Genomic DNA, 57,671 nt, shown 5'->3' with positions numbered 1-57,671 from the left:
AGGCCGTCTTGATGCTCGGCCCGCAGTGGCACGGCGTCGAGCCGCTGATTGCGGCCTGCGAAGAAGGAAAAGCCTTCTATTGCACGTCGATTCTCGAAATCGCCGGCGCCAACTCGGCCAATCTCCGCGATTCGGTCGATCGGGCCGGAATCGCGTTCATGGCCGAATTTCCGCGGCGGCATTCGCCGGCGACGATTCGCTTGAAAGAATTGATCGCGACGCGCCTCGGAGCGCCTCAGTTGCTCTTTTGTCACGAGCGAATCCGGAAGCCCGAAAATGCGGCCGCCGATCGCTTTGGACCGCGCCCCGTCAAGCGTCATGTCGCCGAATTGGTCGATTGGTGCCGCTATGTGGTCGGCTCTGAAGCGCAAACTGTCTTCGGCGTTCAGCACCGCAAAGATGCCGATAACAATCTCGATTACGAGATGTTGAGCGTCGAGTTCGACTCACCCACCGGCGGTTCACCGGTCATCGCCCAGATCAGCGCTGGCAGTTATTTGCAACATCGCTGGCCCGAAGCTTCCTCGTTTCGCCCCCCTGCCGCTTTGCAGGTCTGCTGCGCCAATGGAGTCGCGTTCGTCGACCTGCCGTCGACGTTGATCTGGTTTGACGAGGCCGGCCGTCATATGGAGTCGCTCGATCACGAGCGCCCCGTCGGCGAGCAAATGCTCAGTCTCTTTCACCGTAGCGTCACCAGCTTGCTGCGCAACACCAGTTGCTTGAACGACGTCGACTGTGCGCTGCGCGTTATGCGGGCCGCCGACGAGAGCTACGAGAGCCGCACCCGCGTCGAGATCGACGCGGCGTAGAAGAGTCGAATCGCGCCCCCTACTCTTCCACCGTCTCGTCCATCTCTTCATCCAAGTCGCGCAGTTCTTCCACCCACAGGCGAATTTCGTTGTCGTATTCGCTCGCCATGTCGCCTTTGACCAATTGACGGTGGAATGCGGCGGCGCCTCCTTTGCGGAGTTCGGCGTCTTCGGCCGACGGAAAGCGGCGCATCGGGTCGGGGGCGATCAGGCCGCGACAGAAGCTCATCAGCAATTCGTTGCAGGCGACCTCGGCCGGCAAAATATCGTTTAATCGCTGCGCCAGAAAACGCTTCGCTTCTAGCAATTCGCGATAGTTGTTGATCCCGCCAAACAGCGATCGTCCGGCCAGCATTTCGATCAGCACATAGCCCAAGCTCGCCAGATCGCTGCGGGGCGACGCTTCGTTCCCTTCCAGCACTTCCGGCGCTGCGTACGAAGGAGTGCAGGTCCGCTCTTTCGGAGGCGATTCGATCAGAAAGGCCGAGCCGATGTCGATCAGCTTGGCCGTGCCGGTCCGCTTCAGCATCATATTCGACGGCTTTACGTCGCCGTGGACGATGCCTTCGCGATGCAGCGCCGCCAGGGCCGCTAGACAATCGCGTACGATTGCGACGGCGACGCCCGGTTTGAAACGGGGCTGTTGCGGCCCCTTGGTGACGATCACCTGATTGATATATTCCCACCGCTTTTGCGTGACGCGGTCTCGAATACGTTCGACCATGCCCGGCGTGAGCAGCTCTTGCAAGTCATAGCCGTCGACCCATTCCATCACCATCACGCGAATCCGGCGACGATCGAGGAAGTTATGGACTTCTAGCAGGTTGTGCTGTTGAATCTGGGCGACGCGCGAAGCGATATGCGCGATGCGCGACATCGCCGCTTCGTACGAGTGAATTCCTTCGTAGCGCTCAGGCGAGAATACCTTGACCGCCAACGGAATGGTGAAGTCATCGGCGCCGCGGCGCTCGGTCAAAAAGACCATCCCCTGTCCGCCGCAGCCCAACAGCCGCCGCAGTTTGTAATGTTCGGTCCAACTTGATCGTTTGGCATGGACGAGCTCGTCGTACCGCCGTAACAGATCCTCAGGACACTTATACGTTTTTCCCTCGCTGAAAGTGAGCGTAGGATGCAGGTCGTGGCGCGTGGTGGTGAGCATCGGCTGGGCCATATCTTCACCGGCGGGGAATTCGGAGTCTGCCATTACTCGGACCGAATCATCTTAAGAAGCATGATGGAAAAGCGTCTAGACGAATCTGTTTCATCGGAAACGCCAAAACCGCTGTCTGCGTCGCCAACAAAGCCGATTACGCGGGGGCGTTTCGGAGCGGGAATCCGAGGCGTTTGTCAACAACGTTGATTAAGGATTGGTTCGTACGGAAACGACGCAGGTTTTCACAAAACAAGTCAGTGACGTCGTCGTTACGGGTTCGGCCTTGGGCGCCGACGTGAGGAGTAATTATCACATTGTCAAAATCCCAGAGCGGGCTTTCGGGGGGCAAGGGTTCAACTTCGGCCACATCAACGCCTGCGGCGGACAGATGCTGAGAAGTTAATGCGTGGATGAGGGCGGACTCCCGAACCACTTGGCCGCGAGCCACATTAATAAAGATAGCGCCCGTTTTCATCGCTGCAAATTGATCGGTGTCGAATAGCCCTCGAGTTTCGTCATTTAGCGGTAATGCGAGGATCACAACATCGGACTGTGACAATAAATCGTGCAAGCGGTCGGCAGGCCACAACTCATCGACGCAGGGCGGTTTGTCGTAGGGACAATAGTCGGTCGCAATGATGCGAATTTGAAACGGCGCCAAAATTTCGGCTAAGCGTCGTCCATTTCCGCCGAGACCCACAATCCCGACCGTTTTGCCATGCAGGTCGCCGGTTGGACGCCGGATGTATTCTTTTTTCAACTGCGCTCGAAAGAAGGTCGGCAGTGAGCGAATTACCCCCAACAGCAGCGCCATCGTCTGCTCGGCGACTTGATTCGCGAACAATCCCGAGGCGCTCGTGACCGAAATTTCCGAAGAAATGACTTCCGGGACCAGACAGTGGTCCATTCCGGCGGCCGAAGATTGAATCCATTTCAGCCGCCCCGCTGCGACCGTTTCTTTCCATGGAACCGGAACTTTGGCGTGTCCGCAGTAGATATCGGCCTGCGGCAGCGCTGCGGCGATCCCTTCCTGGCCGGCGTCAATGACGTTCCAATCGCCGGCGACGGCGCGGATCTGTTCGAGATGAGCGGGAACGGTCTGATAGCAAAGAACAATATTCATAGGGGCAAATTCGCAGAAACTTCGTCGTTATTTTTCTATCGTACCCGGGTCGGCGGAGAAGCGTGAGACCGGTTTGAGCCGCCAAAGGATATAATGTGACCGATTGGCGAACCTATCGGCGACAACGATGTCCTGGGGAGACCGATTCGAAATATCGCTGCTAGGTTACCCCCGATGGACGCTTCACCCCGCTTGCTTGCTAATAACACCTCTTGGTGGGGAAGACGCTGCGGAATTCGTGAAGTTTTGCTCGTCGCGTTGCCGCTAGTGATTTCGACCGCCTCTTGGTCGCTGACCAACTTTGTCGATCGCATGTTTCTGTTCTGGCACTCCACCGAAGCGATGGCCGCTTCGCTGCCGGCCGGCATGCTGCACTTCTCACTCCTCTGCTTTCCGATCGGCGTCGCGTCGTATGTAAATACGTTCGTTTCGCAATACAACGGCGCCGGCGAGACTCGCCGAATCGGGCCGATCGTCGTGCAAGGCGCGATCTGGGGCTGCGTGGTCGCTCCCTTCTTCTTTTTGGCGGCGATTCCCGCCTATTACATCTTTGCCGCAACCACGGTCGAGCCGGAAGTCGCTCGGCTCGAAGGCGTTTATTTCTGGGTGTTGGCCTACGGCGGGGGCGCAGCAGTAGTCGCCAATGGGATGTCGGCGTTTTTCTCGGGCCGGCAAAAGAACGGCGTCGTCATGGCGGTCGACAGCAGCTCTTGCCTGGTCAATATGGTCCTCGATTACTTTTTCATTTTCGGCTACGTCTCGTTTGTGCCGGATGGAATCGCCGGCGCCGCTTGGGCGACCGTGATCAGTCAGTGGTATAAGGTCGCGCTCTACGGCGGTTTGATCGTCCTGCCGGCCAACTGGCGCAATTTTGGCTTTGGCGAAGCTCGGCTGTGGGATTGGGACGTGATGCGCCGCTTGATGCGGTTTGGCTCGGCGAGCGGCGTGCAATTGGCGCTCGAGGTCTCGGCGCTCACCTTTTTTCTGCTGTTGATGGGGCGGCTCGGGTCTGAAGCGATGACCGCGACCAATTTGGCCTTTTCGATCAACGGCTTCGCGTTTGTACCGCTGATTGGGATCGGGATCGCCGTGACCACGTTAGTGGGCCGAGAAATCGGCGCCGGTCAGCCAGAGATCGCCAGCAACGCGACCTGGTCAGGCTTTGCGATTGCGCTGATCTATAGCGGCGTGATGGCGACAATCTATTGGACGTTGCCAGACATCTTTCTCGCGTTCCACAAAGTCGCTGACGCCGGCATCGTCGCTCACGCCGAAGATGTCCTGTCGACGACGACGATTTTGTTGCGATTTGTCGCACTTTTCTGTTTGCTGGATGCGGCCAACGTGGTGTTTGTCAGCGCGCTGAAAGGCGCCGGCGACGTCAAGTTTGTGATGATCGCCACGTGCGTGATTTCGCTGGTGCCGGTCTGCGTGGGCGCGGCGGTTTTGTTCGCCGGCGGCGGCTTGTACGCCTGCTGGGTCGTGATGACCCTCTGGGTCTTCGCAATGGCGGCGACCAATCTGGTCCGCTTCTTACTGGGCAACTGGCGCGGGATGAAAGTAATCGAGCCTGAGTTGGTCTCGGCGTAGGCGGAGAGTCTCGCCAAGCCAACAATCAGCATCGACGGCAGGATGCCCCAAAGCGGGAAGTTATGTCCACCACGCGGTCGAGTCAAAGAAAAGAAGCGAAGCGATTTTCTTTGCTGCCGAATCTGCGAGTGGTGGAAAGAGAAGATACTGGCTGAAAAGGCCAGCGGCACATGAAAAAGGCGGTTGGTCAGTGACAGCCGACCGTCAATCATTTCGGGAAAGCGGCATTTGGATCGGCTCGACCAAACAGCCTCTCCGGGGATGTTCTTTGATTCCCCGGCACTGACCGTTCGGACAAAGTCCGAAAAATTACGAAAATAGTTCGCCGAGGTTTGTCGGCCCCACCAGGAAGATTGGGGTAAAAGTGTGCGTTTGTTTCCGGCGTCCTTTTGGAGGAGTCTCGGTTGTGCGACGTGATATTGGACACAAAATCTCTTGTTTCGGGCCATTCCTTCATCAGCGAGCGATTGCTATTTGGCTTCGAGGGAATTGTGGAATTAAGAAATGAAGAAAGAGATTTTCCTGACGCCATGTTATGCGCAGGGGGGCCCCGCTCCAGGAGTATAGAAGTGTTGAATTGCCCTTCGTATTTTAGCGTCTGCCCCCGCGGATAAGCGCAACCCCGTCATGCCCCATCGGTTGCGAATCAATGGCCTAGCGCAGGTGCGACAGGCTTTGAATTTATTTTCCATACTTTAGGGGACGCTTAAGATGCAGATCTCTTGGTCCGGCGGACGCCGCCGTAGCGCTTTCACCTTGGTCGAGTTGTTGGTGGTCATCGCGATCATCGGCGTCTTGATCGCTCTACTGTTGCCGGCCGTGCAGCAAGCCCGCGAAGCGGCTCGCCGCATCCAGTGCGCCAACAACTTGAAGCAGTTGGGCTTGGCGATGCACAACTACCATGACACGTTTCAGTCGTTTCCATATGGTCAGTTCAACAATCAACAATTGGACGACGTGACGGAGCAGCCGAATCGCGCTACCTGGTTTGTGGCGACGCTGCCGTTCGTAGAGCAGTCGGCCATCTACGACGCGATCAAGGGTTCGATGGGGACGACCCCGGCCAATGAGTGGGACGAAACGTCGCGCAAAACGGTCTTGAGCGCCTTTGTCTGCCCGTCGGATCCCCACGGCGGAAAGGTTGGCACAGACGGTTTTCAGGGGAACTATCTCGGCAACGCCGGCGTGGAAGCTTTGTCTCAAGAAGAGGCGGCTATATCGGCGACCGACAATACCGGTATGAACGGCTTGTTCTTTGTGAAATCACACATCCATTTCAAGGATATCACCGACGGCACGAGCAACACCTTGATGTTTGGCGAGATTCGTCAAAGCCCTCAAGAGAATTGCACGATCGGCAATTACTGGAACGGCTGGGGAATGGAGACGATGTTCTGCGCGGTATTCAGTAAGATCAACACGTCTTCGATGGACTTCGTTCCTTTCGGCGCCGGAGCCAACAATCCCTGGCGGCCCACGCAAGAGATGCCGGCGAGTGCATTTACGGCATATCATCTTCGCAGCGCCCATGTCGGGGGCGTCATGGCGACCCGTGCAGACGCATCTGTTTCGTTTCTGCCGAATACGCTGAGCGGCCAAGTGTATAAGGATCTGTTGAATCGCGGTGACGGCTCGGTAGTCCCGCCGTTCTAACGGGGGCGTCCCGCAAGTGATCGCAGCGGTCTGCGATCAGGCTCGGCGTTCGACGATCTTCGCGCCGGCAGCGCTGATTGCGCGCTGGTAAGGCGTCTATTCTCTTTGTTTATTGCGATAATATGTTCATAAAAGGAACCCATGTTATGAAATCAATGGTGGGTAGGTGGCGAATTTGTGCGCCGTTAGCGCTAATGTCGCTATTTGCATTGGGGTGTTCGCGCGGTCCAGAAACATTCGCGATCAGCGGCCAAGTGACGCTGGATGGGAAGCCGCTTCAATCGGGGTGCGTCATCTTTTCGCCGGTCGATGGGTCAGATTTCGTCGCTTCCGGAGACGTCATCGACGGCAGCTATAGGCTGGATTGCATCGCTGGTGAAAAGCTTGTGCAAATCGCCGGCTATACGGCCGAAAAGAAGGCCGTGCCGGTCGCCTATGTGAGCGAATCGTCGGGCTTAGCAGCTTCGGTAGCCGAAGACGGCGAGATCAGTTTTGATCTTCAATCGAAGCGAAGACGACGTCGGTAAAGCCGGCAAGTGAAGAGCTTCGCTCCGAGTCCAACCAGGTTGGAAAGTGCCCCGCTGGCGCTTTCCAGCGGGCATCTAAGCGGGCTGGACGGTTCGGCCGCCCGCTTGGATGGAAGCGACAAGCAGCGTTCCCCAACCGATGAGCAGCAGCATCCCCCCGACAGGCATGAGGACGGCAAGCGTCGGTTCGCTCAGCAAGGCGCCGATCGAAAGGCCGCCGCTGTAGATCACGCTGCCGAAAACAAACGCCGTTCCGCCAACTCGTTGGCAACGAACGCCGCCGTTGCTTGCTCCCAGCCCAATCAAGGCGAGCGCGCTGTAGAAGAGATATTGAATACCCGATTGATATCTTGCCAGCCGCCGCTCGCTTTCCTGGCGATCAATCGCGCTGATCTCCATCGTCTCACTCCCTTGCTCGCCGTTCGGGTAAATACGCCCCGGCATTGGCGTCGCTTTCTCCGCCAAGTCTGCGTTGAACTTCGCGGCGACCCTTTCGCCGAAGATCGGGGCGCCGAGAACGGCGATCATGCCGAAGAGCGAGCCGGCAATTAAGTTCAACCGCAGCATGACAAGCGCCCTTGTTTAGGATGAGTTATGTATGAATGTGGCAGTCTGTATTGTAGGGCGTGTGTTAATATTCGGTAGTACTGAAGTATGAAAATGTGATAAAAAGAGAAGTTGTCTAGTTTATATCCGCTGTCATGAATTGCTGCACGGACAGTTCGCGGCGGAGTGGCGCTGAACAACGGCCATTTTCCGAACGCCACGGGCCTTTTTCAGCCAGTCTTCATTCCGAGTGCGGCGATTGTACCCTTGGATGGTCGCATAATTCCTGGGGCGGAAACGATAGTTTCGGCAGGCGAGGATCAACGATCCCGCTTCTGTAAAACCGAGCACTCGACCACTTTCAGTCGTTCGCCTAGCCTCATTGGTCAGCAGCGGTCGATGATGATCGGTCGAAAACGTCAAAGCCGAAAAATGCCTTGGCGCAAAAATGTGCTTGACTCGCTTGCGATGCGGTGGTCGATCGTCCCTCAACGGAAAGATAAAACAACCATGCGGCCGAGTCAAAATTGGCGACGAAGGCTTGCGGTTGCGCTGAGTTTTCGGGTGAAAGAGGAAGAGTAGGCACTGGCCGAAAAAAGGCCGGCGGCACATGAAGAAAGGAGCTTTTGTCAGTCCCGCTCAGTTGGCCCCAATGGCTTCTTACTTCGCTGTGAGTTCGATTCGATGCCCGTCAGGATCTGACACGACTGCGCGACGGCCCCATTCAGAGTCCTTAGGGGGAATTACTGATGTTCCACCGGCAGACATCAATGAAGCATACGTTTTATCAACAGACGGAACGCAGAATCCAACACGCGTTGAACTGGTGGAAGCAGCCTCATTTGCAAGTGGATAAATCTCGAAGACCTGTCCTCCGGATTCACTGGCAAGGTGAACAGGGCCATTGCCGTGTGCATGACGAGCGAAGCTCAAACCCAAGGCGGAATAAAACGCTTGCGCTTGGTCTAGATTCCGACTTCTCAGAACGATCAAGTTGCAAAGAATACTATCGGCGTTCATCTGATCCTCCTCTCCCTACTGATTTCCCACGGCAGAATGTGGATGCACTTCAAGGGAATCGTCCGCCTCTAATTCAACCCTACGAATCCTTCCGTCACGAAATCGAACGACAATCTGCAATTCTCCTTGAACGGCTCGAGCGTAATCCGAAAGCGTGCTGACGAGAACATCCCTTCGTCGTTCAATTTTTGAGATTTCACCCTGTTGTTTATTAAGTATCTCGGCCAATTCCGCTTGAGAAAGACGACTTTCTTTTCGAAGCTCTCTAAGGCTCACAGCAGGAGGAGGCGAAGTGAAAGTACGAGAAAGAAGCAAGGAAACGATACGGCCGAAAGCCGCCTCTTCATCTCTATAGATTTCATCAGCGCCCTCGCCGTAGCCTGGCTCCGGTGAAGAAGAAATGCCGAAACCTTTACTCTCTTGCCACTGCACAATCACGGGGTGCCCGTCTAACGCCATCTCGAGATACCACGCGCCTGAAGACTTTCGAGGCTTATCGCGTGACATGATGGCATTTGGAAATCGTTCTTTGAGGGAGCGCTCCAAAGACTCAATTGGTAACATGCTTTTCGTTGTCATCGGTCCCCAGTCACTTTCTCGTGATCAAAGTTCAACGCCCCGTCCGTCCGAACCAAGCTTCTTGAAAAGGAGACTTCCGGCAAGATCCTGAATCTCGATAGCGCCATTCTCTCGAACGAACGTGTTATGACCTTTGTGGCGGTAGCGAATCACATCGCATCTTCCATCCACGTCGCGAGCATTGTCTTCTCTCGGCGGATACATACGGCCATCCGATTGCCAACGGTCCGGCTGACTCAGAATGTCAGTTAGCTCGTCCTCGACCTTGTTTAAGGTGTTGCTTAAAAGCGCGAATGCTTCGTCATGCGAACTTGCACTTGAAGAATCTGCCAGGCGCCTCAGAAACTCTTGGAAGCGATCTTCCTTACTTATTTCCATGCAACAGCAAGCGGTATGTCCTTCGGCATTAAACGGTTGCCTTTACGACAAAATATTAGCCCAAGGGAATAATTCTGTCAAGAGAATAATTCGCTTGGCTACGGAAGCTCTTGCGAATGAAGTTCCAGGCCTATGGTTATGTGCCTGGATCGCCCAAATTTGCGACGATCCAAGAAATGCCCATGCGATCTTCGTGGATAACTGCGTCTTGGCGACAACGCGTAGGGAGCAACCGCAGGAGGATGGTCGGTTCGTAATTTACGGAACTCGTTTCGGCTGGTGCGCCTGGCGAGCCTGCGAATCAGGAGAACTCGCCATGAATGATTGTGGATTGACAATCCGCACGGAATTGGGGTCGATTGTCGGTGGGGGATTCACCCTCGAATCGGCGCTTACCCGTTGGGTCAACGGGAATGGGGATTCTGTGCGCTGATCGGCGTCGTCGTTGGCCCGCATCCGCTTGCGGCCGCATTCCCTCGACTCGCGCCTCGGGCTACTGATTTCGATCCGGTCGAACGCTCAAAAAAAAGCGCGCCATCCAGTCCACATTGTGAAACCTGTCACGAAGTGAGAAATCGGCATGGCGTAAGGAGCTTGAATTGCCAATCACCATGGGACTACTCGTTATTCGGACTCGCAGCCGTAGTGTCCTGTCCCATGGGTCGGCTCGAAAAAATGGGAGGTGTCCAGTCCTTCGAACACGGGAGCTGACGCGGATCGGACTTTCCAATGCTTTCGAAATTTAGACATTCGGTTTTAAGCATTCGTCCTTGGCCCAGATCCGCTGGCGTCCGCATTCCCTCGATTCGCGCCTCGAGCTACTGTTTTCGGTCCGATCCAACGCTGAGAAAAAAACGCGCGCGGTCCGGTCCAGTCCGATCCTGGGATGTGTAGGCTCTGGCCCGTCGGATTCGGGCTTGCTTTCATTTTTGGCGGGTTGCGCATTCGCAGAAAATGCGGTAACGAACAGACCAGGATGCGTGAACGAGGTGATTTGTCGAGACAGAAGGAAAGTTGAAATTTTTGGCGTTTTTGGTTTGCGCTTGCGGCGGGCGAGGAAGAGCTTTGTCCCCTCTGTTGGTTGAGAGGAACTGTTTAGGCTGAAAAAGGCGCAAATAGACGCCTGTTCTTGGCGAACAGCCGACTTCGGAGCATAATGAGTAGCTATCGCGTCGTTCTGCATTCTTGGTGACCGCCCACGACTACGCTTCTAGCGCGGCGCCGCTATAGATCGCGACCTGCCTCGATTCAGCCTATCCCGCCTATTTCGCTTCGTAGGGAGTTTGAGCAATAACTACGTCAAAGACCCAAATTGGCATGCTGACGATTGTAATTATCGTCGCGCTTCGCTTAGTCATCGGCTGGCACTTCTTTATGGAAGGGTCCAAGAAGATCAAGTCAGGCGACTTTTCGTCGGCTGGTTTTTTGCGCAACGCCAAGGGACCGCTCGCCGGCTATTTTCGCAACTTGAACAACGATCCCGACGGCAAATTGCGTCTCGATCGCGATCGCGTACTGCAGTACTGGAACTTCTATCGCGATCAGGCGGATACGCAATTTGGCCTGGACGCCGCGGGTAAGAAGAAAACGCAGAAGACGTACAGCATTTACGTCAATCGCATTGATTCGTACATGGCCGACAAACGGGAAGAAATGGATGAATACTTCCTAGAAGTCGAACGGTTGGCCAAGGCCCGCTCGAAGCCGGAAAGCAGCGATCTGCAGTACGAGCAGGAGCGATTGGCCAAGAAAGATAGTGAGCTGTTCGGTAAAATGAACGGTTGGACGAAGGACGTCAAAAAGATGCAGGATGAGTATGTGGAAGATTTGAATCGAATTGGCCGGATGGCCGGAGCGACTTCGACATTCTCGGTCCGTGATCCGAACCAAATGCCGATTGACGTCGTAGTAACGTATGTCGTATTCGGCAGCGGCGTTCTCCTTGTCCTGGGTCTATTTACCCGGATCGCCGCTCTAGCGGCTGCGGGATTTTTGTTGCAAGTGATGGCCGCTCAATGGCCCGGCGCGATCGGCGCCGAGCCGGTTTACTACCAATCGGTCGAATTCGTCTCCCTCCTACTTTTGGCCGCAGTCGGCGCTGGTCGATTCGCCGGTCTTGATTTCATCCTCGGCGCGATGTTCCGCCGGTGTTGCGCTCCAACCACATCTCCAACCGAAGGGGAGTAAATATGAACCTGAAGCCTGACGCCAAGAAGGCGGGTAAAGAAAACTTCAACGAAGCGGTCGGTGTGAATCGACGCGACTTTTTGAAAGGGGTCATCGCCGCCGGCGCCGTCTCTGGCGGTGGTCTGGGAGCGATGTACTTTGGTTATAGCAAGGTCGAAAACCCGGTTCGCATCGGCGTGATCGGCACCGGCGACGAAGGAAGCGTGCTGATCGGCGCGCTCAATCCTGACTATGTGCAGGTCGTCGCGATCTCTGACATTCGCCCTTACAACGTCCATCGCGCTTTTCATGGCGATCATTCCAGCGAAGCCGCCTACTCGGCGCGTCGCGGTTTGATGAACGTCTACGGTTGGAAGACCGAAGAAGAAGCTCGCCAACACGTGAAAGTCTATGAGGACTATCACGATCTGCTGGCCGATGATTCGATCGAAGGGATCATCTGCGCGACCCCGCTCTTCTTGCACCATCCGGTGGTGATGGACTCGCTGAAGTCGGGCAAGCACGTGTTGACCGAAAAGCTGATGGCCCACAACATCAAACAGTGCAAGCAGATGGGCCGCGCCGCTCATGAAGCGGACCTGCATCTGGCGACCGGTCACCAGCGACATTACAGCGTGCTGTATGACAACGCGGTCAACCTGCTGCAATGGGGTTTGCTGGGCGAAATTCACCACATACGCGCCCAGTGGCATCGCGGCAACTTGCCTGGCGCCGATAGCTGGAGCCAACCGCTGCCAGGCGGCGAAGTCGACGCACATGGCAAGCTGGTCGACAAGATTCTGGACGGCATGAAGAAGTTCGAGAAGGCCCACGCCAACGGGAAAGATGGCGATCCTTCGACGCTGGCCAAGAACTGGGCGATGTACGAGCAGTACAAAGCTTGGAACGAAGACCGCAACATCAAGCCTGAGAACTACGGTTTCCAAGATTTTGAACTGGCCGACGGTCGCAAGATCTCGGCGATGGAAGAACTGTGCCGTTGGCGCTTGTGGGACCGGACCGGCGGCGGCTTGATGGCCGAGCTGGGAAGTCACCAACTGGACGCGGCGTCGATCTTTATCAGCGCGATGCGGAAGCAAAAGGATGGCAAGAAGGTTCACCCGCTGACGGTTCACGCCACCGGGGGCCGCCATACCTTCCCGTACGATCGCGATGCGGACGATCACGTCTATTGCACGTTCGAGTTCCCCGGACCTGGTTACGATCCGAAGTTCGACGTCGGCTATTACGATCGGTTCCGCAACTATCCGGAACGGGACGCCGATGGCAAACACACCGGAGGCGTGCCGTCGTACGAGCAGGACCCGAATAAAAAGGTCGTCGTCACCTATTCGTCGATCAACGGTAACGGCTACGGCGGTTACGGCGAAGTCGTGATGGGGACGAAGGGGACGCTGATTCTGGAGACGGAAAAAGACATCATGCTCCTCAAGAACGGCTCGACCTCGAACGTCAAGGTCAAGGATGGCAAAGATGGCCCGACGATGGATACCCAAGCGAGCGGCGCTCCGACGCAAGCGGCGAACATCGCCAGCGCTGCGACATCGGGCCCGGTCAGCCGTGGTTATACCGAAGAGATCGAGCACTGGGCTTACTGTATTCGGAACCCTGCTCCCGAAAACAAGCCGAAGTGTCATCCGGAAGTCGCGATGGGAGACGCCGTGATCGCGCTGACGGCTCGCTTGGCGATTCAACGATCGAACCAAGGCAAAGGCGGCTTTGTCGAGTTCAAGCCGGAATGGTTTGACCTGAATAGCGACGCGACGCCTGAAGACGATCTCGCCTAGTTCGCGCTCATTTGCCGTAATTGTTAACTCATTGACCGTCGCCTTCCGGCGGCGGTCATTTTTTTGCGCTCGGCGCGGGTAGCACGTTGCGGAAGTGCTATCAGGGGCTTAAATTGCGTACTAGTACGAAGTTAAGCGTCTGGTCAACGATTGGCTGACGCAGCAATCTAGATGATTCCAATCTTGAAGGAGTTGCAACGTGGCAAAATGGCCCTTAGGCGTCTTCGCCAGCATTGATGCGGGACTGGGCGTAAAGTTGTCGGTAGCCGAGGAGTTAGGCGTGCCGACGATTCAGTTGCAGGCTCCTTCCAAAGAATCGCGCACTTCAGAAAACGCCGCCAAGTTTCTGGCGACCCTCGCCGCGATGGACATCACCCTGACCTGCGTGTTTGGCGGCTTTGAAGGCGAAAGTTACGCCGACATCCCCACCACCAAAGAGACGGTCGGGCTCGTTCCGCCGGCGACCCGCGCCGAGCGGTTGGCCGAGATGAAAGAGATCGCCGACTTCGCTCGCGTCCTTGATTGCGACGTGATCGGCTTGCACGTCGGATTCATTCCGCACGATACCGCCGATCCAATGTTCGCCGAAGTCGTCGCCGTCACCCAAGAGCTGTGCGATCATTGCCAGGCCAACGAGCAGGCGCTGCACCTGGAGACGGGGCAAGAATCAGCCGAGGGTTTGCTGGGCTTTATCGCCGCCGTCGACCGACCTAACTTGCGGGTCAATTTTGATCCGGCCAACATGATCCTGTACGGGACCGGCAACCCGATCGAAGCGCTGAAAATGGTCGGCAAACATGTCGGCAGCGTCCACTGCAAAGACGCCAAGTGGTCGGACGAGCCGGGCGTGACCTGGGGATCCGAAACGCCGCTGGGCGAAGGGGACGTCGGCATGGAAGAGTTTCTGCGAACCGTCAAAGAGATCGGTTACACCGGCCCTCTGACAATCGAACGCGAAATTCCGCAAGAGCCGGAACGGCAAAAGGCCGAGATCGGCGCCGCCGTCGAACTGCTTACCGCGCTTCGGACGAAGATCGGTTAACACGCTTTTTGGTGGTTGCTTTGGATGCTGGGGGCGGTCTCAGCATCCAGAGGACTATCAACAGCGGTATCGCGATGAGGGCCGCTTTCTTCCAGACCGACGATGCTACTGCGGTGACGATCGCGATCAGAATGATCGACAGCGAGAGCCAGACCGGCAGCTTGACGATCTCTGGATAAGCGAGCCAGAGCATCGCAAAGACGCCGCCCACTTTGATCAACGCTCCCTGGAAGTGCTCTAGCGACGTTCCTTTCACATCGAACAGGAACATGCCGGCGCCGATCAGGCAGCAGACGATGGCGACAATGCCGATTTTGGTACGAGAATTCACGATGGCGATTGTCTGGCGCTGTTCGAGGAGCGCTGTTTTCATGGAGGGAATGCGTCGTACCGGCGGAAGCAGCTCGAAGGCTTAGATTCGATCGAGCGAATCCAGCCAGCGCGTGATTGCAGTACGATCGTCGTCGGTCAGCTTGTCGGCGCCTTTGGTCGCGCTGCGATGGACGACGGGGAACTTCATCTTGGCGAGCGCTTCGTCCAGCTTCTTCAACTGGGCCGATTGCGGCGACATATCGTCGTAGAGCGTAAAAATCGCGAGACGATGCAGCGGGTCATTGTCGGGCGGTTGCACGCCGCGCGGAACCGGCGCGGCCAATGTGACGACGCCGGCGATCGCTTCTCGATTTTCAAAGGCGACCATGTAAGCCATCGCGCCGCCGCTGCGAACGCCGACCAGCGCCGTGCGGCCTGAGGCGATATTGTATTTGCCGGCCAACTGTTCGATGCACTTACGAACGACGCCGGTTTCGGACGGGGTCCAGCGCTCTTTCGACGCCGGCGACACTGACAGGAGAATCGCGCCGGTCTGTTTGCATACGTCCTTCCACGCGTCGATCGTCGCTTGTCTGTCGACGTCGCCGGGTTCTTGCAGCAGAACGAGCAAGCTGTAACGGCGATCGGCGTGATAGTCGTCCGGGATCCAGGCAAACGCCGCGTTCGGTTCTTCCGCCAAGCGAACTTCAACTTCGCCGGTCTGCGGCGGTTGGGCTGGCGGCTCGACCTCTTGGGACCAGGCCGCCGACAATTCGCCAGGCAAGCTGGTCGGCAAAGTCGCCAGGGTGATCTTGGCGTTTTGTTCTTCTTCGCCGCGTCGATAGACCAGTTGGATCGTCGTATCGGGCTCTAAGGCCGAGATCTGCGTTCGCAGCTCGTCGGCGGTCGTCGCCGGCTTGTCGTTGACCTGCACAATCACATCGCCCGCCATCAGGCCAGCCGCTGCGGCGGGGCTATCGGGCAGCACATCGCGAATGACGACTCCCTCGGCGTCGCGCACCGGCAAGATGCCGAGAAACGGATGCGCGTACGGGACTAGCACCGCGGTCAGCGTCGCTTTGACTTCGACCGAATCGTCGCCGCGCTGCAAGGTCAACGCGACCTCGTCGCCGGCGTACAGCGGTTCGAGCTGGTGTTTCATTTGAGCGTGGTTCACCACCTGGCGCCCTTGGACGGCGGTGATGACGTCGCCGGCGAGGATGCCTGACTCTTGAGCCGGCGAGTTGTACCGGACCGCGCCGATCTCGGGACGATCGGCCATGATGTCATTCCCCTTCAAGCTGATCCCCAGCAACCCTTGACGCAGGTCTTCCCCGAGCATCAGCTTTTCTAGACGGGGCTGCATCTCGGTCAGAGGAACCGCGAAGCCGATGCCTGAGTCGTACCAGTCGGCGCCGGCTTGGGGACCGGTCGCTTGCGGCGATAGTGACGTAATGACGCCGATGACGCGACCATGGATGTCGATCAGCGCACCGCCGTAGTTGTTCGGAGAGATCTTGGCGTCCGATTGAATCGCTTTGCCCCAGACGCGATGGAGCGCGCTGAGCACGCCGACCGAAGCGTTGGCGTCGACCGGTGAAAACGACTTGCCGACCGCGATCGTCCACTGACCGACGCGAAGCTCCTCGCGGGGGACAAACGTCGGAACCGGCAGCGGCTCTTCGGCGTTGATCTTCAGCAGCACCAGATTGCGGCTGTGATCGCGGGCGATGATTTTGGCCGAGGTTCGTTTTCCGTCGGGAAGCGACGCCAAAATGGAGGTCGGCTCGTGGACGAAGTTATAACTGCTGGAAAGGAGATAGCCGTCCGCCGAAACGACCAACGCACTGCACGGGCCGCCGCCGGCGAGTTGGTCGCCAACTTTTTCGAGTCCGCCGACCGTTTCGATCTGAATGACCGACGGCGCGACGACCTCGACCGCAGCACGAAGCGCCTTTTGTTCGAGCGTATTGAGATCTTCCGCCGCTTGGCTAACCGCCGAGAGAGACGCGAAGAGACCGAGGGCGATCCCCAGGGATGCGAGCGAGATTTTCTTATTCATTCAGCGTAACTTCGATAAGTTCATCGCCGCGAAGCAGCGTCAGACGGACGGGATCGTCCCGATCGATAAAGGTTAGCTCTTCCCGCAGATCTCGCTGCGAAGAAATCAGCCGCCGCTCGACAAACATCACCAGGTCGTTGGGCTGCAAACCGGCGGTCTCGGCCGGCGACTCCGGTGCGACCCGTTCGACAAACGGCGGCGTTTTGGGCAGCACGTCCGGCAGCAAGATCAAGCCGAGCTGAGCCAGCGTGACCGGCTGCTTCGGGCGATTTTGATTTTCATCACGAGAGCGAGGGCGAAACCGGCCGCTGAGGATATCTTCGACCGAATTTTGCAGCTCACGTATCGGAATCGAGTAGTTCAACCACACGTTGTTGGATGAATTGCGAATCTCTTTGCCCAGCACGCCTGCGATCTGCCCTTGCTGATCGGTCAACGCGCCGCCGGCGGCGCCGGGATTGTTGGTCATCGCGTCGACGACGTAGACCGGGCCTTTGTAGCGAACTTCTGCGGCGCTGCGGCGTCCTTGCAGGTCGGTGATCGCGGTGATGTATCCATGCAGCACGCTCGCCGGTTCGTCGCCGGTGGCGATGCCGTACAAGTTGCTGAAGGTCAAAACTCGCTGTCCCGAGGTCAGCTCGACCGACTCGTCCAAGTTAAAGAAGGGCAAGTCGTCGGCGTCGACTTTCAGGACGGCGACTTCTAGTTCGGGATCGGCGCCGACCAGTTCGGCCGTAAAGCGGCGACCATCGTTGGCGACAATCGTGATCACGCTCGAATCGAGAACGTAGCTCCAAACCGTCAGGATGTGTCCTTCCGGCGAAATCACGAAGCCGCTCTGATACGATTCCAACCCGCGCAAACCGCCGGCGCCAAAAATCTTGACGATGCGCGGCTGTACGCCGCGAATCGTTCTGGCGAGCGAAGACTCCGCTTGAGCGGCTGAGGTCAGCCAGCCCAGCGAGAGCGTTAACGCAATAACAAACGCACTACGGTTCATGCGGCATCCTTCGGTTCGGACGACGACAGGGTCCACTTCAGACCATGCAGGATATTGTAAATCTGATCGCCGCGGCGAATGATGATTTTGGTCGGCAGTCGGACTCCCTCGAAATCGTCGTACTCCTGGAAACGGAGTTCACACGGATCCGAGTCGGCTTCGGGGAACATTTCCATCGCGACCAAGTCGCCGGTTTGGGGAGCGAAGTAAAAGCGAGTTTCGATCGCATCGTAAAGCCCGACTAGCACGTCAAAGCGCTCGTCGATCGAATCCAACGGAGCGGTACCCAAGTACGAGACCTCCCCAAATTTCTCGGGGCCTTGAAGTTGCAACCGCTGCCAGGCATGCAGCGCAAGCAGCAAGCCGCCGCTGCCGACAGGTTCTAACTTGCTGGTTAGATCCCCTTCGATCTCGATCGTCGAATCCCGGCCGGCGACCGACGCGGTCACCTTCTGCGGGCTCAGTTCGATTTGTGCGGCGTCGCCGTCGGCAAGTTGACCAGCGACTTTCCAGACATCGGCGGAAGAATCATCTCCTCGCTTCCAGGCCTGCCAGGTTCGTTCACGCTGCTCCAGGTTGAAGTGGTAGTTTGCGTAGCCAGAACGAGCTTGAAACAGCTTTTTCAACTCGTCCGAGACCGGCTTGGTTTCTTCTTCGTGGTGGTCTTCGGGTTGGGATCCATCGGGGCTCGGCGGAGCGACCGACTTTTGGATTTTCGCGAGCAGTTCTTCGCGGGAATGGACCCCGGCCAGGCGAACGATAATGTCATGCCGCTCGCCGCCGCGGAAGAAGCCGACCGGCACGCGCCAGCCGCGCGGATAAATGCCGAGTGCGTTTTTGAATCCGTTGACCGTCGTGACCGGCTTCGAGCCGAACGAGACAAGCTCGTCGCCGTAGCGGAGCCCGCGTCGATAGGCGTCGGACGTGTCGAGGATGTTGGTGACGATCACTTCTCCTTCCGAATCGGTCGAAACGGTCGCGCCCAAGGTGGCGTGGTCGACGACCCGGCCGCTTTTCAGGTAGCCGAGGAAGTTCATCACCTGGTTCATCGAAATCGCGTAACCGACGCCGACATTGACGCGTCCTCGCTTCTCGATCGAGATCCGGCCGTTGATGCCGATCACTTGACCATCACGATTGAAGAGAGGCCCGCCGGAGTTGCCGGGGTTGATCGAAGCGTCGGTCTGAATGCAATCGGTGTATTCGATCAGCGTGCCGCTGGGATACTGATAGCGTCCGACGCCGGAGACCATGCCCCAGGTGACGGTCGGCTGCATGTCGGTCGCCAGCAAAAATGGATTGCCGATGGCGAAGCACCAATCGCCCACTTCCACTTGGTCGCTATCGCCGATTTCCGCCGCCGGAAAATCATCGCGGCCCTGCAACTTGATCAGCGCGACGTCCCCGACCGGATCGATGCCGACAATAACGGCGTCGTACAATTGCCCATCGGAAAGGCTGCACTTCATGAACGATCCGGCTGGATCGGCGACGTGATAATTAGTGACCGCATAGCCGTCTTTCGAGATCAAGACGCCGCTGCCGCCGCCGGCGGCGCCTGCAAAAACGCAAACCGCAGAGCGGGTCGCTTTTTCGACCGCAGCGATGCGGGCGTTCTCGGCGTCTAACACCTCTTGTGGAGGCGCAGCATCGAGCGAAGCAAACGTTCCGGAAAACGTCGCGGCGAGACAGATCGTGAAGCAGGCGAAAGTACGCATTATTTAATCAGCCGTGGTTGGCACAGATAAACGCGGTCCCCTAAATCGCCGTTGCCGGCGAAGTCGACGACAATTTTCAGACGTCGGGCTCCCCGAACGTCGCCGTGTATGTCGAGAGACGTTAAATTCTCATCCAGCACTTTGTCGACCAGCACCGTTTTGTCGGCCGTGATCGTCAGTTGCAAAGGGCCGCTCGCGCCAGCCGGCAAACCGGCTAGTGCGTAAAATTGCCGCACATCTTCGGGAAGCAGATAGGTCAGTTCGGTGCGAGCATGCAGCGCGATGCCGTTAGCGAACGATTTCGCTTCGCCTGCCAGCGATAACTCAAGCGGCTGCGCCGCCGAGCCGGCTCGGACATCCGGTGCGTAGATCAGCGAGAGCTGGTCACGTGACAAATTGGAGGGGATAAAGCTCGCCCATGCGTCTTGATCGGGCGAGAGATCGGTCAGCGGAATAATGTTGCCAGCGGCGAAGTCGATTGCTTTGAGTGCCGCGAGCGCGACGGCGAATTTGCCGCCAGAGACTGATTCGACCTGCAACAGCTGTTCGTTCAGCATGATCTTGCCGGCGAAGATCACTCCGCCGTCTTGCAGTTCAAGCTTGCAGATCGGCATCGCAAGTTTGCGGTTGTTACGTTGGTAAAAGAGGAGCCCGGCCAGTTTGCTGAGCGGGATTTTGGCGTCCAGCTCATCGAGCTGGATTGACGCTTTGCCGTCGCTGATTGATTGAATGATGGCTTCTTGAAACGAGAGGTCATCGCCACGACGAATGACGACGGCGTCTCCCAGAATTTTTTCTTCCAGCAATTGATCCCAACGCTTATCGAACGAACGCTGGTCGCCATCCATTCGCAGCATGCGCAGGGCCGTCGCCGGAACTTCAAACAGCTCGAAGTTTTCGGCCGTGACGATGAACTTGCGGTTTTCGAGGACGTAATTTTTCACATCCAGCCGTGAGCCGTCGGCCAATTGCAGCAGAGCGCCGCCGGAGTCGGGCGACGTTTCAGCGGCGGGGAAATCGACGTGCATCAACGAATCGTATGGGAACGTCTCGTCGCCAACGCTCGTGCGCAGACCGATCTCATCCGCCGAAAGTTGGCGCAGCTCTCCGTGCATAGTGCGACCGTCCAACGTTTCGACATCGACGGAAATCGCCGATAACGTGGATGCGGCGATCATAATGAGCGGAATGCAATTCACTTCGTGTCCTCTTCGCGGGCCAGCTTGCGGAAATATTCTTCGATGACGCGTCGATAGTGGGAAGGGAACTCGTTGGAAATTTGCTGCAACGCTTCTTGACGCTCTTTAGGTGGCAGATTGCCCCAGTTATCGCCGGGGTTCATCTTCTTGGGATCGACGTTGCCGGGGCCAGAGCCGCCGGCCGGCATCGTGTCATTCAAGGGGCTGCTCGGCTGCGTGTTGCTGCCTCCCTGCTGACCTCCCTGCGATTGTTGCTGTTGCTGCTGCATTTGCTTTTCGAGATCTTCGATCATTTTGTCGAGCTTGGCGACCACGTCTTCTTCCTGCGTACGCACCTTTTTGCCGGCGCGACCCAGATCGAGACGACGCTCGACATCTCGCATCAAACGCGCGATTTCGTCCAGCGAATCGGTCTCCAACGGTTGAATGTCGGCCAGCATCAGCTTGGCGACCGCCAGGTAGCGGGGCGCGATCTGTTCTTGGTTCGAGAGCAACGTGCCGAGGGTCGCGACGCAGTCTTCTTTCTTCAGCAAGTAATGTTCGCAAACGGCCCGATGAAACAGCAGCGCCGCCGGATCGGCGACCTCGGCGATCGGCGTCTCTTTCAGCTGCAGGTACGCTTCATCCAGCATCCGCTGCTCGGCGAGCCAGCGACCGTATTGGAAGCGTAGGTTATCGCGCATCCAGGTCGGAAACGGTTTCGACTCGTCGGCCAGCCAAGGGAACTGTGGGAGTTCGCCATCGGCGCTGGCGCTGAGCGTCGTCACCGCGAGCTCACGGGCGTCGGCGTCCATAATCGCGGCGGTTTCCAGCAGACGGATCCCCAACTCGGCAGGCGTGTCGCTGGGGGCCTCTTCTGGCCAAAGCTGCGAGACGGCCGTCATTTGCGCTGCAGGAGCGTCAGACTCGGTGAGCCAATCGATCAACTTTTGGCGAATCGCCGGATATTCCGGGTTATGCCAGTCGGCCTGTTTTTGCAACGCGTCCGCCGCGCCGACTGCAGAAACAGTCGCTAGGCTCAGCACGATCGAAAGCAAGAGACGCGGCGTCATTTGTTTTTCCCCAAAACGTTGTCCTGCGTGATTTGGTAGACGCGTTGTTGCCGTTGGGCGAGTACGCGGAGCGCGTCGAGCACTTCCTCGCTCGTCGCTTGGCCGACTTCATCATCGAGATCGCGTAATAGTTTCGAGTATCGATCGGTACGCTGATTGATGCGCACCTGCATCGATTTGATCAATTTCAGCTCTTGGATCTTGTTGACCAGCGACTCGTCTTGCTGGCCCTGCTGTTGTTGTTGCTGCTGCTGTTGTTGCTGTTGACGTTCTTCTTGATCCTTTTGGGCCTGCTTCAACGCTTCCAATAACTCTTCCAGCGCGTCAATCACGTCCTGTTCAAGCGTCAACGTCAGCGGGTCGACTTTGGATTGGCTCAAGCGATCGGCGATGTGCTGCATGTCGTCACGCAATTGCTGCAGCGCTTCGGGAAAGGCGACCGACGATCCTTCTTCTTGCAAAAGGGTCAAAGCCTTGTCGGCCTCTAACACGATTTGCTTTTCGGCGAAGGCTAACTTGCCGGCTTGAATATCTTCGGCGGCGCCGCGCTGCGGTTCGGGAACTTGCGACAAGCGTTCCGAATCGTCGTACACCTTCAGCTGCATCTCCAGCATTTTCGAGAAGCGGGCTTCCAACCGGGCCAGCACGCGTTCGATCTCTTCTTCGCGTAACTGACGCAACACTTCTTCTAACTCGGCGATCGCTTTGGCCAACTCGCGTTCGGCCTGCTTTTGCTCTTCGATCGCTTCGTCGGTCTTTTTCTCGTCGAGATTTTTCTTCGCCTCTTCCATGCGACGCTGCGCTTCTTCGACACGCTGACGCGCCGGGAAGTCAGGCTGTTGTTGTTCTTGTTGCTGCTGATCGCCGGGCTGGGGGTCTCCCTGTTGCGGCTGGCCCTGTTGCGGTTTTCCTTGTTGCGGTTTTCCTTGTTGCGGTTTTCCTTGTTGCGGTTGGCCCGGCTTTGATTCTCCCTCGCTTGGTTTTGACTCGCCTTCGCTGGGGGACGGCTCACCGGGCGTCGGTTCGCCTGGCTTCGACTCTTCGCCGGGTTTCGATTCGCCGGACTCTTCTTCGCCCGGTTTTTTCATTTCCCCTTCTTCCCCCGGTTTGCTTTCACCGGGCTTCGACTCGCCGGGCTTGGATTCACCGGGTTTCGATTCCGAGCCTGCGGAAGGCTTCGACTCCCCTTCCCCTTCGCTCGGTTTCGATTCGCCTTCGCTGGGCTTCGCGTCCCCCTCTTGGCTGGGCTTCTCGCCGGCGGGCTTTTGATCCCCGTCTTGCTCTTCGCCGGACGAATCCCCTTCGGTTTGGGGCTCTTCGTTCTCTTTCATTCGCTGGGCAAGTTTCGCGGCGTCTTGCGACAGTTGGTCTTGTCCTTCCGAAAGTCGCTCCGTGTTTTCTCCCCCTTCGGCGCGACCTTGGAGACTGCGCTGGCGATTGAGGAGCTTACGCGTCTCTTTGATATATTCGCGAATCCGCTCTTGTTCTGACTTTAATTCGTCGTCGCGGTTCTCACTTTGCAGCAATTGCAGCAAGTTGCTAAGGTCTTTCGAGACATCCTTTTGACCGTCGACGGCGCGTTTCAATTTGCCATCGCCGAGGATCGCCGCCAGCGATTCGAGTTGGGAACGAATCAGCTTGTCTTTGCTGGAATGAGCCGCTTCGCGCAGCAGTTTCGCGCGATCGGGATTTTCGATCTCGTCGATCTCGGCCATCTTGATCATCAGATCTTCGAGTCGCGAGAAGCCTTGGGCGAGGCGCGCTTGTCGTTCGGACAGCGCGGTTTCTGGTTTTGGCTCGGCGACCGCATCGCCGACGTCTTGCGCTTGCAGGCAAGCGGCCAGGGATAGAAAGACGGTGACCGCAGACGCCGTAAGCGACAAATTGCGTACATAGAACATCGGTCGGTCCCTCCTGGGCGGCATAGCCCGCCGTTACTCCAGTTTAAGCGGATTGTCTCAATCCGACGACTCTAAATTAAACAGATCTCGGAATAGCCGCTTTTGTTCGGTTTCGGTATCTTTTTGCAATTCTTCCTGCAACTGGATGATTTCGCGGATTTGGTCGACCAGCTCGTTGAAGGTTTCCAGGTCGAGCATCTTGTCCAAGACTTGCTGCATCGCCAGGATGATCTCGTCGGTTTCGGCAATTGCATCACCGACGGCCTCCACCGAATGGGTGGGGTCGTCCAGCGACGCTTCCAGGCGCTTGATCGCTTCCCGCAGCTCGGGCTGGCGGACATCGGCGATCTGGTTAATCGGGCCGATCACGTCATTTTCGAGACGTTCCTTCCGTTTCTCGGTATCGACGCGATTGTTAATGATCTCTTGGCGAATCTCCTCGAACCCGGCCGCGACCCCCCGCAGTTCGTCTTCGGCTTTGCGGCTGGCCTGGGGAGTTCGCTGGACGCGAAGCAGCTGTAACTCGATTGCCTGTTGCAGCTTGGCGACGGGATCAGCGGCGTCGTCGCCTTCTAAATCGCTGGAAGAGAACGAGCTGGGGCCGGTCGCGATTCTTTTGGCGTCGAGCTGAACGCGGACGAATTCTTCCCGTAGTTGCTGGGTCTCTTGCAAGATTTGTTCAAAGCGCCGGCGCAGCCCAAGCTCCCGAGCTTCCAGCAGCGATAACAGTTTGCTGGGGGTAACGACGTCGAGCGGATAGCGCGTGCTGACGCCGATGTTGGGGCCGCCGGTCAGATCGTGCAGGTCGCTTGCTTTGAGGGTGAGCGAAATTTGATCACCTGCGACAAGCTGCGGCGCTCCGGTCGTTTCTTTTAAGTCGAGCACATAGTTCACGTCGCCTTGAGGGGTCGGCTTGATCGCGAACGGCGTAATGTCGCCGTCGCCTGGTTGGACGTCGAGCCAAGCGTCTTTCGTTTCGTAGTCGTCGCCGACGGTTCCCAGCAGCGGGATCCGGGCCTGGGGCGTAATCGCCGTGCCGATGCCGGCCAACTGCAAGTTGACGTTGGGCGCCTGGTCAGCGACGGCTGCGATTTGCACGCGGAAAGGAGCTTCGCTGTAGATGCCGTCGCTATCGATCAAGGTTAACTCTAGCGACAGGTCGTCCGTCAGCGGAGGGAACTCTAGCTCGAACTGATTGTTCGGCTCGGCCAGCGTCATTTCGCTTTGCGTCTGTTCGCGTAAGTTGGCGATCTCCACTCGGACGATCGGCTTGTTGGTTTTCGCTAACAGCTTGTACTGCGATCCAACCGGCAGGTCAGAGGAAGAGGTCAGCTCCGAGACGCGCGGCAGCAGATTGGTGTACTGCGGGGGAGCGGCGTCGACTTGCATCGTCAAGATCGCCGGACTGTCGACCGCTTCGATCCGCAGATTGCGGAGACGATGGTCGTAGCCGATCAGGTCAAACGAGATCGACCCCAAGATGCTCTTCAGCGGCTTGCGCTGGAAGATATAGCGTTGATAATCGCTGCGCGCGGTTCCGACGCGCTGCATCGCGACGCTGCCGCGAGCGCCATCGGCGGTCTCGTACACGATTGTGCAGTAAGCGGGGACCACTTCGGCGTCAGCTTTGGCTCGTACTAGCAGCTTCGGCGAAGATCCTCGCGCGACGGTTGCAACTCCATTTTTAAAGGGGATGACTTCCACCACATCGGCTGCAGTCGTACCATCGCTAGCGCCGGACGGACGGGTTACTTCGACGCCCACGACTTCGATCTGAGCCAGACGGGGCCAAGCTTCGTCCGATAGCCAATAGAGTCGACGTCCCCAAATCTGGAACGAGTCAAACGAGATGACGGCGAATGCGCCGATGCTGATCAACAGGGCGACCGCCAACGTGACGTTGCGGGTCAACGGCCAAGGATTGAAGATCTCATTCAGCTTGACCTGCCGGCTGTTCTCGACCGCTTGGGTGACGGCCTGACGGATCATGCCTTCGCGAAATGCGATCTCGGTCAGATCTTCTTCGACCGGGCTTTCGACCGCGGTGAGCAGACTCTCGTGGAACGCCGGATAGCGCCGCTCGATCAAGATCGCCATGCTGGTGTCGGACATCCGCGCCACCAGGCGAATCAGGACCCAGCGATAAAAGATATAAGCGCTGACCCCATAGATCGCGACCAAGCAGACGATTCGCGCCTCGCGCGGCATTTCGCTGGCGCCAAAAGTGACCGGCAGATAGTCGACCGCCAAGCCGACCCAAAAAGTGACGGCAAGCCAAACGACCAGCAGCGCCAGTCCTTCGAGCAACACGTAGAGCCGAATCCGCCGGCGCAGCGAACCAAGCAGCTCGCGCAGATCGGCGGGGATTTCGGATTTCGGTTTAGGCGTCGTCATGTTCGACCGCTCTTCAGGTTACGCTAATTTCAACAGGCGCCGCGTCAGCCATTCCAGGGCAAGCACCCCGCATATCAGGCCGAGCAGCCAGGTCCGCAGCAGCCGGTCGAACTTGCGGTCGACCAAATCAGGCAGCGCGGTGTACATATCTTGGGTCGGCAACGTGGCCGACAAGTAAACGGCTGGCAGCGCCGATTTGCCGAGCGCGGCGTCCATCCCTACGTAATAGACGGCGCCGGTCCCCTCGGCGATTTGTCGCATCGACGCATCGTCTCGTTCTGGACGCTCAATTTCTTTGTCCGGCAGCCGTACGCGGATGTCCCGCGTCAGTAGTGAATCTTCGCCGCCGCCGGCCAATTGCAATTCGATGTGGTAGTCCCCTTCGATCAGCGGAGTAAACTGGCCATGGTATTGCCCCTTCCCTCCCTGCTCGGCTTGCGTCAGCGTTAGTTCGTCACGCCGTCCGTCTGGGCGAGAGACCATCGCTTTGACCAGCGGATCGGTCAGCGGCTCATGCTTGGCGTCGGTCAGGTGAGCGCGAACTTCGACCGTTTCGCCCACCAGCAAGCGGTCTTTGTTGGTCAACAAAACGCCGCGGCTGGAGTCACGCAGCAGTCGCCCTTGCGACACGTAGCGGATCAATTTGGTGTAAAACTGCTCAAAGTAGCCTTCGTGCAAAGCGCGAATTCGCCACATCTCAGAGCTTGCCATGAAAAAGACGCGGCCAGCGCCATAAAACTGGGTCGCCATATAGACCGGCGGATCATCGCCGAGGGCCGCGTCAGGATCGTTGTACCGCGCTAAGATCGACGCGCCTTCTTTTTTGTCGCGCACCGCGTAGTAACCGTAGACGCCGGGAAACTCTTCCCAGCGAGCGGCGCTGCCGGCGCCGTCGTTGCCGAGCCACAAAAATGATTGCGACTGACCTTCGTTGGTAAAGACCAACGGCCAGGCTTTCTCCGATCCGAAACGATCCAAGCCGATCGAAGTCCCTCGGCTATGGAAGGTGACGGGGTAGAGCTGTTTGACGATGTCGATTACCGGATCGCCGCGTCGTTGGCTGGCCCATTCGGCCGTAAAGACCGGGCCGGTGGTGACAATCAAACCGCCGGCCTTCTCGGCGACCCAACGTTCGAGCAGTTCCGCTTGTTCCACGGTCAGTTGCGACCAATCGGGATCAAACGCGACGATACAGTCGTAGTTTTCAAACAGGTCGGCTGCATCGTTGGGGAAACTAAAGAGCAGCTCGTCCGACTCTTGCGAGATGCCGGGCTTGCCGCTTTGCAAATAGACGTGCAGTTCGACATCTTTGTCGCGATACAGCTGATTTCGCAAAAAGCGGAAGTCGCGGGAAGGTCCGCCGGCCATCAACAGGACGCGGTTTTTCCGCTGAATCACTTGCACTTTGACATCTTTTTGATCGTCGCTGGTATCCTGATCGGAACCGGCCGGCGACAAAATTCGCAGCTGATAGGTGCGTTCGCCCAGCGAGTCGGGAGTCACGTCAAACGTGGTCGCGACCACCGCGCCGTCGGCGCCCAAGGTAATGCGACGCGATTCTCCTTCGAGCGTCTCTTCGCGGAACTTGCCGTCGGAGTCGGTTGTGCCCGACGCCAGCTGCACGTTGACAAAATCGGTCTTTGACGCGAAGGCCTGGATGTAGCCGGTGATTTGGAAGGCGTCATTCGGAAAGACCCGCGACGGCGCTTCGAGATCCACAACTCGCAGATTGATCGGTCGTTCGGAAGGTCCTAGCCCAATCGGAAAGACCGGCGTCTCCGAATCGGCGGCGATCTGAATCGCTTCGCGAATTTCGAGTCCGCCGTTGTTCACGCCGTCCGAAAGCAGCAGGATGCCGGCGATTGGGCGACCGCGTTCTTGTTGCACGATTTGGGCGATCGCGTCGCCGATACGCGTCTCGACGCCGTGCGGCTTGATCTTGTCGAGCCAGTCGATGTCAGCTAGGGTTTGGGGCGGCCGCTTCCTCTTCGGCTTCGGTCGGCTCCGGGCTGCGATGGCTGGCCCGCAACGACGTTCAAGTCGCCTACGGCTAATTGACGCAGACTGAGCTCAGGGGCGCGCAAGTTTGCGGTTGCGGCCAACGAGGCGCCGACGACCAACGCAAAAGCGCCGATCATCGACCAAGCGGCCGCCGTCTCTCGCCAAGTAGGCGCCATGCGACGCGTGCCGAGTGCGATCAAGTACGCGAGTAAGCTGATCGCCAACACGCCGAAGCTGATCAATAGCAGCAAGCGAGCCGAGCGGAACCGCGCGTCCATCTCGGCCGAGTCTTCGGTGTCGGAGACCGTATCGGTCTGCGGGCGACGGAAGACGGCCAGTTCGGTAGGCTGTGCCGTTTGATCGAATTGATAGACCAGCACGTCATGCGATTTACGCAATTGTTCGAGCAGTTCCCCTTGCGAGAACTTGTCGACGATCTGTTCGTAACGGGGAGACGATCCGCTTTCGATGCTGTTGGGGAGCGCCATGCTAAGGCTGGTGTCGACCAGCACGACGACGCGCGAGTTTTCATGCAGTTCGCTCTCGGTCTTCTTTTCAAGATTGAAAAAGAAGAGGAGCAGACCGGCCAACGCGGCCAGACGAAGTCCGGTCAACGTCCAGCGGACGGGACGCGATTGCTCTCGCGTGTCGCGACGATAGAGCCAGCCGACGAAGGTGATCACCGCGACGACCAATGCGACCAACAGCGCCCAATGGCTCCACTGCGTCATCTCGGCCAGACGCGAGAACTCATAGGTGGTTCGAGTCGCGGCGGCGTCGGTTTGTGCGAGTAACAAGGTCATCGAGCGGCTCCCATCACGGGAGGATGGTAGCTCGTCAAGAATGCCAAAATCTGTTCCACGACGAGTAATCCCAACAGAGCGTAGAGCAGATAGTCTTGCCAGGCGAAGCCTTCGCTGGCGTTCCAACTGTAATCGACCGATTCGACGGTGTGATAGGTGAACGTAACCGGAGCGAGCGCCGCTTGTAGTTCGTTGCGGTCGGTCGTCGTCAGGTCTCCTTCGAGCGGATCGACGTTGAGTGCGAATCGCCGCAGGTTGGGGAGCCCGTCGCTTTGCGTCAGCCAAATGTCATAGACGCCGGAAAGTCCCGTAAGCGAATCGCCGGTGACGTTGTTGATGCCGGCATAATCAAGCTTCAGCAGCGGACGTCCTTCTTCTTTGGCCAAGATCGCGCGATCACGTTTGACGGTCGGCATGCGATCGGCGCCGGGCGCGTACGCCAACGCATCATTGCGAAAATTCGCCGCGTCCACTTCCAGCCGCAGCGGACTGCCGACCAGACGTTCGGTCGATTGTCGTGTGCCAGAAGCGAGATACGCCTGCAACTCCAGCGCGGTGACAATAAAGCCAGGCGTAATCGACCAGTTGTTCCAGTCAGGCGTCAAACTGGTCAGGAAGGTGACAACGCTGCCGTCGCCCACTTGTTGTTCGACGATCAGAGGCCGCCCGTCGCGCAGCTTGCCGAGCACGGCGCCGTTGTCGCTGGGCTTCCAAGTCGCGTCGAGGTCGTAGTACTGGTAGAACTTCAGGTCGTTGCGGAAACGATTTTTCTCACCGCGAAAGACGGCGAAAATTGGATGATCGGACGGCACGAAATCAACCGTCTCTTCGCCGGGAATCGCCGGCGATAGTTCCTTTGTGCCGATGACCGCCGCCGGCAGCAAACCGCCGTCATGCAGCGAATTCAACGCTTCCAACGTCGTGCCGGGACCGGCGAAGATTGCGACTCCGCGACCGCTGGCGGCGTACTGGTTCAGCTTTTCGACCGCATCGCCGTCAAAGCGGGGAATATCAAACAGGTAGATCGCGTCAAAGCCTTGCAAGGTTTCGAGCGACGCGTCACGCAAGTATTGCGGACTAACGACCAGCGGCTGAATGCCGGTGTTGACCGCTTCGCCTGGCTGGAAGACGGCGGTCATAAAGTAGGCGTTGCGTTGATTCAGATCTCCGTCGACCAACAGCACTGGGATGCTCGGCGGCGCGTTCAAGATCTGAAAGCGGCGATTGTCGGCGGCGACGGCGTCGTCCGGCAACTGAGCGACGGCGACATGCTTGCCGGCGATCGGAAAGAAAATCTGAGCGCGACGCGTCACTTCTTCGCCGGGCGGGATTTCTTCAAAGTAAACGGTTGGTTCGGAGTGGGGCGTGCCGAGTCCTTCGCCGGCGCTGGTGAACTTGCGATCGGCGCCGTCGTCGTGGTAGGTCTGCAGCTTGACCTGCACGCCGTTGGCGGGCGTGTCGCTGTAATTGCGGACGGTCACTTCCAGGAATGTCGGCACGCCGGCGGCCAACGTCGCGGATTCGGGGGCGAGACGCGTGATCCCCAGATTCACCGGATTGCGACGAGAGCAATTCACCATATTGATTTCGGCGGTCCGGTTCGACAGCTCTTGCAGACGTTGTTTCACATCTTGCGACTGGGACCAATCTCGGCGGCGGAAGTCGCCGACGAGATAAACGAGCGCATTTTCGTTTTCAACATTATCGGTGATGAAGCGATTGACGGCCGCGATCGCTTCGGCCGGTCCGACGGATAACTCGGACGAGTCGACGCTGCGCAGCGCTTCTTCCAGTGAATCGCGGAAAGCGGGATCGACGTCGTCGCCGCTGATATCAACGCGGGCGACTCCGCCGTCACCGGCGGCGGCTCGGGAGGTTCGCAGCAATGTCAATCGTTGGGGCGTTCGCTTTTCGGCGGCTGCGGCGGCGATCTGTTTGATCACTTCGCGGCCCCGGTCCATCACTTCGACGCCGCCGGTGCGGTCGGACATCGAAAGGCTATCGTCCAAAATCACATAGTGATGCGTTCCGCCGCCGCCGAACAACGAGGACCATTGGTCCGATGTCGTCAGGCCGGCCATGATCGCGACTAACAACGCGATCGCCGCCATGCGAGCGAGCAGCAGCAGCAGCTGTTTGAACCAGACCGAACGTTGGTTTCGCTTTTGACTTTCCAGCAAAAACTGCATCGCGGCCCATTGGATGCGTCGTCGCCGCATCATGTTGATCAAGTGGATCAACACGGGGACGAGCAGGAGCAAAAAGCCCCATGTCAGTGCTGGATGAACGAACTGCATAACGAAAACAAATCGGGGTTAGTTGCGGTGGTGCATGCCAAGTCGGCTGTTCAAGTAGGTCGAAAGAATCGCTCCTAACGAATCGCTGGTGCGAACCAACGCGTAATCGACTGTGTTTTTCGCACAGCCGCGACGGACTTCGTCCAGATACGTCTGCATCGCTTGCAGATAGCCGTCCCGCAGCGCACGGGGATTGCAGTCCAACTGATCGTCGGTCTCCATTCCCTCAAATCGAGTCGGCCCGCTGAAGGGAAAATCAAGTTCGTCGTCGTCCAGGATGTGGAAGACGAGAACGTCGTGACCACGCTGCCGCAGCAGTTTCAATCCTTTGATCGTGTCTTCGACATCGCCAAATAGATCGGATGCGATCACCATCATGCCGCGACGCGGATAGGCTTCGGCCGCTTCGCGACAAATCCGCAGAAAGCTGGTCTTCTCGCGCGGCTTGTTCTCGTCAAACGCTTTAATGACCGAAAGCAAATGATTGCGTTTGCTCATCGTCGGCACACGCGCACGAATTTTTTCGTCGTAGATCGCGCAGCCGATCGCGTCTTGCTGTTTGAGCACTAGATAGGCCAGACTGGCCGCCGCGGTGCAAGCGTATTCGTATTTGTTGAGCGGCCCCGAGCCGTACTGCATGCTCGACGACGCGTCGATCAGCAACGTGCAGCGCAGGTTGGTCTCTTCTTCATACTGCTTGATGTAAAAGCGATCCTGTTTGGCCCAGACTTTCCAGTCGATATGACGTAGATCGTCCCCGGACGCGTATTCGCGATGTTGCAAGAACTCGATCGATTGACCGAAGTAAGGGCTGCGATGCATTCCCGAAAGAAAACCTTCGACAATATGCCGTGCCCGTAACTCTAGCCGAGTGATCTGCTTGATCGCCTCAGGATGCAAAAATCTTTTGGAATCGGGCATCGCTTGTTAGCTCGTCTTCCTTGGTGGGGGTCGATTCCAGAATCCGATCGATCACATCGTCGGGCGTAATGCCGTCACTATCGGCGGCGAAGTTAACCGAAACGCGATGTCGCAGCACCGGCTTGGCCAGCGCCTTGATATCGTCGGTCGAAACATGCGTTCGTCCGTGCAGCAAGGCCCGAGCTTTACCGCCGAGAATCAAAAACTGCACCGCGCGGGGACCAGCGCCCCAGCTGACCAGGTCCTGCACAAAGTCAGGCGTACCAGCCGCGCCGACGCGGGTCTGTCGGACCAGGGAGAGCGCGTAGCGAATCACGTGGTCGGTGATCGGCACTTCGCGGACGATCTTTTGCAGTTCGATCAGCTCTTCGCCTGACAGAACCGGAGAGATCTCGCCTTTGGCGCCGCCAGTGGTGCGGCGCGCAATTTCAAACTCGTCGTCAAAATTTGGATACTTCACGTAGACCTTGAACATGAACCGGTCTTGCTGCGCTTCGGGCAGCGGATAGGTCCCCTCTTGTTCAATCGGGTTCTGGGTCGCCAATACGAAGAAGGGATCGGCCAGTTCGTGACGGACGCGGCCGACGGTCACTTGCCGCTCTTGCATCGCTTCCAACAGCGCGGCTTGCGTCTTGGGAGGCGTCCGGTTGATTTCGTCGGCGAGTACGATGTTCGAGAACAACGGACCTTCGAGAAAGCGAAACTCGCGATGGCCGGTCGAACGGTTCTCTTCGATGATCTCGGTGCCGGTGATGTCGGCCGGCATCAAGTCCGGCGTAAACTGAATGCGGCTGAAGCTGAGGTTGAGCGTTTTCGCAAGCGAGCTGATCATCAACGTCTTCGCCAGGCCCGGCACCCCTTCTAACAGGCAGTGCCCGCGACTGATGAGCGAAATCAGCAGTTCTTCAATCACGTCGGTCTGGCCGACGATGATCTGCGAAAGCTGCTCATGAATCTGGCGCCGTGCAGCGGCAATTCTCTCGACCGCGGCGGCGTCTGCCTGAAGAGGAGATTCGGTCATGAGCGGTTCCTTCGATCTGGCGGCAGATAGTTCAAGAGCTAGTTTGTAGGGCGAATTCGCCAACCATTAAAACGGCGATTCGTAGACTTCGTGTCGCAATGTTCACAATTAGTTCATCCAAGCCGATTTTCGACCTCAAAAGGTAGCTCGCAAATCAACATTGGGCCGTCTCGCTTCCCCAACGATGGGGTCGTGACGATTGTATCGATTGCGCTAAGTTATTGTACTGCAGGAGGTTATCGGAGGAGTGCGCGCGACGGACCCGGTTTTAGCCGACGTGGCTACTCTGCTGGGGGATAAGTCGTGTTAGGAAGGGAAGAACCGCTGGGCGCCGGCGGCGCTGGCGCGGCGGTAAAGTTGAGCGCGAACGACATTTTGGTCAATAGAACGCGCAAGGTTTGGTTCTCGGGGTCGCCAAACAGTTGGTAGGTCGCGGTATGTTCCGATTGTCCATCTCGCAGCAAGATGCGTCCATCGCGGCGGTCGACCAGCAGTACGATCGCCTCGTGCGCCTTCTTGTCGATCCGATTTTGCCGTGACGCGAACGCCAACACCGGCAATCGCGGCGACTGCTCGGCTTCGATCAGGTGAAAATCACGAATCGGCTCCGGCGTTCGCCATAACAGTTCGCCCCCGGTGCGCGAGAAACTGTAGACGCGCGAAACGGGGCCTGCAGGCTCTTTCGAGTTGTAGGGAATGCTTTTCGAGGTGAAACGGCTTTCCTTGCGACTGGTCGTTGCGATCAGTTGGAAGTCATCGGCGCCTTCCACGATTTTGATTTGCGAGTCCCGCTGGCCAAGTTCCGGCTCGGCGTGCAGTTTCTCATCGATGAACGTTTTGCCGCTGCTCAGCTCAAAGACATGAAACTGGCCACTTGGTTCGAGAATGGCGACTTGCGCGCCAAACACGCGGCCGCGTGAGCCTGGCTCGGCTTCATAGCGCCACAGCTCTTCGCCGGTCAGCAAGTTACGAGCGACCGCTTCTAGTTTGGCGCCCTTTTCCCAGGTCAGGTAGTTCGTTCCTGCCGTCGCCCAGATCATTTCTCGCACCGGTGATTTGACGGTTCCGATCGGAACCCCGCTGCGCAGATCAAACAGCAACGCTTCGGTTTCGGAGGCGTTATTGTCTTTGCGCGGCGGAATGGCGGCCAGCACCGAATCATCGGAGACCAAGAAACAGCCCGGCGGAACGTTGTCCCGTTCCCAGTTCGAGTCCCCGGTCAGAGGATCGACGCAGATCAGCTTGTTGCCGCGCTGGAAGCAGAGCGAATCGTACCGCAACGAGCTGAAATAGCCGATCGGCCGTTCGTTGAGCGAGTCATGTCCATCGTATAAGTAGTCGCCAAACGGATTGTCATTGACTTCGACAACGTTGACTTTGGGGCGGCTGCGCGACGTGCTTCCTTCGGGCGAAAGATTCTCTTGCCAGAGGGCTCGTTCGCGAACATCATCCTCGTCCGAGCGATCTAGCGTATCAAACGCATGGACTTCGTTGCCAAACGAAACGACGACCAGATGGCCGAGTCGATCGGCATGGATTTGGGCCGTCTGCGAATTGTAAAGTTGGGCTTCGTTCAGCATGGTGAACGGCAGATGGATTCGCTGATTCCCGTACTCGTCGACCACGACAATGTGGCGTTCTTCGTTGTCGAGTTTGAGCGACTCGCGCGGAATATCAAATCCAAATCGTTCGTCGATCCGAACCGGGTGCAGCAAACGAACGGCGGCGGCCAGGTCTTCGTTGCGGCGCTGCAAAGTCACGGCGCCATAGTTCCAGTAAGGGTTTGCGACCTTGACGGCTTGCTCCATCGCCAATTGGCGGCCTGATTGTCCGCTGGCGAGTTTCTCGTTGCGGAACCGATCGGCCAGATGGCGATAGACGATCGAAGCGTCGGCCGTATGTCCGCGCGCCGTCAGAAGGCTCGCGAGTTCGGCGGTCGCTTGGGCGGCGATCGCGGGATCATCGCAAAAGGCGAGTTGCTGCCAAATGGTTTCGGCCGTCAATTCATTTCCAGCGGCCATCGCGACGCTGGCCAATTCTAGCTCGGCCGCTCGCGCCAAGCCAAACGCGCCAAAGCGGCGCGTGAAACGGCGGAGCTTATTGGCGTACGCGTCGCTTTTCGCGTGCTGTTGCAGGTCGGACCAGCGCTGGGCGATCGACTCGTTCATCGAGACGGCCACCGCCGGATCGACGGCGGTTAACAGCTGCGCCAACTGGCCGCCGATCCAGCGGTCACGTTGCACACGCAAATTTGGGCCGATGTTTTGCAGCGGACGTTCCGACTTGCCGAGATCGAGGATCTGGTCCAGCAAATCGACGTAGCGGCTGTAAGCGTCGAACGCGGCTTGATGTTCGCCGGCCTGGTTTAGACCGATCGCGGTCACTCGGACCAGTTCAAGCCGATCGTCCATGCTTTCGACAATCGCCTCCAGCTTGGTCGCGGTTTCACGATTGCCGGCGAAATCTTCGCGCAGCGCTTCGAGCGCGGTCGAAACGTACGCTTGTTGCGTTTCGGGCGAATCGACCAGCTCGAGCGATCGATGCAGCGTCGCTAAGGCCTCTTGGATTTTCCCGTCGTGAACGAGGAGTTCGCCTTGGTTGCGCAACGCTTCGGCGTCTTGGGGATTCTTCGCCAGACGCACGCGCACTTCTTCGCGCAGCGCGTCGATCTGCTTGAATGATGCGACAAAGTTCACCCCTTGCGAGATGACGTAACGGCCATGGCAGACCAAATTGCCCAGCGTCCCTTCGGTTGGAATCGATTTTTCAGGTTTGCCGGTCCGAATGTTGATGCGGACAATCTCTTCCTGCGTCGAAGGGAGATAGTAAAAATCGCCGCTGAGAAAACCACGCCCGCTCGGCAGTCCGCCGTCCGGAATCGTCTGGCTTTCCCAAGCGGGGTCGCCAGAGTCGACCTTCAAGCCGTAGATCGCATTAGCGCCGACAATGAGCGCTATGTCGCCGGATACGGCGGCCAGATAGACGCCATCTTCCCGTGGTTTTTGCCACAGCAGTTTGCCCGTCATCCGATCGAGACAGAAGATTTCGTCGGTCTCGGGAGGCGTTAAAAAGACCCGATTTCCGGCGACGACCACTTTGCCGTCGGCCCAGCGGTCTCCATAACCGGGGCGAGCTTCCTGCGTTCGTCGTTGCTGGATGAAACCTTGACGCGGGCGACGCTCGAGCGTTTGGTATTGATAGCCCCACAGCAGTGAACGTTGCCGAACGTCAATCGCCGCGACGACGCCGATGTTCGTAGGACAGATCAGCACGCCGTCTGAGTAGGAAGGAGATGCGCCGAACAGTCGATGAGCCGGCTCGTTGACCGACATCCAAAGTCCATCGAGTTGCGCCAATTGTTGTGACCACAGGAGCGAACCGTCGGCCGCGTTAAAGACGAGCAAACGAATCTCGCCGTTGACCTCCGCAATCGTGTAAAGCGAACCGTCGACCGGCAACGGAACGCCTAGGAACTGCGCTTCGGCCAACGCAGGTTCGTCGCTCATCTCGCTTCCGGCGATCCAGAGCGTCTCCCCTTCTCCACGCAAGCCGAAGCAACGCAGGCGATTGGGCGATGGGGCGCGGGCCACGTTAAAGAAGGCGATCGCGGGGCCGTTTCTTTTCGTTTCCGCAGGCGTCGCTTCTTCGATGATGAAGACGCGTTCACCATCCGAAGAAATCTGGCCATAGCAGCCATCTAGCCAGGTCCGTTTTTTGATTTGATCCAAGTAGTTGGAGCCGGGATCGTTGGACATGGCGCTAAAACGCGAATCGGCCCGATTGACGTCCGATGCGTCCCAGGGATAGTTCCATTTCACTTTGCCGGTCGTCAAATCGACTCCCAGCAGATGCCAGGGAGTGCGGACCAAAACCTGGTCACGCACCACCAAAGGCTGAGCCGCCGGCAAAGCGGCGACTCCGTTTTCGATAAAGCCCTGCGATGTGTCGTCGGCTTGTTCTTCGTCATTGCTGCTGCGCGCCATCCGCACGTGCCAGTTCAAATTTCGGAGCGGCGCACTGCCGCGGGTCGGCGCATTGCGGGCCGCGTCGCCGCCGAAGACGGTCCACGATTGCGGGATCTTCGAGCTGGGGTTCGACTGGTCCTGGAACTGCATTGCCAGCCACAGCCGCGGGTCGGCTGTTTCGGTGAACAGTTCTTTCAGAGAAGCAGGGACGTTGAAGTTTTGGCTCTTCTGTTTCAAACGCAGCGTTTCGAGCGTCTCGACGGCATGCTCTTCTTCACCGGCGGCGAAGTAGCCGATCCCGATCAGCAGCGAAATTTCTGGTTCGTACTTCTGCATCGCCCGCCGGCTGCTCTGCAGCGGCAACAGGGCCAAGACGGCCGACATCGGCATTCCCTGATCCAATTGGGTGCGGGCCAGCAAGATCGTCGCTTGATAGCCGGCGTCGGTATGCGCGTAGCGACGCGAGATTTCGGCCAGCATGCTGGCGTCGCGCGAGCTGATCGCCTGCTTGAGCATCGCCTTGGCGTCGGCGCCGTAGAGCAGCTCAAAAGCCTCTTGCCCCTCTTTTGGAAGCGAGTTGAGCAGCTCCCGCGCTTCTTTTTTGATGCTCATGTCGACTGGGCCTGCAGCTTGGCCCGGCAGGAAGAAGTCTTCCAATTCCGGATCGTTCAGCAGCATCCCCAGTTCTTCCGCCGCGGCGGTCCACTTCTTTTCGGCGATCGCTTCGCGGGCTCGTTCGGTTTGCAACCGAATTTCACGCGGAGGCGCCAAAAAGACGGCGTCCTCGTTGGTTTCTGCCTGTCCCCAAGCCGAATGGGGCGGAATCGATACCCAAGCGGTCACGGCGGCGATCAATCCGATGGCCGCTAGGCGGCCGATGCGAAACGGCTCGCCGGAAATGGGGAGAGAGGGGAGGTTGCGAAATTTCACGCGCGGCGACTCCAACGTTTGGAAAAGAACTCACTTCCTCAATTTACGACAATTGGGCGAAAATGACCAATTGAATCGTACGAAGTTCGACCCTGAACGAGACGTTTGGCACGCCGCGCCGCCGACCGTCCGGCGGGGACGACGGACGTTTGGGACGGAAAAAAGAGGGTCTAAATGTGCCGAAATGGCGTTATTTCCCGGTTTTTCGGCCTTTTTGGGCCTTATCGAGCGCTGTCAGGCTTGAAAAACTCGACTGAAATCTTTTAATCAACGCGTTCCGCTCAACGGACGGACAAATCATTCCACACTGCACAGCCTCGCAAGGAGGGAAAAAATGGCGAAAAAAGCCGTTGCGGCCACCACTGTTAAAAAGCCGCTGACGAAGACCGAACTGCTGAACAACATCGCGGAAGAGACCGGCATTGCCAAAAAGGACGTGTCGATCGTCCTGGACTCGCTCCAAAACCAAGTGAAGAAATCGCTTGGCAAGACTGGCGCTGGCGCCATCTCGCTTCCCGGTTTGATCAAAATCGAAAAGAAGAAGGTTCCTGCTCGTCCCGCTAAGAAGGGTGTTCCGAACCCTTTCAAGCCGGGCGAATTGATGGACGTTCCGGCCAAGCCGGCGTCGGTCAAAGTCAAGATCCGCGCTCTGAAAAATCTGAAAGACATGGTTTAATCACCAGCGTTTTATCGCCGCACGGCGATCGCGTAAGGCCGCAAGATGCGAGGGGCGCAGCAGCCCGCACCCCTCGTATCATGCGGCCTTACGCCGTTTCTTGAGCTTGGCCGCCTTCGATCGGCGGATGTCTGGAATGCGCTCAGTCGGTGGAAACTTCGCGAGAAAGTACGATACCAGCGACGTTTCCATCTCAGGCTCTCTCTCGAGATCGTCCCATCGTCGCGGTGTAGTCGTCTGTCATCAGAACGGCTCTCGTTCGCCGCCGGCGAAATAGGCCGATTGCAGCGCATGTCGCTGCTCCTTCACCTCTTCGCCTGGAGGCGCCGGTCACTCCGTTCGGCAAACGTTCGTTCGATAAATTCAATGGCGTTCATGGGCGATCGAAAGCCTGAAATGAAAAGGGCGCATGCTAAAGAAGGAGCGTGTCGCCTAGGCTTTTCCAAGTAGCGGAAACGCCAAAGATATTTTGGACATTCTTCCGAGCAAGACCGCAATACGCCGGCGCCGCCGCGAAGCGAAAGCTGCCGAGAACTGGCCCCCCGGACAGCCGCAAATCGCCGTTTTCTCGAGAAAACAACGCATCAGCGGCGTTGAGAGCGGCGCAAAATTGCAGCTGGACAAAAAAGAAACGCCGAAAGTCTTTTGTGAAAAGGACTTACGGCGTTTCTGAAAAGTGGTCAGGGCCGGAATCGAACCGGCGACACTCGGATTTTCAGTCCGATGCTCTACCAACTGAGCTACCTGACCAGGCGACGAAAGACCAAATCTAGGACAGTCGCGACGCCTTGTCAATTGGGGCGCCAGACGTCCCAGGTAAAGTCCCTGTCGTGACTTACGTCGTATGAAGTTCGTCACCGATTGCTTGACAGTTTGCGGCGGAACTTCTAGTTTGACCAGAACCTCTTCTCACGGAACATTCGCTTGACAACAAAGAATCCTGCGCCGTACGTATCGACCTGTCGATGCGTAACAGGGTTCGCGTTTTCCTTTCCAGATGCGTTAGGCCATGCGCAGCGACGGACGACGTAGTTTTTTGAACCATCGATGGTGGGGCGTCCTTTTATTGGCGCTCTTTCCGACGGTCCTCTGCGCCTATTCGCCAGAGAGTCCCGAAGTCGAAGCGATGGTTCAAAAGGGGGCCGGTTTTCTCAAGTCGTATGCAGCCCACAGTCGCGCGGGGGGCCAAGCTTTAATCGCCCTCGCATTGCTAAAAGCGGGTGAAGAGGAAAGTCACCCACGCGTTCAAGGCGGCGTTAACGCGGCTAGAAACTTGGGGAAAACAACGCCCTCGAATGTTCACGACAACGCCTATGACGTTGGCATGTCGCTGATTTTGTTGTGTGAACTCGACCCAGAGGCGAACCGCGAGCCGATTCAAAACCTGCTGCAGTATTTTCTCGAAACCCAAAAGCCCGGCGGCGGATGGGGATATGCAGGACGCAATACCGGCGATAATTCGATGACGCAATATGGCGCGCTGGGATTGTGGTTGTCGCAGCGCAGCGGTTTTGAAGTGCCGATCCCGACGGTGGAGCGACTCTGCAATTGGATCCTGCGTTGTCAAGATCCTTCCGGCGGCTGGGGCTACCAAGGAGTCGATCCTGGACCGGGGAACTTTCAGCGCGTTCCGCAGTCCGATATGCGACCGACGATGGTTTGCGCCGCACTGGGCAGTCTTTACATGGGAAGCGATCTGCTCAACATCACCGAACGCCGTAAGCAGGACGTTGAAGAAAAGAGTCCCAGCCTGCCGGGCTTTGTCCGGGAAGTAAAAACGCCGGACGCGGTGGAGCGGGCGAAGATTTTGACCAAAGCGGTCGACGCCGGCCGGGTCACCGCTTCAAAAAATGCGGGACGAAGCAATCTCGCCGCGACTTTCACCATCTCGCCGTCTCAATGGGACTTCTACTATCTCTACGCGCTGGAGCGTTACGAGAGTTTTCGCGAATTAGATCTGGGCAAGAAAGATCCTCAACCCCCTTGGTACGACGCCGGCGTCAACCATCTCCGGTCGACTCAATCCGATTCCGGCAGTTGGCGCGGGAAAAACGAAGAGCCGATCGTCGCGACGGCGTTCGCCATCTTGTTTCTGAAACGCAGCACCGCGCAGTCCATCAAAAAGCGGAGCCGCGTCTTTGACGAAGGACGACTCGTCGGCGGACGCGGGCTGCCGAAAGTGGTGGAAGACGCGACCATCAAAAATGGCCAGGTCATTAACAAATCGGAACTGCTGGAGTCCGATAAATTTCTTTCGATGATCGAAGCTGATGACGCCGAGCTGGAGCGCTTTTTGCACCAGGACGTGAAGTTTGAACTCAGCGAAGACGAGCGGGGACGATCGGAACAGATCGTGCAGCTGCGTCGTAAAATTCGCGACGGTTCGTTTGGCGCGCGATTGTTAGCGATTCGAGCGGTACGGCAATCGAAAGACTTCGAGAGTATCCCCGTTTTGATTTACGCACTGACCGACCCCGATGGTCGCGTCGCGATAGAATCGCGTGACGCTCTCCGATTTATCACACGCAAGTTCAACGGCTTCGGGATGCCGCGCGGAGCAGATGTAACGCAACGATCCCTTTACGCGAACCAATGGAAACAATGGTATCGCTCCGTCCGTCCCGACGCTGAGTTCCTCGACTGAATGGCCGGCTCTTCGACTGCAACTTCTTCCGCTTCTTCACGGCCGCCGCAAGCGACGCCGCCGATGAAGGTTTCGTCGTATGATCGCGTCGCCAGCATGCTGGTGGCGCTGTTGGTGCTGGTCGGCTTGGCGGTCTTAATCTTGTTTTTGATCTTCCTGACGACTCGCACCTATCCGACGCAAACAGCGGTGCCGATCATTCTGGAGGAAATCTCCGGGCGTGGCGACAACGCCGCCGGAATTGCCCGAGATCTAGAAGCACCAGGGCTGGATGAATTGGACGAAGTGTTGGAGCCGCAACTAGAAATGTCGCTGGAAGCGGTTACCGAAGTCGTTACTTCGCAATCCGCGGCGCTGGAGTCGCTCGAAGGTCAATTGAACCCCAACGGTGCAGGCGGCGGACTAGGCGATAGTCGCCCTCTTGGCCCGCCGGGTGATGGTGAAGATGTCATTCCGCGATTCGAGCGGTGGGAAATTCAATTCGAGTCTTCGGATTTGAAAACCTATGCACGGCAGCTTGATTTTTTCAAGATTCAGCTCGGCACGCTCGCCGGCGGCGACCAAGTTCGGTACGCATCGGCGTTGGCGACCAATCCGCAAAGTTCGGAGGGATCGACCGCCAAAGAAGAACGACTCTACATGACTTGGCGCGATGGCTCTTTCAAAGAAGCGGATCGCGAATTGCTAAGCTCGGCCGGGATCACGCCGGGGCCGGTCGTGATGCAGTTTTACGATCCTGAGACAGAAAATATGCTGGCGTTTCTGGAGAAGCAGTACGCCAAAGATCGCAAGATCGGAGAGATTCGCCGCACCTATTTTGGCGTGCGGACCAAAGGCAATGAGTTCGAGTTTTACGTGATTCGACAGGAATATCGCAACGCTCGGTAACCGGTGAAGCGGCGACTTGTTCGCCTTCGCTATCCCAACTTTCCACAAGGTTTTGACAACTCGATGGATATTAGCGGCCTCACAACCATCTTTGGTTACATTATTTACGGCGCACTTGGTTTGATTGCGCTTTGGGGCGCGTTTTGCGTCATCGTGGTTTGGATGCGCGTTGCGGAAAAGCGCTTTCGTAGCGAAGCGGACCAGGACGCATTTTTAGACGCGGTCGAAGAGCCCCTTTTACGCGGCAACTATTCGGCCGCCGAAGAACTGTGCGAAGACGATTCGCGTGCTGTTCCGCAGTTGGCGTTGTTAGCGATGCACATGCGTGACAACAGCTACGCTCAAATCAAACAGATGATGCTCGATCGGTTTCAACGTGACGTCCTCTCGGATCTTGAGTACCGACTTAGCTGGGTCTATACGGTCATCAAAGGCGCTCCGATGGTAGGGCTGTTAGGGACGGTGACCGGTATGATGGGCGCATTTGGCAAGTTGGCCGCCGGCGAAAGCGGCGGCGCCGACATCGCCACGCAAATGGCCGAAGACATCAGCTTGGCGTTGATCACCACCGCCGCCGGCTTGGCGATCGCTATTCCATTGGTGTTTTGCACCGCCAGCATTAACGTTCGGATTCGCAAGATGGAAGATCTGGTCGGCGTGGGGGTGACTCGGTTTCTGGGCGCGTTGCGTGAACGAATGAACCGGGAATCGGAAGCATGATCAACGCAAGTCACGGCAAATCGCCAGGGGACGCATCGCCGGTGGAGCCAGAAGCGATCTCGTTTCGGCGTCCTCAAGCGAAAAAGGACGAGGCCGATCTCGATATCACGCCGATGATTGACATTACGTTCTTGCTGTTGATCTTTTTTCTGGTCGCTTCGCGTCTCGATTCCGATTCGGTCCGAAACTTGCCCGACGCCAAACAAGGGATCAGCATCTCGGCCACCGAAACCGTGGTGTTGACCATAACAGCCGCTGGTCCCGACGGCGCTGCGGTCGTCTATCTGGGAGATGGCCCCGCGGATGCGACGCGCACCTCAGACAGTTTGGATGCGCAAGAGGATGAAATCATGGCCTACGTCGACCGCGAAATGCAGTCGCGCCCGGCTCGATCGATCTTGGTCAAAGCAGAGAAGAACGTGCATGCCGGAGATGTCGTTCGCGTGATGCGCGCGGCGGCCAACATCGAAGGCGCCGAGGTCTCGAAGGCCTATATCGGCGTGAAGGATGGAGCATGAGCGAACACCTGTTTCGATTTCGTTGCTCCGCTTGCGGAGACGTCCTTTCGGCGAGCATGGACATGATCGGCGCCGAGATCAAATGCGCCAACTGTGCGACCCGCTTGGAAGTGCCGGCCCCGGCCAAGACCCGCTCGAGGCCGCGAGACGAGGTCGAGTCGAAAGGGAAACGGAAGCGCGCTGAAGAAGACGCGATCGCTGACGAAACGCCTGTCCGCTTTCGTGACAGCCACGCGATTCAAGAAGATGAAATGGATCTTACGCCGATGGTCGACGTGACGTTCCTGCTGCTGATCTTCTTTATGGTGACGGCGTCGTTCAGTTTGCAGAAAACGCTGGAGACGCCGGCGCCCCGTAATGATTCGCCTAGTTCTCAGGCCCGCACGATGGACGAGCTGATGGACGATCCCGACTACGTGGTCGTTCGCATCGATTCTTACAACACCTTTTTTGTCACTTGCGCCGCTTGGAACGACGAACGCGAAGCTCCCAGTCGTCAAGAGTTGTTGGTGAAAATTCAAGAGGCCCGTAATTCCAATCCGGCTTCTCCGCCAGGCACGTTGCTGGTCAACGCGCATGTCAACGCAGCGCACGAGAAAGTGGTCGCCGCGCTCGATGCCGGCAATACCGTCGGGATGAATCAAGTGAAACTGTTGACGACCGAGGAAGAGTAACCTTCCTGATCGCCGCCAACCGCTAGTCCGCTGAACGAAACGTTTTCCGCTTATGATGAACATCCCCGAATTTCTCGATCTGCTTGAAATGTACGAGTATCTGGCTGAAAACCAGATCGCCGCGCTACGTCGGCAACTGGCGCAAATGGATCGGGATGTTACGCCAGAGCAGATCGTTAACAGCCTTTTGCAGCGCGGCCACCTGACCAAGTACCAGGCGAAGCGCGTGCTTGCCGAAGCGCAAAGCGGTAAGTCTCAGCGCACGCAAAGCGTCAGCAGCGGGCGCCGTCGCGCCCAGGAGAAATGGCTCAGTTCGACTCCGGTCGAAGAAGAGATCATGGACCTGGGAGAAGGCGATCTGGTTCCGCTCGACGAGGATGGCAGTTCAGCGTTTGATGACGTGATCGGCGATGACGTCCTGTCGGATCAAGATGATCTGGCGCCGATCGGGGACGCGGCGTCCGGTAAACGGAAGAAGTACGTCAAAAAGGCGCAGCGGAAAAATCGCTGGGATTCTCCCCTGCTCCTCTTTGGCGGCGCCGGGCTCGTCCTGTTGGTGCTCGCCGGCGGATTGCTGTTCGCTTGGTTGTCATGGGACAGCGGCGATTCGGTGTTTCAATTGGCCGAAACCGACTACGAGGGCCGCAAATACGCTCAGGCGGTCTCCAAGTACGACAAGTTCCTCTCGTCATTCCCGACCCACTCGCAAGCCCCGACCGCACGTGTGCGACGCGGTTTGGCAAATCTGCGTCTAGCGATCGAAGGGACCAATAATTACGAACAAGCGCTGACGCGAACGACCGAAATCCTGAACGAGCTGAAAGACGAGCCTGAATTTGCGCTGGCCCGGCCCGAGTTGGCTTCGCTGCTGCCGGATGTCGCCAACGGCCTGGCGCAAGCGGCCATCGCCGAGGATGCGACCGCCAAGCGACGCGAACTGGTCGCCAGGGCGCAAGAAGCGATGACGCTAGTTGATGACAGTAACTATCTTCCCACTTCGCTGCGCAGCGGCCAGCAAACGCGTATCGATGGAATCGTCGCTGACATTCACCGCGTCGAACGCGGCATTTCACGCGACGAAGAACTGGCCGCGGCCGTGACCGATATTCAAACCGCCGCACAAAGCGACGACTTTGAAGCGGTCTATCGCCGTCGTCAGACGCTGCTGCGAGTCTATCCCAGCTTGAGCGACGACCCTCGACTGCAAGACGCGGTTCGCAATGCGGTCACGGCGCTCGAAGCGCGAGTGATCGTTTCTGCAGAGAACGTGCCTGCGACTCGGCAAGATCATCCCTTAGGTCAGGCTCGGACCGTGATGATCGCCGCGCGCACGAGCAGCGTCTCGCCGCAGCCGGCCAAAGAAGCGGTGACCGTCGTGCTGGATGGGGCCATTTACGGATTGGATCGTCGCGCCGGCAGCCCGCTCTGGCGACGTTTTCTCGGTTTTTCCAATCAGGTCGAACCGCTGATGACCAGCGATCAATCGGCGGTGATTGCGGCCAGCAGTTTGCGGCAAGAGCTGGTCAAACTTAACGCACTGACCGGCGAACTCGCATGGCGATTCCCGTTGACGGAAGAGGTGGTGCAACTTCTCGCGTTGGGGGATGATTTTCTGGTCGTCACCAAGCAGGGAAAACTGCTCCGTCTCAATCAGAAGTCAGGCGATCAAACGCAAAGCGTCCAACTACCGCAGCAAATCGCCGTCGCCGCGGTAGTCAGCAAAATGCCGCAGCGCGTGATGGTCGTCGGGTTGCACTCGACTCTGTATGTCTTGGACGCGAAAAGCTTGACCTGCGAGCAAGCGATTTTCCTGGGGCATGAAGCAGGTGCGATCGTCTCGCCTCCGGTGATGTCGGAGCTGGGGCATCTTTGTTTGTTCGAGAATGCCGGCTCCGACTTTTCGCTGCTGCATGTGTTGGGGAACAAAGAGAAATCGCTCGAACAATTGCAGCCGCCGACCCGTTTGCCGGGGCTTGTCTTGGCGCCGGCGCTCACGTTTCAGTCACGCGTCGCAGCGGCCAACGACCGCGGCGCCCTGTTTGTGTTTGAAGGGGGAATGACCAAAGAGAATCCGGTGCGTCTGTTGGCGCAAACCAAAACGGAACGCGGAGACCGACTCTACTCGCTGATCGCGCTAGAGAACGGCTATCTTTGGGTCGGCGACAATCGGCTGTCGCGCTACGCGCTGCAGCTTTCGCAACAATCGATTGTGCCGCGCGTCGTTGAGTTTGATCGTGACAATTTCGTCTCGCTCCGCATTGACGGCGATCTGCTGATTCATGTGCGTCGACCCGCGCAAGGGGGCGGCGTGATCGTGACGGCCGCCGACTTGAACGAGAGCGGCGCCAAGCAGCGTTGGCTGACGACGCTGGCCGCGCCGCTGACTGGGCCGGCGTTTGCGATGGCGCCACAGCAGCCGCCGCTGGTGATGACCTCGCGTGGCGACTTGTTCGAGATCACCAGCACCGCCGTGCAATCAGGCGTCGCCGACGCACCCTCGGATTCAGCCAACTACGTCAGCCCTCCTCGGCTCGATCGACAGGTATTTGTCGCGGATAAGCGTCGCCTGTTTTTGTCGGCGCCGCCAGAAAACAGAGCGGTTTATTTTGACGCGGCGCGCAGCGGCAGTCTGCTCAAACAACTCACGCTGGAGGTTCCCAGCGACAGCATTACCTCCGGCGCCGTCCTTGCTGGAGTCGGCGTGGTCGCCCCCAGTTCGCAAGGTCAGGTCTTCTATCTAGATCCTGCGACCGGCGCCGCGGCCGCTCTGCCGTTTCAACCTCGGTTGGCGCTCGGCGAAAATCTGGATTGGAACGAGCCGGTGGCCGATGGTCAGGCCGCGATCGTCTTTGACGGTCGGCAAACGCTCTACCGCTTGCAAGCGGATGATCCCACGACGCCGCAATTGGCCAGCGTCGCCGAGTGCGTTATCGATGGCAAATTGGGACCGATCATGGCCGTGATGGGCCCAACCTTGCTCGCCAAACAGATTGGCGACACGACCGATCAGCTCGTCTTTGTTTCACTTCCCGATCTGCAGTCGGTGCAAAAAGTACCGATCGAGGCCCGTATCATCGCGGGGCCGTTCGCCGTAGGAGATCGAGCGATCGTGCAAACGTCGCAAGGAGTCTTGATCGCGTATGGCGCCGATCAGCAAGAGCATTGGCGCGTACCGACCGAGACGTCGGTGTTGGTCGGCGAGCCGATTTACGCTGACGATCGCATCATCGTCACTTGTGCAGATGGACGAGTTTTGCAAATCGATGCGACGTCCGGCGAAGTCGCCAAGACGATTCAACTGGATGAGCCGCTGACCGGCGGCGTCGCTCTGCATGACGGCAAATTATGGATCAACGGGTACGGCGGCGTCGTTCATGTCTTGGATTGGAAGTAACGGATCTCGTGAATCGACCAGCTTCGACAATACGCACGATCATGCTCAGCAGTTTTTGCCTGCTGACATCATCGCTGGCTGCGCAGGAAGTGCGAATCGCCCAGCCGGACGATGTTCCGTTTGACCAGATCGTGCTGCGCGACAAAGGGGATACGTATGTCATCAGCATTCGTCCGCTGGTTCTCCCCAGGGGGAAGTTTTGGGACACGATGAAGGAAACGGAGCTCGTTCGAATGGTCACGGACGATGGCCGTACGTTGGAGGTCAAACGCAAATTTGTCACTTCGTACCTGAAATTTCCTCAGCTCTTGCTCAACGAAGCGGAACGTCTGACCAAGCAAGGCAAGCTCGACGCGGCGTACGACTATTTCGACCGACTGATCACCGACAACCCGCAATACGATGGGTTATCGGCGGCGCTTTCCAGCTATTTGTATGAAAACGCCAAGGTTTCGTTTCGCAACGAAAACTACTCGGAAGCGTTGGGATTTTTGGAAGAAGCGAAGTCGTATCGTCCCCCGGTCGATAATCTGGACACCGCGATCAGCGCCGCGGCTGACAAACTACTCGGAATTTATGTAGCGGAACAGGATTTCTCGGCGGCGCGCGACCTGCTGACGCGACTTTCGCAAAAACGGTTTGGCAATCTTGCGGCGGTGACGAAATGGAAGACCTATTTAGAAGCGGAAGCGGCGGAGAAACGTGACGAAGCGCAGCGTTTGCTAACTGCCGGCGATTTAAACGCCGCGTTTATCGCCGCCAAGCGAATGCGGTTGATCTACTCCGATGTCAGCGGCGGCGCTCAATTGTCGGCGGACATCGCCAAACGGTTTCCTTTCATTCGTGTCGGCGTCACCTCTCCCGGCGTTGCGGCTGACACGACTAGTTTAACGTTCGCCGCGACGCGCGATCGCCGTCTACTGCATCGTTGCCTGACCGAGATGATTGCTTTTGGCGCCGATGGCGGCCAATATGTATCGCCTTTTGGCACGTTGGGTCGTTCCGCCGGCGGCGTGGAGTTCAGTCTGTTATTTCGCAACCCGACCGAAGCCTATCCCTGTTCGACCCAACTGTTGACGCAGCCTGCCGCTTCTCCGCGACTTGGCATGTTGCAAGAGTGCATGAAATACGTCGAGTTCGAAAATGGTCGCGAACTGCGCGTTCAATTGGAATCGCCGCACGTGCGTCCCGAGGCGCTGGCTCGCATCGAGATCGGCGCCGAACTGCCGGAAGCGATTCCGTATATCGACAATACCAGCGGCGGTTTGCGACGCTTGGTGGTCAATCCAGACTACTCGCTGCGAACTCCCATTCAACCGCACGCGATCGAACTGCAACCCTATCCCTTTTCGAGCCGCGCGCTTTCGGCGCTTCGTGCGGGACAAATCGATATCATGGATCGATTGTTTCCTACCTTAGTGGATGACGCCAAAGCCGATAATTCGCTGGTCGTCGACTACTACCGAATGCCGTCGGTCCATTTTCTCGCTCCCAACTATGACAACCCCTATATGCAATCGGCGACGTTTCGGCGCGGTTTGCTCTACGCGATCAATCGCAGTGCAATCTTGAATGGCCGACTGTTGGGAGATCGCGAAATCCGCGGTTGCCATGTGATCAGCGCCCCGATTCCGGCAGGGCTCGAAGCGGATGATCCGGCCGGTTACGGATATGACAACTCGATCGACTCGCGACCGTACGAGCCCGAAATGAGCGTGACCCTCTTTCGCTTGGCGCTGCTAGAACTGGAGCAACAAGCCGAAGCCGATGGCTCCCAGGCGCCGCCGTTGCCGAAAACCTTAAAGATTGGCCATCCCGATAGTGAAGTCTCACGCGAAGCGGTCACGGCGATCGCCAAGTATTTGAAACGCGTCAGTTTGGAAGTGGAAATCGTCGTCACCCCCTCCGAGGCGATTCGCGCCGCCGATGTGGGCGTCGATCTGCTGTATGTCGAAGCCAGCGTGCAAGAATCGCTTGTCGATGTTCCGCTGCTGTTTCAGCAGTGCGTCCCTGAAGAAAAACAAAGTCGCTATTTGCGTGCGGCGCTGCGGCGACTGAACGAAGCGACCAACTGGACTCAGGTACGTGAGCGATTCTGGACGGTGCATCGCTTGGCCTATGATGAGACGACGGTGATTCCGTTGTGGCAGATGCGCGACCATTTTGTCCGGTCGGCCGAGTTTGGCGGCGTCTCGCGCCAGCCGATGTCGCTATTTCAAGATGTCGAGCGTTGGACCGCCGTTTCCCTGACTCCGCAGAAGGGAAACTAATGCGACCTTGTCTGACCGCCATCATGATCGGTTTCGCGTTGCTGATGACCAATACGGCGTCAGCGGCGCCGTGGGAGTACGATCCGTATCGGATCGAAGTTTGGATCGCCGCCGATGATCCGCGTCTGCTAGACGAAGCGTCGCAGCAGCAACTGCGGGAGCAAATTCTGGAAAGAAGTTGGATCTCGGCGAAAGCGGTCTGGGAGATCGACGTCGCCGCTTGCCCGGCCGATCTGCGTTGGGACGCATTTCACAATCTGGCCGACATGATGCAAACGTTGACGCCCATCGGGGACGCGCAGGGTCAGACGCTCGATAAAATCGCGCTGGTGACGATTCAAACGCATGGATCGCAGATCGAACTGGCGATGCGGCAATTTGATGTTCGTATGCAACAATGGGGGGGCGTTCATCGTGATCAGGTGAGCAACTTGCATCTGGTCAGCAGCGCCGTCGTCGATTTGCTGCGGCGATCGTTTGAGCCAATCGGTCAAATTGAACGAATTGATGAAAACGAAGCGCTGGTCACGATGAAAGCGCAAGGCTTGGCCGACACGGCCGAATCGCCGGCCAGCGTACTGCCGGGCTCGGCGATGACTGTGGCCCTGCGGCGTCTGAATCGCATCGGTGAAATGGAGCCCGACGGATTGCAGCCGGTTGATTGGACCGTGTTAGAAGTGCTGGACGATCAATGGAATTTCAAACGCTGTAAAATTTTGTCCGGATTTCGTCGTCCGCTGGCCGGGCGCAAAAGTATTCGCGTTCAGCGACTTGCGATCGCCGTTAAACCTTCGTACGACCACACCGAACTACATCTGGCGAGTCGCCAGGGCGACGCGCTGGCTGGCTACGAGATTTACGCCAAAGACACCAAGTCGGGCGAAAGCGAGCGTTTGGCCGAAAGCGACGAGCACGGAGTCGTCAAACTTTCGCTCGATCCGGCGCACCCGCTGCGGTTGCTCTACGTCCGTAGCGGCGGAAGTTTGTTGGCCCGTTTGCCGTTGGTTCCGGGGCTCGCTCCCCAGGTCACCGCGCTGATGAGTGATAACTCGCGGCAGATCGAAGCGGAGGGTTTCGTGTTGGGATGGCGGCGGCGAATGCTGGATATCGTCGCTCGCCGCGAATTGATCGCAGAGCGGATTCGCCGTCGCATGGAAGAAGAGGATCCCGATGGCGCCGAAAAGTGGCTGGCGGAACTGCAAGAGATGACCACGATCAACGACTTGCTCTACCAGTTTCGTCAAGCGAAGAATGACTTTCTGGAAGGGGATTCGTCCGATCCGCGGGTCAGCGCCCAGATCACGCAACTGTTTGACAAAGCGCAGCAACTTGCCAGCAAGAACTACAATCGCAATCTCGAACGCGATTTGTCAGAACAAGTTCGCAAGCTCCGCGATTCGCAAGGCGCGTTTGGCGGCTCGCCGTCGACTCCGGTTCCGGCGCCGAGCCCGACCCCGGATTCCGATTCGGATGCATTCGGCACGTAACGCCAAAGTTGCTACCGCGCCGCTAGCGCGATGTAGGTGACGATCGCGCCCAAGATGGCCGACAACGGCAAACCAACCAACAACGCGATCGTCAGTTGGCGTTCGCGGCGCGTCTGTCGTGGCTGAAAGAGAAGTCGCGATGAACTAGGCGATTGGATCGCCTGGGTATCTTGCGAAGCGAACAACGATTGTTCGGTCGACTGCGACGTATGGCTAGGACTATCGTCCGTGCTGACCTCGTAGGCGTTCGAGCCGGCCTCGGTATCGTTCAGATGCCCGCCGTTGGCGTAAACCGGCGGAGGCGGTTGCCAGGCAGGCTGCATCGTCTGATTCAATTCAAACTGCCGCGTGTCGGAGACCCATGGTTCGAGCCGCGCGACAATTTCGCCTGCCGACTGAATCCGCTTCTCCGGATTCTTCTCCATCATTTCCGCGATGACGTCGACCAAATCTCGGTCAATATCGGGATTGAATCGATGCGGATGAAGCGGCGGTTCATCGCGATGACGGCGGGCCTTATCTTGGACCGATCCGCCGGGGAACGGAACCTTGCCGGTCAGCGCGTAATAAAAAGTGCAACCCAGCGAATAGATATCCCACAACGGCGAGACATCCAGCGGATCGCGGATCTGTTCCGGCGCTAGATAGTCAATCGTGCCGACGATCTTGCCCGACGCGCCGGCGCTGCTCGCTTCGTTCATGAAGTCGGCTAGACCTAGGTCAGAGACTTTCGCCTGACCTTCAGGCGTCACCAAAATGTTGCCTGGCTTTACGTCGCGATGGCAGAGATCTTTCGAATGGGCGTATTCAAGTCCGCGAGCCGCATGCGAGACGATCGTCGCCGCATGGTATTGCGTCAAATGTCTTTTGGCGCGGATCAGACGACGTAAGTCGGTTCCCGGCACATATTCGGTCACCAGGTAGTGAACGTTGCCGTCTTGCCCGGCGTCGTAGGCTCGCACCAGACAGGGATGATCCAATTGGGCCTGCATGCGTATTTCGCGCATGAACCGAGTGATCGCTTCGGGGGTGCTGCGCTGCAGCGGCAACACCTTGATCGCGACCTGACGACCCATGAAGTTGTGTTCGGCCTTGAACACCTGGCCCATACCGCCTTGGCCGATCCAGTCGGTGATGACATACGGGCCCAGGGTCAGCTTGGTCAGGCCTTTCCGCAGCTGGTCGGCTTGGTACTGGGTGAGAATTTTGCGGTCGACCAACGCCGCGGCCAAATCTTCGTCGCTAACCGTGCGACGAATGGAAGCCGAGTGCAGCCGCTGAACCGTCTCTTCAATTTGTTCTGAAGAGATTAGTCCACTGACTAACGCGGTTTCTCGAAATGATTTAGCAGAGTCGGTCGGCACGGCATTCTTGCCAGAAAGAGAAGTAGTTGAGTTGATTTTACTCGCTTCCGCCAATCTTCAAGAGGCGAGAAATGGAAATTAAGGATTTTTCAGATTCGCAACATTTCTAAGTTACAAGTAGGGCCGCCAAGCCTCTGGCAGCGGCGCTTCGATCGTAACCATTGTCTTGAGCGTAGGATGCGTAAACACAAGCCGATGTGCATGTAACGCAATTCCCGGCGAATAGCGGTCGGTTGACCCATATTTTTTGTCTCCCAGGATTGGCGCTCCACGACTTGCCAGCTGCAGGCGAATCTGATGTTTCCGCCCGGTGATTAAACGTAAATGGAGCATCTGGCAATTTGGCCGTCGCTGTTGCTCAAGGATCTCCATTTCTGCCCGATCGGCGTCGGCGGTCCCTTCTGCGGCGATTACCATGCGGTGGAGTCGATCTTCTTTGCGAATCCAGTCGACTAACTCACCATTGCGGATTTTGGGACCGGCCGGAATGAGTGCGGCGTACTCTTTGACGGTCGAACGATCCCGAAATTGCTCAGAAAGTCGCGACGCCGCTTTGGAAGTTCGCGCGAATAACAGAACCCCGGTCACATGCGCATCGATCCGACTGACGATGCCGACGTAGACGTTACCCGGCTTGTTGTAGGTTCGTTTCAGATAATCCTTGGCCCACTGGGCGGCGCTCGGCTCACCCTCTTGGGCGCCCATCGTCGCTAGCAACGCAGGTTTCGAGATCGCGAGTAAATGATTATCTTCGTAAAGAACTAGCGGAGTCGCGTACTTCATAGGATGATCGTCATTGCAAAGCGGTCCCCGCGAAAACTTCGATTCTACGCGTCCCATGCCCTCTCGTTCCAGACCTGCGAATGTATCCCAGCTTGATCTTGGCCAGCGGCTCTCCTCGGCGACGCGAATTATTGACTGTCGCGGGGATTAATTTTCAGGTGCGTCTACCGCATGCCGACGCCGAAACTCCGCCGCAGGCCGGCGAATCGCCGCGCGAAACTGTATTGCGACTCGCTCGCGAAAAAGCGGCGAATGTCGCGCTGCGCACCGACGAGGGAATCATTTTGGCCGCGGATACTTTAGCCCAGTGCGACGGTTTGCCGCTAGGAAAACCGCGAGACCGTGCTCATGCTCGCGAAATCTTGCAAACGCTGCGTGGTCGCGAACATACGGTCGTCACCGCAATTTGTCTCTGGCGTCGGCCGGATGACTTTGTCGCGGTCGATGCGGCCGAATCACATTTGCGAATGAGAATGCTCCGCGACGAAGAGATCGAATCGTATCTCGACACCGGTCTGTGGGAAGGAAAGGCAGGCGCGTTTGGCCTGCAGGATCGAATTGACTGGATCGAAGTGGTCAACGGCAGCCAGTCGAACGTTGTCGGCTTGCCGCTCGAACTATTGGCGATTTTGCTGATGAATTTCCACGAGTAGTAAAATTCTCTAAAATCCGCCCTGATAATCAGCGATCAAATCGCGATCGCTCAAAATCGACTTGCTCTTTCGGCCGATGAAAAAGAAGGCCGAAGCCGCGTCCAATGACGCTTTCTGCCGAACGAGGTAGTAATCGAAATATTTCAGCCAAAACAGGCTGCACCGCGCCGCCAGGCTCGCCGCCGAACGAAGCTGCTTCGATTGGAAGAAGCTCATCATGAAATAGCGAGCCGTCCAGGCCAGCGCCATGCCGGGCCCGCAAGTCACGCCGCTTTCGACTTCTTCAAAATGTCGAAACAAGCGGCGATGTCCGAGCCGCGTAAAACGGGTGAAATCGAACTGGCGCCCATGCACTTGTTGGATGAACGGCGTATCCGCGTAAACAAGGCCGTCTCGGCGAAGCACGCGATAAATTTCTTCTACGCAGCATTGCGGATCCAGCACATGCTCAAGCACCGCTTGCACGATAACGGCGTCAAAAGCGTCGCCGCGAAACGGCAGGTTGTGAGCGTCGCAAATAATTTGCGTTCTGGGACCCCAAGACGCGTCGGTTTCAATCACTTCAATCGACGTATCGCCCAGCAATTGATCGAGTCCGGCGCCAACCACTCCGCCGCCGATGACTAGCACGCGAACTGGTCGGTTGCGGGCTTTCAGCAACGCGGCCAGGGTCGCAAGATTTCGCTTGGCCGAAACATTGCACGATAAATCGGGAAGATGTTCGCTGATCCATTCATGCAGCGGATGATGGGAGCGAAAAAAGGTTTCCTCATCCGCTTCAAAGCCGCTGATATCAAAGATGCTGTTCGCTTCGTTGATCAAAATCGGCACGCCGCGCGAGGTGGGATAGACGTGACCACACGTAGGCGATTCGCAGGCCAGCGTATCGTCTTGATGAATCAAGGCTTGTCCGCAGATGGGACAGTCCAAAACGTCTAACGGTAGCGACATGGCGAAAATAGGGCAGAAGAAAGAATCACCGCATCTAACGCGCGGTTCTGCTCTAGCATAGGTCGCAGGTAAGCAGTCTTCATGCGTGGAACCGAGCTTTTAAGCGAGAGCCCGTCGTCATCGCGAGAATCGTCACAAACCGACGTAGGCAAGATGCTCAATGAGGTAAGGACACGGCGTCATCATCGTCGGGCGCCATCGCCATCGCCAAGGCCTTGCGTGGCGACGATTGTGCGCGAAATGGACATTCAAGATTACGCCGCCCATCAGAATTTGACTACCTAGATACCCCGACACGCCCTTCACGGATTGGATACCGCATTCATTGCGACGCAAGGTCGTGGCAATGACGCCCATTTCCGTTCCGTTGATCCGCAAGCAACGCCGAATGCGCACAAAAAAAGCCCCAGCTGGTTAGAGCTGGGGCTTTGTGGGTAGTAAAAAAATCCGGCGATACCTACTTTCGCACTTGTGGTACTATCATCGGCTCGAAAAGCTTGACGGCTGTGTTCGGAATGGGAACAGGTATGACCTTTTCGATATGGTCACCGGAAAAGGCTTGCGTCAACGTGAGGGCTGACGCGAGCCTGATGACTCATGGCAAACGGCGGACCGTGTTGAGCGGTCCGCATCGTAGTGGCCATTTGTCGCAGGTCTGAAGCATTGAAGCTTCTTCGTTCTCGTTCAACGGATTGAACTTGGAACCTGCGGCAAAGTATTTGTATAGAGAATGCTTTTCTCGAGTGAAAAGCGTTGAATATATGTGGTCAAGCTTTCGTCCGTTAGTACTGGTTAGCTGAACACATTACTGTGCTTACACATCCAGCCTATCAACCTGGTCGTCTTCCAGGGGACTCTCGCACTAAAGTGCTTACGAATTCTAATCTTGGAGCGGGCTTCACGCTTAGATGCTTTCAGCGTTTATCCTTTCCGACCATAGCTATCCAGCCGTGCCACTGGCATGACAACTGGGACACCAGAGGGTCGTCCTTCCAAATCCTCTCGTACTAAAGAAGAACCTCCTCAAAATTCGTACGCCCACAGCAGATAGGGACCGACCTGTCTCACGACGGTCTGAACCCAGCTCACGTACCACTTTAATCGGCGAACAGCCGAACCCTTGGGAGCTTCTTCACCCCCAGGATGTGATGAGCCGACATCGAGGTGCCAAACCGCATCGCCGCTATGGACGCTCGGATGCGATAAGCCTGTTATCCCCGGAGTACCTTTTATCTGATGAGCGATAGCCCTTCCATACGGGACTACCGGATCACTATGACCTACTTTCGTACCTGCTCGACCGATAAGTCTCGCAGTCAAGCACCCTTTTACCATTGCGCTCTTTGCCTGATGGCCAACCAGGCTGAGGGTACCATTGCACTCCTCCGTTACTCTTTGGGAGGAGACCGCCCCAGTCAAACTGCCCAACTGACACTGTTCCCTGTCCGGATTCACGGATATTCAGGGTTAGAGCTAAAACATATTCAGGGTGGTATTTCAAGGACGGCTCCTCCGACGCTGGCGCGCCGAGATCAAAGCCTCCCACCTATCCTACACAGAACATATCTCAGACCAATATCAGCCTACAGTAAAGGTTCACGGGGTCTTTCCGTCTAACTGCGGGTATGTGGCATCTTCACCACAACTACAATTTCACCGGGTCAGTGGTTGAGACAGTGCTCCAGTCGTTACGCCTTTCATGCAGGTCGGAACTTACCCGACAAGGAACTTCGCTACCTTAGGACCGTCATAGTTACGGCCGCCGTTTACCGGGGCTTCGGTCGCGAGCTTGCACCCTCTTCCTTAACCTACCGGCACCGGGCAGGCGTCAGACCCTATACATCCTCTTGCGAGTTAGCAGGGTCCTGTGTTTTTGATAAACAGTCGCCAGAGCCGATTTTCTGTGGCCCCCAACAGCTTGCACCGTCAGGGGCACCCCTTATCGCGAACTTACGGGGTCATTTTGCAGAGTTCCTTAACCACTGTTCTCCCGAGCGCCTTGGTCTACTCGACCTACCTACCTGTGTCAGTTTTAGTACGGTTAAAACGCCTTCATCCCTTAGAAGCTTTTCTTGGACGTCCTACCGATGATTACCTCAATTTGAGTCAGATCGACAGCTTGAATTCCGGGAGCGGATTTTCCAATCTCCCCATCTTGCTGCAAATCACGGGCTGTTCCACCAGCCCGATCACCTTTCGGACGCCGTCCCTCCATCGGTCCAACGTTCTAGCGCAGGAATATTAACCTGCTATCCATCGTCTACGCCTTTCGGCCTCGACTAAGGCACCGGCTAACCCTGGGCGGAATTGCCTTCCCCAGGAAACCTTAGGTATTCGGCGAACAGGATTCTCACCTGTTTAATCGTTACTCATTCCGGCATAATCACCCGATAGCCCCAACACCGCTCCTTTCGGTACGGCTCGTATCTGACTATCGGCGCTCTCCTACCACTTTCGTCCGCTGCTTCGGTGAGACGCTTACTCCCGATCATTATCGGCGCAGAATTACTCGACCAGTAAGCTGTTACGCACTTTTTAAATGGTGGCTGCTTCTAAGCCAACATCCTGGTTGTCACAGTAATTCAACCTCCTTAGTGACTGAGCGTCTACTTCGGGACCTTAACAGACGGTACTGGGTTGTTTCCCTTCTCGACCACGAAGCTTATCCCTCGTGGACTG

At 57.4% G+C, this 57,671-nt stretch carries 40 protein-coding genes, 1 tRNA gene, 1 rRNA gene and 3 other annotated features (1 of these 45 running past the window's edge); of the genes, 17 read left to right on the top strand and 25 right to left on the bottom strand.

The window, feature by feature from the left end:
• A protein-coding gene (locus DSM3645_RS14125) for a Gfo/Idh/MocA family protein (protein ID WP_002652884.1) crosses the window boundary here: on the top strand, positions 1 to 809 show its 3' portion. The gene continues 199 nt to the left of window position 1, outside the view; only the last 809 of its 1,008 coding nucleotides appear in the window; the start codon falls outside the window, past its left edge; the stop codon is at positions 807 to 809.
• Between the two features lie 19 nt (positions 810 to 828).
• On the opposite strand, the gene DSM3645_RS14120 is transcribed toward DSM3645_RS14125, so the two are convergent.
• A complete protein-coding gene (locus DSM3645_RS14120) occupies positions 829 to 2,013 on the bottom strand; it encodes a serine/threonine protein kinase (RefSeq protein ID WP_002652883.1) in 1,185 nt (394 codons plus the stop codon).
• Positions 2,014 to 2,116: 103 nt separating this feature from the next.
• Positions 2,117 to 3,085: a D-2-hydroxyacid dehydrogenase gene (locus tag DSM3645_RS14115; protein WP_002652882.1), complete on the bottom strand. Its 969-nt coding sequence runs from the start codon at positions 3,083 to 3,085 to the stop codon at positions 2,117 to 2,119.
• Between the two features lie 174 nt (positions 3,086 to 3,259).
• Here DSM3645_RS14115 and DSM3645_RS14110 point away from each other — a divergent pair, with 174 nt between their 5' ends.
• From DSM3645_RS14110 to DSM3645_RS14100, 3 genes are all read left to right on the top strand, one after another.
• A complete protein-coding gene (locus DSM3645_RS14110) occupies positions 3,260 to 4,675 on the top strand; it encodes an MATE family efflux transporter (RefSeq protein ID WP_081444823.1) in 1,416 nt (471 codons plus the stop codon).
• 711 nt (positions 4,676 to 5,386) lie between these two features.
• Positions 5,387 to 6,328 (top strand): DUF1559 domain-containing protein, encoded by a 942-nt coding sequence (locus tag DSM3645_RS14105; RefSeq protein WP_002652880.1) that lies wholly within the window; start codon positions 5,387 to 5,389, stop codon positions 6,326 to 6,328.
• A 194-nt stretch (positions 6,329 to 6,522) separates the two neighbouring features.
• The gene (locus DSM3645_RS14100; RefSeq protein WP_002652879.1) at positions 6,523 to 6,855 is read left to right on the top strand and encodes a hypothetical protein; all 333 of its coding nucleotides are present in this window, start codon (positions 6,523 to 6,525) and stop codon (positions 6,853 to 6,855) included.
• 75 nt (positions 6,856 to 6,930) lie between these two features.
• Here DSM3645_RS14100 and DSM3645_RS28310 read toward each other — a convergent pair whose 3' ends face one another.
• The 4 genes from DSM3645_RS28310 to DSM3645_RS14080 form a co-directional block, all read right to left on the bottom strand.
• Positions 6,931 to 7,422 (bottom strand): DUF423 domain-containing protein, encoded by a 492-nt coding sequence (locus DSM3645_RS28310; protein ID WP_002652878.1) that lies wholly within the window; start codon positions 7,420 to 7,422, stop codon positions 6,931 to 6,933.
• Positions 7,423 to 8,061: 639 nt separating this feature from the next.
• Positions 8,062 to 8,421 (bottom strand): VOC family protein, encoded by a 360-nt coding sequence (locus DSM3645_RS29450; protein WP_081444822.1) that lies wholly within the window; start codon positions 8,419 to 8,421, stop codon positions 8,062 to 8,064.
• Between the two features lie 15 nt (positions 8,422 to 8,436).
• On the bottom strand, positions 8,437 to 8,985 hold the full coding sequence (locus DSM3645_RS29445; protein ID WP_202594939.1) for a helix-turn-helix domain-containing protein: 549 nt from the start codon (positions 8,983 to 8,985) through the stop codon (positions 8,437 to 8,439).
• A gap of 39 nt (positions 8,986 to 9,024) precedes the next feature.
• Positions 9,025 to 9,378, bottom strand: a complete 354-nt coding sequence (locus DSM3645_RS14080; protein WP_002652875.1) for a hypothetical protein — start codon at positions 9,376 to 9,378, stop codon at positions 9,025 to 9,027.
• Positions 9,379 to 10,695: 1,317 nt separating this feature from the next.
• Here DSM3645_RS14080 and DSM3645_RS14070 point away from each other — a divergent pair.
• The 3 genes from DSM3645_RS14070 (at position 10,696) to DSM3645_RS14060 (ending at position 14,394) form a co-directional block, all read left to right on the top strand.
• Positions 10,696 to 11,565: a TQO small subunit DoxD gene (locus DSM3645_RS14070; RefSeq protein WP_002652874.1), complete on the top strand. Its 870-nt coding sequence runs from the start codon at positions 10,696 to 10,698 to the stop codon at positions 11,563 to 11,565.
• A gap of 2 nt (positions 11,566 to 11,567) precedes the next feature.
• Positions 11,568 to 13,352 carry a Gfo/Idh/MocA family protein gene (locus tag DSM3645_RS14065; RefSeq protein WP_002652873.1) on the top strand — a complete coding sequence of 595 codons (1,785 nt, stop codon included), beginning with the start codon at positions 11,568 to 11,570 and terminating at the stop codon, positions 13,350 to 13,352.
• A gap of 199 nt (positions 13,353 to 13,551) precedes the next feature.
• Positions 13,552 to 14,394 (top strand): sugar phosphate isomerase/epimerase family protein, encoded by an 843-nt coding sequence (locus DSM3645_RS14060; RefSeq protein ID WP_002652872.1) that lies wholly within the window; start codon positions 13,552 to 13,554, stop codon positions 14,392 to 14,394.
• Here DSM3645_RS14060 and DSM3645_RS14055 read toward each other — a convergent pair.
• From DSM3645_RS14055 to DSM3645_RS13990, 14 genes are all read right to left on the bottom strand, one after another.
• The gene (locus DSM3645_RS14055; RefSeq protein ID WP_131282559.1) at positions 14,366 to 14,725 is read right to left on the bottom strand and encodes a hypothetical protein; all 360 of its coding nucleotides are present in this window, start codon (positions 14,723 to 14,725) and stop codon (positions 14,366 to 14,368) included. The two genes, DSM3645_RS14060 and DSM3645_RS14055, sit on opposite strands and share 29 nt — an antisense overlap.
• Positions 14,726 to 14,806: 81 nt before the next feature.
• Positions 14,807 to 16,768, bottom strand: a complete 1,962-nt coding sequence (locus DSM3645_RS14050; RefSeq protein ID WP_002652870.1) for a PDZ domain-containing protein — start codon at positions 16,766 to 16,768, stop codon at positions 14,807 to 14,809.
• Entirely contained in the window at positions 16,761 to 17,768 is a 1,008-nt protein-coding gene (locus tag DSM3645_RS14045) for a S1C family serine protease (protein WP_040351845.1), read from the bottom strand. The genes DSM3645_RS14050 and DSM3645_RS14045 overlap by 8 nt, the downstream gene beginning before the upstream one ends.
• The gene (locus DSM3645_RS14040; RefSeq protein ID WP_002652868.1) at positions 17,765 to 19,486 is read right to left on the bottom strand and encodes a S1C family serine protease; all 1,722 of its coding nucleotides are present in this window, start codon (positions 19,484 to 19,486) and stop codon (positions 17,765 to 17,767) included. The genes DSM3645_RS14045 and DSM3645_RS14040 overlap by 4 nt, the downstream gene beginning before the upstream one ends.
• The gene (locus tag DSM3645_RS14035; protein ID WP_002652867.1) at positions 19,486 to 20,685 is read right to left on the bottom strand and encodes an NPCBM/NEW2 domain-containing protein; all 1,200 of its coding nucleotides are present in this window, start codon (positions 20,683 to 20,685) and stop codon (positions 19,486 to 19,488) included. The genes DSM3645_RS14040 and DSM3645_RS14035 overlap by 1 nt, the downstream gene beginning before the upstream one ends.
• Entirely contained in the window at positions 20,682 to 21,737 is a 1,056-nt protein-coding gene (locus DSM3645_RS28300; RefSeq protein ID WP_002652866.1) for a hypothetical protein, read from the bottom strand. The genes DSM3645_RS14035 and DSM3645_RS28300 overlap by 4 nt, the downstream gene beginning before the upstream one ends.
• Entirely contained in the window at positions 21,734 to 23,638 is a 1,905-nt protein-coding gene (locus DSM3645_RS14025; RefSeq protein ID WP_002652865.1) for a hypothetical protein, read from the bottom strand. The genes DSM3645_RS28300 and DSM3645_RS14025 overlap by 4 nt, the downstream gene beginning before the upstream one ends.
• Positions 23,639 to 23,695: 57 nt before the next feature.
• Positions 23,696 to 26,032 carry a hypothetical protein gene (locus tag DSM3645_RS14020; protein WP_002652864.1) on the bottom strand — a complete coding sequence of 779 codons (2,337 nt, stop codon included), beginning with the start codon at positions 26,030 to 26,032 and terminating at the stop codon, positions 23,696 to 23,698.
• Between the two features lie 18 nt (positions 26,033 to 26,050).
• Positions 26,051 to 27,919, bottom strand: a complete 1,869-nt coding sequence (locus DSM3645_RS14015) for a hypothetical protein (protein WP_002652863.1) — start codon at positions 27,917 to 27,919, stop codon at positions 26,051 to 26,053.
• A 74-nt stretch (positions 27,920 to 27,993) separates the two neighbouring features.
• On the bottom strand, positions 27,994 to 28,836 hold the full coding sequence (locus tag DSM3645_RS14010) for a hypothetical protein (protein ID WP_002652861.1): 843 nt from the start codon (positions 28,834 to 28,836) through the stop codon (positions 27,994 to 27,996).
• A complete protein-coding gene (locus tag DSM3645_RS14005; RefSeq protein ID WP_002652860.1) occupies positions 28,833 to 31,133 on the bottom strand; it encodes a BatA domain-containing protein in 2,301 nt (766 codons plus the stop codon). Before DSM3645_RS14005 ends, DSM3645_RS14010 begins: the two co-directional genes overlap by 4 nt.
• A gap of 18 nt (positions 31,134 to 31,151) precedes the next feature.
• Complete coding sequence (locus DSM3645_RS14000; RefSeq protein ID WP_040351844.1) at positions 31,152 to 32,054, bottom strand: DUF58 domain-containing protein; 903 nt, start codon at positions 32,052 to 32,054, stop codon at positions 31,152 to 31,154.
• Complete coding sequence (locus DSM3645_RS13995; protein WP_002652858.1) at positions 32,023 to 33,075, bottom strand: AAA family ATPase; 1,053 nt, start codon at positions 33,073 to 33,075, stop codon at positions 32,023 to 32,025. Before DSM3645_RS13995 ends, DSM3645_RS14000 begins: the two co-directional genes overlap by 32 nt.
• 281 nt (positions 33,076 to 33,356) lie before the next feature.
• On the bottom strand, positions 33,357 to 37,970 hold the full coding sequence (locus DSM3645_RS13990) for an outer membrane protein assembly factor BamB family protein (RefSeq protein WP_040351843.1): 4,614 nt from the start codon (positions 37,968 to 37,970) through the stop codon (positions 33,357 to 33,359).
• 334 nt (positions 37,971 to 38,304) lie between these two features.
• Here DSM3645_RS13990 and DSM3645_RS13985 point away from each other — a divergent pair, with 334 nt between their 5' ends.
• Positions 38,305 to 38,646, top strand: coding sequence for an HU family DNA-binding protein (locus tag DSM3645_RS13985; protein WP_002652856.1), 342 nt, complete (start codon positions 38,305 to 38,307; stop codon positions 38,644 to 38,646).
• A 677-nt stretch (positions 38,647 to 39,323) separates the two neighbouring features.
• On the opposite strand, the gene DSM3645_RS13975 is transcribed toward DSM3645_RS13985, so the two are convergent.
• Positions 39,324 to 39,396: transfer RNA gene (locus DSM3645_RS13975), tRNA-Phe, on the bottom strand.
• 286 nt (positions 39,397 to 39,682) lie between these two features.
• On the opposite strand from DSM3645_RS13975, the gene DSM3645_RS13970 reads away from it, so the two are divergent.
• Genes DSM3645_RS13970 through DSM3645_RS13935 form a run of 8 tightly spaced genes read left to right on the top strand, consistent with a single transcriptional unit; the run spans position 39,683 to position 51,241 of the window.
• Positions 39,683 to 41,290: a prenyltransferase/squalene oxidase repeat-containing protein gene (locus DSM3645_RS13970; protein WP_161603341.1), complete on the top strand. Its 1,608-nt coding sequence runs from the start codon at positions 39,683 to 39,685 to the stop codon at positions 41,288 to 41,290.
• Entirely contained in the window at positions 41,291 to 42,178 is an 888-nt protein-coding gene (locus DSM3645_RS13965; RefSeq protein WP_002652853.1) for a hypothetical protein, read from the top strand. It begins immediately after the preceding gene.
• 3 nt (positions 42,179 to 42,181) lie between these two features.
• Positions 42,182 to 42,898: a MotA/TolQ/ExbB proton channel family protein gene (locus DSM3645_RS13960; RefSeq protein WP_002652852.1), complete on the top strand. Its 717-nt coding sequence runs from the start codon at positions 42,182 to 42,184 to the stop codon at positions 42,896 to 42,898.
• On the top strand, positions 42,895 to 43,416 hold the full coding sequence (locus tag DSM3645_RS28295) for an ExbD/TolR family protein (RefSeq protein WP_002652851.1): 522 nt from the start codon (positions 42,895 to 42,897) through the stop codon (positions 43,414 to 43,416). The genes DSM3645_RS13960 and DSM3645_RS28295 overlap by 4 nt, the downstream gene beginning before the upstream one ends.
• Complete coding sequence (locus DSM3645_RS28290; RefSeq protein ID WP_050769381.1) at positions 43,413 to 44,090, top strand: ExbD/TolR family protein; 678 nt, start codon at positions 43,413 to 43,415, stop codon at positions 44,088 to 44,090. Before DSM3645_RS28295 ends, DSM3645_RS28290 begins: the two co-directional genes overlap by 4 nt.
• 55 nt (positions 44,091 to 44,145) lie before the next feature.
• Positions 44,146 to 47,484 (top strand): outer membrane protein assembly factor BamB family protein, encoded by a 3,339-nt coding sequence (locus DSM3645_RS13945; RefSeq protein ID WP_237564816.1) that lies wholly within the window; start codon positions 44,146 to 44,148, stop codon positions 47,482 to 47,484.
• An 8-nt stretch (positions 47,485 to 47,492) separates the two neighbouring features.
• Complete coding sequence (locus tag DSM3645_RS13940; RefSeq protein ID WP_161603340.1) at positions 47,493 to 49,754, top strand: ABC transporter substrate-binding protein; 2,262 nt, start codon at positions 47,493 to 47,495, stop codon at positions 49,752 to 49,754.
• Positions 49,754 to 51,241 (top strand): hypothetical protein, encoded by a 1,488-nt coding sequence (locus DSM3645_RS13935; RefSeq protein ID WP_002652847.1) that lies wholly within the window; start codon positions 49,754 to 49,756, stop codon positions 51,239 to 51,241. The genes DSM3645_RS13940 and DSM3645_RS13935 overlap by 1 nt, the downstream gene beginning before the upstream one ends.
• Positions 51,242 to 51,252: 11 nt before the next feature.
• Here the strand turns inward: DSM3645_RS13935 and DSM3645_RS13930 are convergent, their stop codons facing one another.
• Both DSM3645_RS13930 and DSM3645_RS13925 read right to left on the bottom strand, forming a co-directional pair.
• Positions 51,253 to 52,605 carry a serine/threonine-protein kinase gene (locus DSM3645_RS13930; RefSeq protein WP_002652846.1) on the bottom strand — a complete coding sequence of 451 codons (1,353 nt, stop codon included), beginning with the start codon at positions 52,603 to 52,605 and terminating at the stop codon, positions 51,253 to 51,255.
• 111 nt (positions 52,606 to 52,716) lie between these two features.
• A complete protein-coding gene (locus DSM3645_RS13925) occupies positions 52,717 to 53,388 on the bottom strand; it encodes an RluA family pseudouridine synthase (RefSeq protein WP_040352559.1) in 672 nt (223 codons plus the stop codon).
• Positions 53,389 to 53,468: 80 nt separating this feature from the next.
• Here DSM3645_RS13925 and DSM3645_RS13920 point away from each other — a divergent pair, with 80 nt between their 5' ends.
• Positions 53,469 to 54,041 carry a Maf family protein gene (locus DSM3645_RS13920; RefSeq protein WP_002652844.1) on the top strand — a complete coding sequence of 191 codons (573 nt, stop codon included), beginning with the start codon at positions 53,469 to 53,471 and terminating at the stop codon, positions 54,039 to 54,041.
• 9 nt (positions 54,042 to 54,050) lie between these two features.
• Here DSM3645_RS13920 and DSM3645_RS13915 read toward each other — a convergent pair whose 3' ends face one another.
• Both DSM3645_RS13915 and rrf read right to left on the bottom strand, forming a co-directional pair.
• Positions 54,051 to 54,992 (bottom strand): methyltransferase domain-containing protein, encoded by a 942-nt coding sequence (locus DSM3645_RS13915; RefSeq protein WP_002652843.1) that lies wholly within the window; start codon positions 54,990 to 54,992, stop codon positions 54,051 to 54,053.
• Between the two features lie 445 nt (positions 54,993 to 55,437).
• Positions 55,438 to 55,545 (bottom strand): 5S ribosomal RNA (rrf, locus tag DSM3645_RS13910).
• A 222-nt stretch (positions 55,546 to 55,767) separates the two neighbouring features.
• Positions 55,768 to 56,640: a sequence feature (23S ribosomal RNA rRNA prediction is too short), on the bottom strand.
• Between the two features lies 1 nt (position 56,641).
• Positions 56,642 to 57,365, bottom strand: a sequence feature (23S ribosomal RNA rRNA prediction is too short).
• A gap of 85 nt (positions 57,366 to 57,450) precedes the next feature.
• Positions 57,451 to 57,622 (bottom strand) — a sequence feature (23S ribosomal RNA rRNA prediction is too short).
• Positions 57,623 to 57,671: the final 49 nt, after the last annotated feature.

It is taken from the genome of Blastopirellula marina DSM 3645 (assembly GCF_000153105.1).
GTDB classification, from domain to species: Bacteria; Planctomycetota; Planctomycetia; order Pirellulales; family Pirellulaceae; genus Blastopirellula; species Blastopirellula marina.
Note: the sequence above shows the minus strand (reverse complement) of the source record. Positions and strands in the feature narration are given on the sequence as shown.

Coding starts and splice junctions, on each gene's coding strand:
- DSM3645_RS14100 (WP_002652879.1), top strand. CDS start 6,523: ATGTCGCTATTTGCATTGGGGTGTTCGCGCGGTCCAGAAACATTCGCG.
- DSM3645_RS13985 (WP_002652856.1), top strand. CDS start 38,305: ATGGCGAAAAAAGCCGTTGCGGCCACCACTGTTAAAAAGCCGCTGACG.
- DSM3645_RS14065 (WP_002652873.1), top strand. CDS start 11,568: ATGAACCTGAAGCCTGACGCCAAGAAGGCGGGTAAAGAAAACTTCAAC.
- DSM3645_RS14025 (WP_002652865.1), bottom strand. CDS start 23,638: ATGTTCTATGTACGCAATTTGTCGCTTACGGCGTCTGCGGTCACCGTC.
- DSM3645_RS14000 (WP_040351844.1), bottom strand. CDS start 32,054: ATGCCCGATTCCAAAAGATTTTTGCATCCTGAGGCGATCAAGCAGATC.
- DSM3645_RS29445 (WP_202594939.1), bottom strand. CDS start 8,985: ATGTTACCAATTGAGTCTTTGGAGCGCTCCCTCAAAGAACGATTTCCA.
- DSM3645_RS28295 (WP_002652851.1), top strand. CDS start 42,895: ATGATCAACGCAAGTCACGGCAAATCGCCAGGGGACGCATCGCCGGTG.
- DSM3645_RS14045 (WP_040351845.1), bottom strand. CDS start 17,768: ATGAACCGTAGTGCGTTTGTTATTGCGTTAACGCTCTCGCTGGGCTGG.
- DSM3645_RS14070 (WP_002652874.1), top strand. CDS start 10,696: ATGCTGACGATTGTAATTATCGTCGCGCTTCGCTTAGTCATCGGCTGG.
- DSM3645_RS14120 (WP_002652883.1), bottom strand. CDS start 2,013: ATGGCAGACTCCGAATTCCCCGCCGGTGAAGATATGGCCCAGCCGATG.
- DSM3645_RS13995 (WP_002652858.1), bottom strand. CDS start 33,075: ATGACCGAATCTCCTCTTCAGGCAGACGCCGCCGCGGTCGAGAGAATT.
- DSM3645_RS14020 (WP_002652864.1), bottom strand. CDS start 26,032: ATGACGACGCCTAAACCGAAATCCGAAATCCCCGCCGATCTGCGCGAG.
- DSM3645_RS28310 (WP_002652878.1), bottom strand. CDS start 7,422: ATGCTGCGGTTGAACTTAATTGCCGGCTCGCTCTTCGGCATGATCGCC.
- DSM3645_RS28300 (WP_002652866.1), bottom strand. CDS start 21,737: ATGACGCCGCGTCTCTTGCTTTCGATCGTGCTGAGCCTAGCGACTGTT.
- DSM3645_RS14080 (WP_002652875.1), bottom strand. CDS start 9,378: ATGGAAATAAGTAAGGAAGATCGCTTCCAAGAGTTTCTGAGGCGCCTG.
- DSM3645_RS14005 (WP_002652860.1), bottom strand. CDS start 31,133: ATGCAGTTCGTTCATCCAGCACTGACATGGGGCTTTTTGCTCCTGCTC.
- DSM3645_RS29450 (WP_081444822.1), bottom strand. CDS start 8,421: ATGAACGCCGATAGTATTCTTTGCAACTTGATCGTTCTGAGAAGTCGG.
- DSM3645_RS14105 (WP_002652880.1), top strand. CDS start 5,387: ATGCAGATCTCTTGGTCCGGCGGACGCCGCCGTAGCGCTTTCACCTTG.
- DSM3645_RS14050 (WP_002652870.1), bottom strand. CDS start 16,768: ATGAATAAGAAAATCTCGCTCGCATCCCTGGGGATCGCCCTCGGTCTC.
- DSM3645_RS13915 (WP_002652843.1), bottom strand. CDS start 54,992: ATGTCGCTACCGTTAGACGTTTTGGACTGTCCCATCTGCGGACAAGCC.
- DSM3645_RS13920 (WP_002652844.1), top strand. CDS start 53,469: ATGTATCCCAGCTTGATCTTGGCCAGCGGCTCTCCTCGGCGACGCGAA.
- DSM3645_RS14115 (WP_002652882.1), bottom strand. CDS start 3,085: ATGAATATTGTTCTTTGCTATCAGACCGTTCCCGCTCATCTCGAACAG.
- DSM3645_RS14010 (WP_002652861.1), bottom strand. CDS start 28,836: ATGACCTTGTTACTCGCACAAACCGACGCCGCCGCGACTCGAACCACC.
- DSM3645_RS14110 (WP_081444823.1), top strand. CDS start 3,260: ATGGACGCTTCACCCCGCTTGCTTGCTAATAACACCTCTTGGTGGGGA.
- DSM3645_RS13935 (WP_002652847.1), top strand. CDS start 49,754: ATGCGACCTTGTCTGACCGCCATCATGATCGGTTTCGCGTTGCTGATG.
- DSM3645_RS13945 (WP_237564816.1), top strand. CDS start 44,146: ATGAACATCCCCGAATTTCTCGATCTGCTTGAAATGTACGAGTATCTG.
- DSM3645_RS28290 (WP_050769381.1), top strand. CDS start 43,413: ATGAGCGAACACCTGTTTCGATTTCGTTGCTCCGCTTGCGGAGACGTC.
- DSM3645_RS14040 (WP_002652868.1), bottom strand. CDS start 19,486: ATGCGTACTTTCGCCTGCTTCACGATCTGTCTCGCCGCGACGTTTTCC.
- DSM3645_RS13925 (WP_040352559.1), bottom strand. CDS start 53,388: ATGAAGTACGCGACTCCGCTAGTTCTTTACGAAGATAATCATTTACTC.
- DSM3645_RS13965 (WP_002652853.1), top strand. CDS start 41,291: ATGGCCGGCTCTTCGACTGCAACTTCTTCCGCTTCTTCACGGCCGCCG.